The 46,917-nt window shown below is 71.7% G+C and carries 26 protein-coding genes, 1 tRNA gene and 5 pseudogenes; 18 read left to right on the forward strand and 14 right to left on the reverse strand.

Annotation, left to right across the window (positions count from 1 at the left end; translation table 11 throughout):
- Positions 1-60: 60 nt before the first annotated feature.
- Positions 61-639 (reverse strand): helix-turn-helix domain-containing protein, encoded by a 579-nt coding sequence (locus ACLQ24_RS14060; protein ID WP_425891840.1) that lies wholly within the window; start codon positions 637-639, stop codon positions 61-63.
- 278 nt (positions 640-917) lie between these two features.
- Here ACLQ24_RS14060 and ACLQ24_RS14065 point away from each other — a divergent pair, with 278 nt between their 5' ends.
- The 5 genes and pseudogenes from ACLQ24_RS14065 to ACLQ24_RS14085 all read left to right on the forward strand — a co-directional run bounded on the left by ACLQ24_RS14065 (position 918) and on the right by ACLQ24_RS14085 (position 5,647).
- Positions 918-1,169: a flavin reductase gene (locus tag ACLQ24_RS14065; RefSeq protein ID WP_425891842.1), complete on the forward strand. Its 252-nt coding sequence runs from the start codon at positions 918-920 to the stop codon at positions 1,167-1,169.
- A gap of 167 nt (positions 1,170-1,336) precedes the next feature.
- A complete protein-coding gene (locus ACLQ24_RS14070; protein WP_425891843.1) occupies positions 1,337-2,623 on the forward strand; it encodes an ABC transporter substrate-binding protein in 1,287 nt (428 codons plus the stop codon).
- A complete protein-coding gene (locus ACLQ24_RS14075; RefSeq protein WP_425891844.1) occupies positions 2,620-3,594 on the forward strand; it encodes a carbohydrate ABC transporter permease in 975 nt (324 codons plus the stop codon). Before ACLQ24_RS14070 ends, ACLQ24_RS14075 begins: the two co-directional genes overlap by 4 nt.
- A gap of 1 nt (position 3,595) precedes the next feature.
- Positions 3,596-4,428: pseudogene (locus tag ACLQ24_RS14080) on the forward strand (carbohydrate ABC transporter permease).
- A gap of 10 nt (positions 4,429-4,438) precedes the next feature.
- A complete protein-coding gene (locus ACLQ24_RS14085; protein ID WP_425891846.1) occupies positions 4,439-5,647 on the forward strand; it encodes an ABC transporter ATP-binding protein in 1,209 nt (402 codons plus the stop codon).
- Between the two features lie 508 nt (positions 5,648-6,155).
- On the opposite strand, the gene ACLQ24_RS14090 is transcribed toward ACLQ24_RS14085, so the two are convergent.
- Positions 6,156-7,265: a winged helix DNA-binding domain-containing protein gene (locus ACLQ24_RS14090; RefSeq protein WP_425891848.1), complete on the reverse strand. Its 1,110-nt coding sequence runs from the start codon at positions 7,263-7,265 to the stop codon at positions 6,156-6,158.
- Between the two features lie 111 nt (positions 7,266-7,376).
- Here ACLQ24_RS14090 and ACLQ24_RS14095 point away from each other — a divergent pair, with 111 nt between their 5' ends.
- Both ACLQ24_RS14095 and wrbA read left to right on the forward strand, forming a co-directional pair.
- Entirely contained in the window at positions 7,377-7,769 is a 393-nt protein-coding gene (locus ACLQ24_RS14095; RefSeq protein ID WP_425891850.1) for a hypothetical protein, read from the forward strand.
- A 372-nt stretch (positions 7,770-8,141) separates the two neighbouring features.
- Positions 8,142-8,759 (forward strand): NAD(P)H:quinone oxidoreductase, encoded by a 618-nt coding sequence (gene wrbA / locus ACLQ24_RS14100; protein WP_425891852.1) that lies wholly within the window; start codon positions 8,142-8,144, stop codon positions 8,757-8,759.
- 106 nt (positions 8,760-8,865) lie between these two features.
- Here wrbA and ACLQ24_RS14105 read toward each other — a convergent pair whose 3' ends face one another.
- On the reverse strand, positions 8,866-10,770 hold the full coding sequence (locus ACLQ24_RS14105) for an anthranilate synthase family protein (RefSeq protein ID WP_425891854.1): 1,905 nt from the start codon (positions 10,768-10,770) through the stop codon (positions 8,866-8,868).
- A gap of 264 nt (positions 10,771-11,034) precedes the next feature.
- On the opposite strand from ACLQ24_RS14105, the gene ACLQ24_RS14110 reads away from it, so the two are divergent.
- The 3 genes from ACLQ24_RS14110 (at position 11,035) to ACLQ24_RS14120 (ending at position 15,509) form a co-directional block, all read left to right on the forward strand.
- Positions 11,035-12,420 carry an FGGY family carbohydrate kinase gene (locus tag ACLQ24_RS14110; protein WP_425891856.1) on the forward strand — a complete coding sequence of 462 codons (1,386 nt, stop codon included), beginning with the start codon at positions 11,035-11,037 and terminating at the stop codon, positions 12,418-12,420.
- 126 nt (positions 12,421-12,546) lie between these two features.
- Positions 12,547-15,090 (forward strand): sensor histidine kinase, encoded by a 2,544-nt coding sequence (locus ACLQ24_RS14115; RefSeq protein ID WP_425891857.1) that lies wholly within the window; start codon positions 12,547-12,549, stop codon positions 15,088-15,090.
- Complete coding sequence (locus ACLQ24_RS14120) at positions 15,087-15,509, forward strand: roadblock/LC7 domain-containing protein (RefSeq protein ID WP_425891859.1); 423 nt, start codon at positions 15,087-15,089, stop codon at positions 15,507-15,509. The genes ACLQ24_RS14115 and ACLQ24_RS14120 overlap by 4 nt, the downstream gene beginning before the upstream one ends.
- Before the next feature lie 77 nt (positions 15,510-15,586).
- On the opposite strand, the gene ACLQ24_RS14125 is transcribed toward ACLQ24_RS14120, so the two are convergent.
- A complete protein-coding gene (locus ACLQ24_RS14125; RefSeq protein WP_425891861.1) occupies positions 15,587-16,930 on the reverse strand; it encodes a GH1 family beta-glucosidase in 1,344 nt (447 codons plus the stop codon).
- A gap of 836 nt (positions 16,931-17,766) precedes the next feature.
- On the opposite strand from ACLQ24_RS14125, the gene ACLQ24_RS14130 reads away from it, so the two are divergent.
- A complete protein-coding gene (locus ACLQ24_RS14130) occupies positions 17,767-20,673 on the forward strand; it encodes a glycoside hydrolase family 48 protein (protein ID WP_425891863.1) in 2,907 nt (968 codons plus the stop codon).
- A 301-nt stretch (positions 20,674-20,974) separates the two neighbouring features.
- On the opposite strand, the pseudogene ACLQ24_RS14135 reads toward ACLQ24_RS14130, so the two are convergent.
- Positions 20,975-21,423, reverse strand: a pseudogene (locus ACLQ24_RS14135) (DUF3159 domain-containing protein).
- Positions 21,424-21,497: 74 nt separating this feature from the next.
- Between ACLQ24_RS14135 and ACLQ24_RS14140 the strand changes: the two are divergent.
- A complete protein-coding gene (locus tag ACLQ24_RS14140; protein WP_425891883.1) occupies positions 21,498-21,650 on the forward strand; it encodes a hypothetical protein in 153 nt (50 codons plus the stop codon).
- Positions 21,590-21,924: pseudogene (locus ACLQ24_RS14145) on the forward strand (phosphatase PAP2 family protein); the annotation flags it as partial. The gene ACLQ24_RS14140 and the pseudogene ACLQ24_RS14145, both read left to right, overlap by 61 nt.
- Before the next feature lie 54 nt (positions 21,925-21,978).
- Here ACLQ24_RS14145 and ACLQ24_RS14150 read toward each other — a convergent pair.
- The gene (locus ACLQ24_RS14150) at positions 21,979-22,842 is read right to left on the reverse strand and encodes a DUF1028 domain-containing protein (RefSeq protein WP_425891865.1); all 864 of its coding nucleotides are present in this window, start codon (positions 22,840-22,842) and stop codon (positions 21,979-21,981) included.
- A gap of 9 nt (positions 22,843-22,851) precedes the next feature.
- The gene (locus ACLQ24_RS14155) at positions 22,852-23,151 is read right to left on the reverse strand and encodes a hypothetical protein (protein ID WP_425891867.1); all 300 of its coding nucleotides are present in this window, start codon (positions 23,149-23,151) and stop codon (positions 22,852-22,854) included.
- A gap of 46 nt (positions 23,152-23,197) precedes the next feature.
- Between ACLQ24_RS14155 and ACLQ24_RS14160 the strand changes: the two genes are divergently transcribed.
- Both ACLQ24_RS14160 and ACLQ24_RS14165 read left to right on the forward strand, forming a co-directional pair.
- Entirely contained in the window at positions 23,198-24,181 is a 984-nt protein-coding gene (locus tag ACLQ24_RS14160; protein ID WP_425891881.1) for an LLM class F420-dependent oxidoreductase, read from the forward strand.
- A complete protein-coding gene (locus ACLQ24_RS14165; protein ID WP_425891869.1) occupies positions 24,178-24,969 on the forward strand; it encodes an SDR family oxidoreductase in 792 nt (263 codons plus the stop codon). Before ACLQ24_RS14160 ends, ACLQ24_RS14165 begins: the two co-directional genes overlap by 4 nt.
- Before the next feature lie 130 nt (positions 24,970-25,099).
- Here ACLQ24_RS14165 and ACLQ24_RS14170 read toward each other — a convergent pair whose 3' ends face one another.
- The 7 genes and pseudogenes from ACLQ24_RS14170 to ACLQ24_RS14200 all read right to left on the reverse strand — a co-directional run.
- The gene (locus ACLQ24_RS14170) at positions 25,100-34,177 is read right to left on the reverse strand and encodes a hypothetical protein (RefSeq protein ID WP_425891871.1); all 9,078 of its coding nucleotides are present in this window, start codon (positions 34,175-34,177) and stop codon (positions 25,100-25,102) included.
- Positions 34,178-34,582: 405 nt separating this feature from the next.
- On the reverse strand, positions 34,583-36,982 hold the full coding sequence (locus ACLQ24_RS14175; protein ID WP_425891873.1) for a transglutaminaseTgpA domain-containing protein: 2,400 nt from the start codon (positions 36,980-36,982) through the stop codon (positions 34,583-34,585).
- Complete coding sequence (locus tag ACLQ24_RS14180) at positions 36,958-38,115, reverse strand: DUF58 domain-containing protein (RefSeq protein ID WP_425891874.1); 1,158 nt, start codon at positions 38,113-38,115, stop codon at positions 36,958-36,960. Before ACLQ24_RS14180 ends, ACLQ24_RS14175 begins: the two co-directional genes overlap by 25 nt.
- A gap of 14 nt (positions 38,116-38,129) precedes the next feature.
- Positions 38,130-39,125 (reverse strand): AAA family ATPase, encoded by a 996-nt coding sequence (locus ACLQ24_RS14185; protein ID WP_425891876.1) that lies wholly within the window; start codon positions 39,123-39,125, stop codon positions 38,130-38,132.
- A gap of 27 nt (positions 39,126-39,152) precedes the next feature.
- On the reverse strand, positions 39,153-41,780 hold the full coding sequence (locus ACLQ24_RS14190) for a fibronectin type III domain-containing protein (RefSeq protein ID WP_425891878.1): 2,628 nt from the start codon (positions 41,778-41,780) through the stop codon (positions 39,153-39,155).
- 223 nt (positions 41,781-42,003) lie between these two features.
- Positions 42,004-42,438: pseudogene (locus ACLQ24_RS14195) on the reverse strand (fibronectin type III domain-containing protein); the annotation flags it as partial.
- Between the two features lie 2,070 nt (positions 42,439-44,508).
- Positions 44,509-44,682, reverse strand: a pseudogene (locus ACLQ24_RS14200) (hypothetical protein); the annotation flags it as partial.
- A gap of 208 nt (positions 44,683-44,890) precedes the next feature.
- Here ACLQ24_RS14200 and ACLQ24_RS14205 point away from each other — a divergent pair.
- The 3 genes from ACLQ24_RS14205 to ACLQ24_RS14215 all read left to right on the forward strand — a co-directional run bounded on the left by ACLQ24_RS14205 (position 44,891) and on the right by ACLQ24_RS14215 (position 46,579).
- Positions 44,891-44,974: transfer RNA gene (locus ACLQ24_RS14205), tRNA-Leu, on the forward strand.
- Positions 44,975-45,063: 89 nt separating this feature from the next.
- On the forward strand, positions 45,064-45,567 hold the full coding sequence (locus ACLQ24_RS14210; RefSeq protein WP_425891884.1) for an AbrB/MazE/SpoVT family DNA-binding domain-containing protein: 504 nt from the start codon (positions 45,064-45,066) through the stop codon (positions 45,565-45,567).
- Entirely contained in the window at positions 45,560-46,579 is a 1,020-nt protein-coding gene (locus ACLQ24_RS14215) for a tyrosine-type recombinase/integrase (RefSeq protein ID WP_425891879.1), read from the forward strand. The genes ACLQ24_RS14210 and ACLQ24_RS14215 overlap by 8 nt, the downstream gene beginning before the upstream one ends.
- The last annotated feature ends 338 nt before the right edge of the window (positions 46,580-46,917 follow it).

Below are 46,917 nucleotides of genomic sequence, written 5' to 3' on the forward strand. Positions count from 1 at the left end.
CGAGCCCGCACGCTCTATCGCTGGGACACCCGACCGACAACCCGCCGACTCAAGTGACGCCTATTGCCGGTCGCTCTTAGCGACGTCGGTCGACGTGGCGACGATCTGCGCGGTGAGCTGGTTGTCGGCGTGCGCCACCCGTTCGCCGTCCGGCATTTCGGCGATGATGAACTGACCGGCCAATCCCAGATACATGCCCGCGTCCACCGGGACGACGTGTACCTGGATGTGCTCCTGGGCCGCCAGCTCCACCAGGTGCTCGCACTGTTCGAGCATCAGTCCCGGCTGGTCGAGCACCGGCCGGCGCAGCACCGCCTCGTCCAGCACGGCGATGAGCTGCGGCGGGCTCGGGCGTCGTAGGATCGCCTGCCGTTCCAGCCGGGACGCGACGATCCGGTCGACGTCCTCGGCGTCGAGCCGGCCCAGCCGCTCCAGCATCCGCTGGAAGCGCTCGCCGGTCCGGTGGTGGTTGTCGACGGCCCGCATGTACTCCTTCGTCGGCGGTCGCCCGCCCGTCTCGACGGAGCTGACGTGCGAGCCCGAGTAGCCGATGCCTCGGCCGAAGTCGTCCTGGCTGAGCCCTGCCTCGGCCCGGAGCAGGCGCAGTTCCTCCAGCACGTAGTCGGTGACGGTCCCCATCGATTCCCCAATCTCTGCCCAACCCGCGTCGGCGTGCCCTTCGTGGCTACCCGGCCGGATCACTGAGCTGCGCGGATGGCGCGAGCACGTATCTACCGTAGTTGGGTCCTTGCAGACTGTCACCAGTGGTGGGTCTGCTGGTGGCCACAGGCGGTGGCGGGCTCTGTCCCGGGGTCGCTCCCGTTCCCCCTTGCGGGAGCGGCTCCCTTCCCCATCCACGAGGAGGTCGATGTGCTGAGCCCGACAGAGCACCACCACGACGAAGCACGGTGGTGGTGATGGTTCGTCCGCCCGCCCCGCATGTCGCCATGCGTCCGCTGTGGCGGTGCCGCAACTGCGGCCGGGAGTGGCCCTGCCAGCCGGCCAAGCTCACCCTGTTGACGGAGTACCGGACCGACCGCATGGGGCTGCTGATCTACCTCGGCACCCTGATGAACGAGGCGACCCACCAGCTCACCCAACTCCACCCGGACCACCCGCCGGCACGGATGACCGAGCGCTTCCTCTCCTGGGCGCGAGCCCGGGGCTGACGACGACCGTTACGGGCAGGTTTCGCGGCTCGGTGAGTGGGGCAGTGTAGCCGCACGGACTGCCCGAGCGGAGTGTTTTCGCAGCTCCTTGGCTCGGGAGACAGCCCGCCGTGCACCGGGGCACGGGTGCCCTCCCCGGTCTGTTGCGCCAAGAGAGGGGGAGGGCGATGACGGACCCCGAAACGGCCCGACAACGGCGTCGCCCGGCGGCCCGGGTTGGGGCGGTAGCCGCCGCGCTGGCGCTGGTCGCGCCGCTCGCCGCGTGCGGCGCCGACGAGAGCGGTGGCCCACCGACGCTCAACCTGTACTACCCGCCGGAGCAGAACCTGCAGAAGGTCGTCGACGACTGCAACACGCAGGCCCAGGGGCGGTACGAGATCGCCTACCGGGTGCTGCCCCGGCAGGCCGACGACCAGCGGGTGCAGATGGTCCGCCGGCTCGCCGCCGAGGACACCGGCATGGACATCCTCGGCCTGGACGTCACCTGGACCCAGGAGTTCGCCAGCGCCGACTGGATCCGCGAGTGGACCGGTCAGGACAAGAGCGAGGTCGAACAGGGCACCCTCGCCGGGCCGCTGGAGACCGCCCGCTACGAGGACAAGCTCTACGCCGCGCCGAAGAACACCAACGTGCAGCTCCTCTGGTACCGCAAGGACCTGGTGCCGCAGCCACCGACCACCTGGGACCAGATGATCACCGCGGCCCGGCAGCTCAAGGACCAGGGCAAGCCGTACCAGGTGCTCACCATGGGCGCGCAGTACGACGGCCTGGTCGTCCTCTACAACACCCTGGCCCAGAGCGCGGGCGGGAAGGTCCTCTCCGACGACGGCAAGAAGGCCGTGATGGACGACGGCACGGTCCGGGCGCTGGAGCAGTTGCAGCGGTTCGCCACGTCGGGCGTCACCTCACCGTCGTTCAGCAACGCCACCGAGGACCCGGTGCGGTTGGAGTTCCAGTCCGGCGCCGGCGCGTTCCAGGTGAACTGGCCGTTCGTCTACCCGGCCCTCCAGGAAGCCAACCCGGAGCTGGCCAAGCAGGTCGGCTGGGCCCGCGTGCCGGGCGTCGACGAGGGCACCCCCGGCAAGGTCACCATCGGCGGGGTGAACCTGGCGGTCAGCTCGTACTCGAAGCACCCGGAGCTGTCCTTCGAGGCCGCGCGGTGCCTGCGCAGCGCGGAGCACCAGAAGTTCTCCGCCATCAACGACGGCGTGCCCCCGACCATCGAGGCCGTCTTCGACGACCCGGAGATGACCGAGGCGTACCCGATGAAGGACACCATCCTTCAGGAGCTGAAGGACCCGGCGACGCGTCCTCTGACGCCGGCCTACCAGAGCATCTCCACCGTCATGTCGGCGATCCTGTCGCCGCCGTCCGGTATTCGTCCGCAACAGACCGCCGACGAGCTGCGCGACGCCATCGCCGACGCCCTGGAGTCCAAGGGGGTGCTGCCATGACCCGGCCCGCCAGCACGGAGACGCCGGAGAGGACCGACGGCCAACGTGCCGCGGTGCCCACCCAGCGCGGCAATCGCTGCAAGGCGCCGCTGAGCGAGAACAAGAAGGCCGAACGTCGGCTCGGGTGGCTGCTCTGCGCGCCCGCCGCGCTGGTGATGGTCGCGGTCACCGCGTACCCGATCATCTACTCGGTCTGGCTGTCGTTGCAGCGCTACGACCTGCGCTTTCCCGACCAGCGCGAGTTCATCGGGCTGGAGAACTACGTCACCGTGCTCACCAACGAGTTCTGGTGGACGGCGTTCGGGGTGACCACGCTGATCACGGTGGTCACGGTGGCCGTCGAGCTGGTGCTCGGCATGGGGCTGGCGCTGATCATGCACCGTACGCTCGTCGGGCGCGGCATAGTCCGTACCTCGGCGCTCATCCCGTACGGCATCGTCACCGTGGTCGCCGCGTTCTCCTGGCGGTACGCGTGGACGCCCGGCACCGGTTACCTGGCCGACCTGTTCAGCGACGGCGCGCCCCTCACCGAGCGAGCCAGCTCGCTGGCGATCATTATGCTGGCCGAGATCTGGAAGACCACGCCGTTCATGGCGCTGCTGCTGATGGCCGGGCTGGCCCTGGTCCCGGACGACCTGCTCAAGGCCGCCTCCACGGACGGCGCGACGGCCTGGCAGAAGTTCACCAAGGTGATGCTGCCGGTGATGAAGCCGGCGATCCTGGTCGCGCTGCTGTTCCGCACCCTGGACGCGTTCCGGGTGTTCGACAACATCTTCGTCCTGACCGCCGGCGGCAACGAGACGTCGTCGGTGTCGATGCTCGCCTACAACAACCTGCTGCGGGGTCTCAACCTCGGCATCGGCTCGACGATGTCGGTGCTGGTCTTCATCACGGTGGCGATCATCGCCTTCGTCTTCGTGAAGCTGTTCGGCACCGCTGCCCCCGGTAGCGACGATTCCGAGAGGCGCTGACATGGCCGCGGAAACCACCACCCGGGCGAAGGTGCGCTGGGGCCTGCTGGACGTCCTCGTGGTCGTCTTCGCGCTGGTCCCGGTGCTGTGGATCGCCTCGCTGTCGTTCAAGACCCCGGCCACCCTCACCGACGGGAAGTTCTTCCCTCGGGAGTGGACGCTGGACAACTACCGCACGATCTTCGACACCGACCAGTTCGTCCGAGCGCTCGTCAACTCCATCGGCATCGCGCTCATCGCCACCCTGATCGCGGTGGTGCTCGGGGCGATGGCCGCGTACGCGATCAGTCGCCTGGACTTCCCGGGTAAGCGCTGGTCGGCATCTCGCTGCTGATCGCGATGTTCCCGCAGGTGTCGCTGGTGTCGCCGCTGTTCGAGATCGAGCGTCAGGCCAGGATCTTCGACACCTGGCTCGGGCTGATCCTGCCGTACATCACCTTCGCGCTGCCGCTGGCGATCTACACGCTGTCGGCGTTCTTCAAGCAGATTCCGTGGGACCTGGAGAAGGCGGCGAAGATGGACGGCGCGACGCAGGCCCAGGCGTTCCGGCGGGTGATCGCCCCGCTGGCCGCGCCCGGTCTGTTCACCACGGCGATCCTGGTCTTCATCTTCTGCTGGAACGACTTCCTGTTCGCCATCTCGCTGACCTCCACCGAGCGGTCCCGCACGGTGCCGGCGGCGTTGTCGTTCTTCACCGGCGCGTCACAGTTCGAGGACCCCACCGGGGCGATCTGCGCCGCCGCCGTGGTGATCACTGTGCCGATCATCCTGTTCGTCCTCTTCTTCCAGCGCCGCATCGTGTCCGGCCTGACCTCCGGCGCAGTCAAGGGATAGGTGAGTAGTCATGGCTGACATCGTGCTCGACAAGGTGAGCAAGAGCTTCCCGGACGGGACGGTCGCCGTGCGGGACGTCGACCTGGAGATCGCCGACGGCGAGTTCGTGATCCTGGTCGGCCCCTCGGGCTGCGGCAAGTCCACCACCCTCAACATGATCGCCGGTCTCGAGGACATCAGCTCCGGCGAACTCCGCATCGCCGGCCAGCGGGTCAACGACAAGGCCCCCCGGGACCGGGACATCGCCATGGTGTTCCAGTCGTACGCGCTCTACCCGAACATGACCGTGCGGGAGAACATGGCGTTCCCGCTGCGCCTGGCGAAGCTCGACAAGGAGACCATCAACTCCAAGGTCGACGAGGCCGCCAAGGTGCTGGAGCTGACCGCGCTGCTGGACCGCAAACCCGCGAACCTCTCGGGTGGTCAGCGGCAGCGGGTGGCGATGGGCCGGGCGATCGTCCGCCAGCCCAAGGCGTTCCTCATGGACGAGCCGCTGTCCAACCTCGACGCCAAGCTGCGCGTGCAGATGCGTACGGTGGTGTCCCGGTTGCAGAAGCAGCTCGGCACCACCACCGTCTACGTCACCCACGACCAGACCGAGGCCATGACCCTCGGCGACCGGGTAGTGATCATGCGGGGTGGCGCGGTGCAGCAGGTCGGCCCGCCGCAGGAGCTGTACGACCGCCCGCGCAACCTCTTCGTGGCCGGCTTCATCGGCTCCCCGTCGATGAACTTCCTGCATGCCGCCGTGCAGGACGGCAGCCTGCGTACCGCCCTGGGCGACGTGCCGCTCGACGACCGGGTCCGCCGGGAGCTGGAGGCGGCCGACGCGCCCCGCGAACTGATCCTCGGCATCCGGCCCGAGCACTTCGAGGACGCCGAACTGGTCGACGACGACACCCGGCGGCGCGGCCTGGAGTTCGAGGCGCCGGTGGAGATCGTCGAGTCGATGGGCTCGGACAAGTACGTCTACCTCACCGTGGAGGGTGAGCGGGCCACCGCTGCCGAGCTGGAGGAGTTGGCCGCGGATGCGGGCGCGGGTGACTTCGCCGGTGGCGGCGGCAACCTGGTCACCCGGCTGTCCGCCGAGTCCGGGGCGGCCGAGGGCCAGTCCCGCCGGGTCTGGTTCAACCTGGAGAAGATCCACCTCTTCGACCCGTCCACCGGCCGCAACCTGACCCTGAACGAGGGCCGCTCAGCGGGCGCGCTGGCAGACTGACCACCACCTCCCGCCGATCTTGCAGTTACTGTCGTCGACATGGGTCGATAGCCCCGGTGTGTCGGGACAGAAAGTGCAAGATCGGCGCGGGTGAGGACTGGGGGGACCCGCGTGCCATGCGCGGCGAGCACGTGCGGGTACGCGACGAGTTGAAACTGCTCGGCACCGATGTGGCCGTCGAGCGCGCCCGGGCCGCCGCCGACCGCGAGCGGCTGCTGGCGATGCTGCGCGACGAGGAGCTGCTGCCCACGTCGCCCGACGCCCCATCCGAGGCCGGCGGTGAACCAGACGAGGCCGACGGTGAACCAGACGAGGCCGACGGTGAACCAGACGAGGCCGACGGTGAACCGGACCACGGTGACGTGGTGGTGGCGATGCACGCCGCGCTCGCGGCCAGCCCGGCGCGGCTGCTCGGCGTGTCCCTCTACGACGTGCTGGGGGAGGTGCGCCAACCCAACCAGGCGGCCACCGGGCCGCCAGCGAACCGGCCGGGGAGTAGCCCGTCCGCTCAGGTCGGCCAGTCGAACCGCGGGGGCAGCCCGAGGAAGTCGGCGTACCGCGCCAGCGCCTGCTCGACGTCGGTCCGTTCGCCGGCGGTCATCGGCGTCAGCGGCCGTACCGTCAGGGTGACGGCCTGGCGGCCGATCTTGCGCTTCCACACGCCCACGACCCGGCCTGCTTGAACCACGGTGGCCTGGAAGATGCCGTTGTTGCCCGGCACCACGGCCTCCCGGTGCGCGGTATCGAGCATCAACGTGCGGTCCCGGTAGCCGAGGAGGTATTCGTCGAAGCCCGGCAGCGCCACCACCCCGACCGCCGGGATGCGCGGGATGTCGGCCAGCGCCGCGTCCACGTACATCGGCTCGCCGTCGACACGTACCGTGCTCAGCAGGTCGTCGGCGGCGGCCAGGCCGCGCCGCGCATCGGTCAGGGTGAGGCCGCTCCAGCCGGCGAACTCGCGGTCGGTGACCGGCCCGTGCCCCCGCACGTAGCGGTGGGCGAGCAGCGCCAACGCCTCGTCCCGCTCCGGCCTGCGCTGCTCCGGCGCCCACTCGTCGAGCAGGACGAACGTCTGCTCGGTGCCGACGTTGGGCGCCACGCAGGTCACCCCACGCACGCTCGCGTACCAGAGCAGGTGGTAGCCGCGCTGGCCGTCGGTGCCGAGCCCGGCCTCGCGCAGGGTGGCGAGGCACTGCGCCCGGGTGAGCCGGCCGCCGCCGGCCAACGCGACGCCGAGCACGTCCAGCGCCCGGTCCGCATCGGCGTCGGTGAGCCCGAGTTGCGTTCGACGGGTCGCCGCGCCGGCCAGCGACCGTACGCCTGTCAACTCCAGCATCCAGCGGGTGTCGGCGGGCGGAACGAGGTGCACGGTGCCCCGCATCGGCCAGGTACGCAACGCTTCGCGGCGTTCCAGCGCGGCCTGTACGTCGGCCACGGTCCACCCGGGCAGCCGGGCGCCCAGCGACCACAGGCCGCTCGCCAGATCCTGCGCCTGCATCGCGCCGAACCACTCGACCACCTCGGCCACCGCGTCGGGCCGGATGCTCGGATGCGGTCGCAGCAGCAGGCTCGTCATCCGCAGATCGAGCGCCTCGGATGCGGTGAGCTCCCCGGTCATCGGGCCAGGGTAGGACACCCGACCGACAACATCGCCCAGGCATAACAGCCTGAGCAGTGGGAAGGCGGCGCACCGGAAGTACGCGAGCCGCGCGTACGGAGGGGGACTCTCATGACTGCCGCAAGCGAGCCGGCCCGGGGCGCCGGCGTATCGGCCGGGTCTCGGGGCCACCGGGGGGCTGCCAGCGCGAAGACCAGCGCGGCCGCCACCTTCGCTCTGGTGTTCGGCGTCGCCGGCCTGTTCAGCGTGTTGACCGCCATCCTCGCCTGGCTGGGGCTGGTGCTCGGCATCATCGGGATCATCCTCGGCATCGTCGGGCTCAAGATGGCGCAACGACCCGGCGTGACCGGCCGGGGGGTGTCGATCGGGGGTCTGGTGCTGAGCATCCTGGCGGTGCTGATCGGCCTCGGCGTCGCCGCGGGCATCACCACCTTCATCAACAACGAGAACGCGGTGAACCGCCTCCAGACGCAGGTCGACAAGCTGCGCGACAAGCTCGACTGACCGGCGCGCACCGCCCTGGGCCGGCCCGTCACCCGTGCCGGCCGGTCCCAGTAGGGTGGGCGGCGTGCTCCGCGCCCCGCGTCGGGCAGTGACCCCTGATCGCGCTACGCCAGCGTCGTTGCCGGCGGAGCGCGATCCCCCGTTCAGGCGCCGGTTCCAGGGGGCGGCGGGATCGCGCGCCGGCACCGGATGGCATCAGGATCGTCGTCCGCGCGGGCGGCCGGATCGGAACGACCGGGAATCGGATCGGAACGTCCGGGAATTTGCGGAAAACTTGAGCCCGGACGGCCGGAAGTCACTGTTCTGTCGTTTGTCTCCCCGCCCCGGGGGTAGTCGCGGGAGCCGACCCGAGACGAGAAGGGGACACATCTGATGGCTGCCCAAACGAAGGTGGCGGTAATCTACTACAGCGCCACCGGCATCACCTACCAGATGGCGCAGGCCGCCTGTGAGGCCGCCGGGGAGGCCGGCGCGGAGGTACGCCTGCGCAAGGTGCGGGAGCTCGCACCGGACGAGGCGATCCGCTCCAACTCCGGTTGGCAGGCGCACCACCTGGAGACCCAGGACGTTCCCGAGGCGATGATCGACGACCTGGCCTGGGCCGACGTGGCGATCTTGGGATCGCCCACCCGGTACGGCATGATCGCCGCCCAGCTGAAGCAGTTCATCGACACCACCGGTCCGCTGTGGGCGCAGGGCGCGCTGGCCAACAAGGTCTACGCGGCCTTCACCTCCACGGCGACGTCGCACGGTGGGCAGGAGACCACGCTGACGTCGCTCTTCAACGTCTTCTACCACTGGGGTGGTGTCGTGGTGCCCCCCGGATACACCGACTCCAGCCAGTTCATCGCCGGTAATCCGTACGGCGCGTCGCACACCAGCAACAACGGCGAGCTCGCCCCGGATGCGGTGGCGCTGGGCGCCTGCGCTCTCACCGCCCGCCGGGCGGTGCTGATCGGCACCGCGCTCAAGCAGGGCCTGGGCGGCTGACGAACGGGGCGACCGGTGGCGCGGGCGGGGGCTCTCGGCCCGCTCGCACCACCGGTCGCTCCAGCCCTACCCCGCGACGGCGGTCGCCATACCGGACGGCCCGAGGCTATGCGTGGTGGGCCGCGCGCGACGCCGGCAACAGGTCGGCCAGCAACTCGGTCAGCACGGTCACCCCGTCCGGGCTGAGCACCGACTCCGGGTGGAACTGCACCCCGGCGAAGCCCTGCCCGCGCAGGGCGTGCACGGACCCGTCGCGTACGTCCCGGGCCAGCTCCACCGTCCCGTACGCGGTGTCCACCCGGTCCGCCTCGGCGCGGGCGGTGAACGAGGAGTAGAAGCCCACCCGGCGGGACCGGCCGAACAACACGACCTCCCGTTGCAGCCCCTGGTAGGGCGCGTCCCGGCGGTGCAGGCGCAGCCCCAGCAGCCCGGCCAGCACCTGGTGCCCGAGGCAGACCGCGAGGGTGGGCCGGCCGGTCGCCAACAACTCGTCCAGCAGTTCCCGCAGCGCCGCCATCTTCGGATCGTCCGGGCTGCCCGGGTCACCCGGTCCGGGTCCGGCCACCACCAGGTCGTACCCGTCGACCGGGCCGCCGGCGTGCCACGGGCGCAGCGTCACCGCGAGGCCCAGCGCGCCCAGTTGGTGCGCCAACATGCCGGTGAAGGTGTCCTCCGCGTCCACGATCAGCGCCCGCAGACCGACCAAACCGGGCAGTCCGGGCGCGTCGGGCGCCCGCTGGTCGAGCCAGAACCGGGCCAGCGGCGTGTTACGCGCGGCGAGCGCGTCGCGTACCTCCGGGTCGTTGGCCAGCCGCACGACCGGCCCGCGCTCGCCGGCGGACGCCGCCGGGCCCAGGCCGAGCGCGGCCAGCACCCCGGCCGCCTTGGCGTGGGTCTCGGCCACCTCGCCGGCCGCCGTCGAATGCCGGACCAGGGTGGCTCCGACCGGCACCCGCAGCCGGCCGGAGCCGGAGATCTCGGCGGTACGGATCAGGATCGGCGCGTCCAGCGTCTGCCGGCCCGCGTCGTCGTGACCGAGCAGCGCCAGCACACCCGCGTAGTAGCCCCGGCCCCGGCGCTCGTGCCGTGCGATCACCCGGCAGGCGTCCTCCATCGGACTGCCCGTCACGGTGGGCGCGAACATCGTCTCCCGCAGCACCTCCCGCACGTCGCGGGTGCCCCGCCCGGCGAGCAGGTACTCGGTGTGGGCCAGGTGCGACATCTCCTTGAGGTACGGGCCGATGACCTGACCGCCGTGCTCGGCGACGGTTGCCATCATCTTCAACTCCTCGTCGAGCACCATGTACAGCTCCTCGATCTCCTTCGGGTCGGCGAGGAACCGCAGGAGCGCCGCCCGGTCCGGGGCGTCGCCGGTGGGTCGGAAGGTGCCGCTGATCGGGTTCATCATCACGAGCCCGTCGTCGACGCTGACGTGCCGTTCCGGGCTGGCGCCGACCATGGTCCGGGTGCCGGTGTGCACCACGAACGTCCAGTAGGCGCCGCGCTCGGAGACCAACAGCCGGCGCAGCGCGGCCAGCGCGGCCACCAGCGGCGCACCCTGCACGGTGGCGTGCAGGGTGCGGTGGATGACGAAGTTCGCGCCCTCGCCCCGACCGATCTCGTCGGTGAGCACCTGCTGCACGATCCGCGCGTACTCCTCGTCGCTGACGTCGAAAGCCGCGTCCCGGGTGCGGACCGGCTCGTCGGGCAGCGCGGCCAGGGCCTCGGCCATCCCAATCCGGACGTGTTCACGGACCTGAAGGCACTCCAGCGGGGCGTCGTCGTCGACGCAGGCGAAACCGCGCTCGGCGATCTGCCGGTACGGCACCAGGGCCAACGTCTGCGCCCCGGGCGCACCCGGGGGCAGCGGGATGTCGGCCAGCCGGTCGACGGTGGCGACGGGGCCGGTGAAGAGTTCCAGGTCGTCGGCGCCCTCGCGGCGCAGCAGCGCGAAGGGGCCGGGGTCGTCGCCTCGGGAGATGGCGGCGAGCAGGTCGGTCAGGCTGGTCATCGTGGTCTCCGTGGGTGCCGGGCACCGCCAGCGGGGGCGGTCATCCGGGCCGGAGATCCGGCGGCCGCCTCGATGGCGGCCGCGTGGGTGAAGCTACGCGCGGGGGGTGGCCGCCGGGTCGGCGGGCCACCAGGAGGTTGGGTGCGCGAGCATGCGATTCACCTTACGCGGTCACGGCCCGACCCGGGACCCCTTCGGACGTACGGGTGTGCCGGGGGCGGACCACCGTCCCCGCGCGGCCCGCACCGGGTAACTTGACCGGCGATGAACATTCTCGCACTCGACCTGGGCACCTCCTCCGTACGCGGGCTGGTGCTGGACGGGGCAACCCGCCCGCTGCCCGGCGCCCTGGCCCGGCGGAAGGTCCGACTCGCCATCGGGGACGACGGCACGGGCACCCTCTCCGGGCCCGACTACCTCGCCTGCCTCATCGAGTGTCTGGACGAGCTGGCCGAGGCGGGACACCTGCACGACGTGAGCCTGGTGGCGACGTCCGCGCAGTGGCACTCGGTGCTCCCGCTCGACCGCGACGGCGCTCCGCTGGGCCCGGTCGTCACCTGGCTCGACACCCGGCCCACGCCGGTCGGCGACACGTCCGGCCCGGCCGATCCGGACGGCTTCCACCAGCGCACGGGCTGCTGGTGGCACCGCTCCTACTGGCCGGTGCGCCTGCCCTGGCTGCGGGAACAGTCCGGCACTCCGATCGCCCGGTTCGTCGGCCTTCCGGAATACGTGCTGGGCGAACTGCTCCAGGCGGCGCCCATGTCGGTCTCGCAGGCCTCCGGCACCGGTCTACTCGACCTCGCCACCCTGCGCTGGGACGAGGAGGCGTTGACGCTGGCCGGCGCGCGACCCCGCGACCTGCCGTCCCTGGGCGAGTTGGACTGGCACGGCCGGCTGCGTCCCGACCGGGCCCGCCGCTGGCCGCAGTTGGCCGAGGCCCGGTGGGCGCCGCCGGTGGGCGACGGCGGGGCGTCCAACGTCGGTTCGGGCTGCGCCGACCCGAGCCGGGCCGCGGTCACGGTGGGCACCTCCGCGGCCGTACGCCTGATGCAGCGCAGCCCGGCCGGCGAGCCGCTGCCGCGGTTGCCCGAACGCCTCTGGCGCTACCGGGTCGACCACGACCACGTGGTGACCGGGGCGGCGTACTCCAGCGGTGGCAACCTGTTCGCCTGGGCCGACCGGGAGTTGCGGCTGCCCCAGGGGGACGAGTTGGACGCGGCGCTGGCGCTGGTACCGGTGGGCGGCGGCCGGCCGGCCGATCCCCGGTTCGGCGGCGACCGGGCGCCCGGGTTGGCGCCGGCGGGGACCGGCGAGCTGCGCGGTCTGAGTTTCAGCACCACGGCGGTGGACATCCTGGCCGGGCTGATGCAGGGACTGTGCGATCTGGTCGCCGAGGATCTCGCGGTGCTGGAGTCCACGATCGGCAAACCGGTCGGGGTGGTGCTGGGTGGCGGCGCGGTGGCCGCGTCGGTGTGGTGGCGGCAGGCGTTCGCCGCCGCGCTCGCGCCGCGACCGGTGTCGCACCAACGCAACCCGGAGATCGGCGCGACCGGCGCGGCGTTGGTGGCGTTGGGTCGCTTTGGTGCGGCGGCGGCGCTCGCCGACATCGGCCGGACGGACGAGCTGGTCTCACCGACCACGACATGACGTTCCCACCCGCAGTATCCTTCCTGAACTTTCGGCCTGCCCGGGCCGTTGACAGTGTCACCGAGCCTGGTTGGATGGACTCCGCTCCCCGGGTCGCCGTGGACGCGGCAGGACGGAGGAGGCAGGGTGGCGGCAGGTCCCGACCCGGCGATCGGTGCGGTGTCGAACCACCGCCGGCGTCGCTTCGACGTCCGGGTCGTTCCGCATCGACGCCGCTCGCCGTTCCGGCTGCGGGACTGGCGGATGAGCACCAAGCTGGCCACCGTACTGCTGGTGCCGTCGATGGCGTTCCTCGTGCTCGCGGGCGTGCAGACCAGCACACTGGTCGGGCGGACGGCCACGCTGAACGACTTCTCCCGGCAGGTCGGGATCGGCCGGCAGATCACCGCCGTGGTCGACCAGCTCCAGCAGGAGCGGGACCGTTCGGCGGGTGAGCTGGGGGAGCTGCGCCGCGGTGGCCCCCGGGAGTCGGCGGCCACCACCCTGCGGCCGTTGCAGTCGGCCACCGACCGCGCCGTCGACGACCTGCGCCGGGCGGCCGAGCCGTTGGCCGACGCCGACGCCTCCTGGCGGGTGGCCTTCTCCGAGGTGCTCGAGGCGTACGACCAGGTGATCGACATCCGGCCGGCCATCCCGCCGGCGGTGCTCAGCAACGACACCATCCTGAGTAACTACCACCGGGCGGTCGACACGCTGTTGGACCTGCTCGCCGAGCCGACGCCGGGCCAGGACCAGCCGGGGTTGAGCGACGCCGTGCTGCGCTACGTCCAGATCGCCCGGGTCAAGGAGCTGTCCTCCCGGGTCCGGGCCCAACTCTATGCCGCCGGCCGGGCCGGCCGGTACGGCACCGAGGACCGGGTGATCCTCTCCGACCTGCGCGCCCAGCAGCTCACCGCGCTCGGCGCGTTCCGGGTGTCCGCCACCAGCGACCAGATCCGGCGGTACGACGAGATCTCGGTGAACCCGACGTTCCAGGTCGCCACCCGCCTGGAGGAGCGCAGCCTGCCGGTCGGTGACGCGGCACCGGAGGTGCTGCCCTCGGAGCCGTGGTGGTCGGCGAGCCAGCAACGCCAGGAGCTGCTGCGGCAGGTCGAGGCGAGCGTGCTCGACGACGCGGTGCGCCAGGCCGACGACGCCAGCAGCGGCCAACTGCGGGCCACCCTGCTGGTGGTCGGTGGAGTCGTGGCGGTGCTGCTTGTCGCCCTGCTGATCTCACTGCTGGTCGGGCGGTCGGTCGCCCGGTCGATGCGGCTGCTGCGCAGCCAGGCGCTGCGGATCGCGCAGGTGGAGCTGCCCGACGCGCTGGACCGGTTGCGCACCGTCACCGGTGGTGTGCCGAGCATCGACGTGGCGCCGGCGGTGGTTCGGTCGCTCGACGAGATCGGCGAGCTGGCCGAGGCGTTCGTCGCGGTGCACCGCAGCGCCGTGACGGTCGCCGTCGAGCAGGCGCTGATGCGTCGCAACGTCAACGCGATGTTCGTCAACCTGGCTCGCCGCAGCCAGGTGCTCGTGGAGCGTCAACTGGAGCTACTCGACGACCTGGAGCGTGAGGAGAGCGACCCGGACCAGTTGGAGAACCTGTTCAAGCTCGACCACCTGGCCGCCCGTATGCGCCGTAACGACGAGAGCCTGCTGGTGCTGGCCGGTACGGACTCCACCCGCCGGTGGAACCGTCCGGTGGGTCTGGGCACCGTGCTGCTGGCCGCCGCCGCCGAGATCGAGCAGTACCAGCGGGTACGGCTGGAGTCGATGGGTTCCGTCAACGTGGTCGGGCACGCGGTCGGTGAGCTGGTGCACCTGCTGGCCGAGTTGCTGGAGAACGCCACGGCCTTCTCGCGTCCGGACACGTTCGTCGTGGTGACCGCCCGGGTCGAGGCGTCCTCCGCGCTGATCGAGATCGTCGACGACGGCCTGGGCATGAGCCCGGCAGCGCTGGCCGAGGCGAACGCGGTGCTGGCCAGCCCGCCGGCCGCGGACGTCGCGGCGGTCGAGCGGATGGGCCTGTTCGTGGTGAGTCACCTGGCGAGCCGACTGGGCGTGCGGGTACAGCTCGAAGGACGCCAGAGTGGCCTCGTCGCGGGGCTGGTGCTACCGCCGACCCTGCTGGCGCCCGGCGGCACGGTGGAGCTGGATCCGCCGGCGTCCGCCCGGATGCTGGCGTCGGGCGCCGCGCGCGGCGTAGCGTCGCAGCACAAGGCGGGGGCGTCCTCGCCCGCTGGCGCCCGTGGGCCGGCCGCCGCGCCGCTGGACCTCCCGGTGGCCGGTCGCCCGCCGGCTGCCGCCGTGCCGCGCCCGACCCGCCCCGTGCCGGTACGCGCCGAGGACGTGTTGGCCCCGGCCGGCGCCCCCTCGAACAACGGCGGCTGGTGGTCCCAGCAGGGGCCGACCGGGCCGGCGGCCCCGTCCCAGCCCGTGCCACCCGCCACGCCGGTGACGGCCGGCACGAACGAGCGGGGTCTTCCGGTACGCGTACCGATGGCGCAGCTCGCCGCGGTCACCCGCCCCGCCCAGCCGGAGTCGAGGTCGCCGCGCGTCGACCTCGACCCGGACGCGGTCGGTGGCATGCTTTCCCGGCTCTACAGCGGGGTACGGCGTGCCGAGGCCGAGGACACCACCGAGATACCGGTGCCACCCTCGTGGGGGCACGACGAAGGAGGACAACGACAGTGACGACGTTGAGCCAGGAGGCGCGTGACCTGAGCTGGCTGGTGAGCGCCTTCGCGGATCGGGTGCCGGGCGTGGCGCACGCGGTGGTGGTCTCCTCTGACGGGCTGCTGGTGGCGATCTCCGACCATCTGCCCCGCGACCACGCGGACAAGCTCGCCGCGGTGACGTCCGGGCTGATGAGCATCACGGCGGGCGCGGCGCAGATATTCGACGGCGACATCGTCAAGCAGACGGTGGTCGAGATGGGCCGGGGCTACTTCCTGGTGATGCAGGTGCGCGACGGGTCGATCCTGGCCACGCTCGCGGCCGGGGACGCCGACATCGGCGTGGTGGGCTACGAGATGGCGCGGTTGGCGAAGCAGGCGGGGGAGATGCTCACCCCGGCGCTGCGAGCGGAGTTGCAGCAGGCGCTGCCCCGCTGACTCTTCCGGCCGTGACCCGGACGGTCACCGGCTCACCCGAGCCGAGCCGTCCGGGCCCGGCCGTCCGGGCGGCCCGTTCAGAAGCCGCCCTCGGCGATGACGGAGCGGTACCAGTGGGCGCTGCGCTTGAGCACGCGCCGCTGGGTCACGTAGTCCACGTAGACCAGGCCCCAGCGCTGTTCGTATCCCTCGTCCCACTCGAAGTTGTCGAGCATCGACCAGACATGGAAGCTCTCCAGCGGCACCCCGTCACCGATGGCGCGGTGCGCGGCGGCCAGGTGGTCGCGCAGGAAGGTGATCCGGCCGCTGTCGTCGACGGTGTCGTCCGCGGCCAGGGTGTCGGGGGTGGGCAGACCGTTCTCGGTCACGGTGAGCGGGATCGGGCCGTAGTCGCGGGTGACCCGGGTCAGGATGTCGTACATCCCGTCGGGGTAGATCTGCTGCCAGCCGGCCTCGGAGGTGGGCCAGCGGTGTTCGGTGCTGCCGTCGGCGGCGACGTAGGTGGGCGTGTAGTACTGCACGGCCAGCAGGTCGATCGGTGACGAGATCACCGCCAGGTCGCCGTCGCGGATGCCGCGGACCATCCGGCTCTGCGGACCCAGGTCGGCCAGGACGTCCTGCGGGTAGCTGCCCTTGAGCAGCGAGTCGAGGTAGAGCCGGTTCTCGTACCCGTCGTAGAGGTGTGCGGCGGCGGCGGCCTCGGCGGAGTCGTCGGTGGGGTAGCAGGGGTGCAGGTTGAGCGCGGGGCCGATTCGGCCGGTGCTGTCGGAGGCGCGGAGCGCGCGCACCGCGAGGCCGTGGGCGAGCTGCAGGTGGTGGGCGACGAGGTAGGCGGCGTCCGGGTCCTGCCGACCGGGGGCGTGGTGACCGATGAGGTAACCGTTCTGTACGACGGTTTTGGGCTCGTTGATGGTGAGCCAGACCGGTACCCGGTCACCGAGGGCCGTGAAGACGGCGTCGGCGTAGTCGGCGAAGCGGTGGGCGGTGTCGCGGGACTCCCAACCGCCGGCGTCCTGCAACGCCTGAGGCAGGTCCCAGTGGAACAGCGTGGCCATCGGGGCGATGCCGCGCTCGTGCAGGCCGTCGAGGAGCCGCCGGTAGAAGTCGAGCCCGCGCTGGTTGGGCGGGCCGCTGCCGTCGGGCTGGATGCGGGGCCAGGAGATGGAGAAGCGGTAGCTGCGCAGACCCAGGTCACGCATCAGGTCGAGGTCTTCGACGTACCGGTGGTAGTGGTCGGCGGCCACGTCGCCGGTGTCACCGTTGCGGGTACGTCCGGGGATGCGACTGAAGGTGTCCCAGACCGACTCGCCGCGGCCGTCCTCCTTGGCGGCACCCTCGATCTGGTAGGCGGAGGTGGCCGCGCCCCAGCCGAAGTCGCGGGGGAAGCGCAGCGGGCCGGCGGGCCCGGTAGGTATCGACATGGATTCTCCTCGTGGATACGGGGCCACCGCCGAGATTCGGGAGCGCTCCCAGGATAGGCCAGGAGCGCCCGACCCGGTCAGCCGGCCGTCACGGCGACCGACGTTGGCGGGTCGAGGCGGATGAGGGCCCCGGACAGCGAACGAGGCCGACCGGGCGGCGCATCGCGCCTGTCCCGTCGGCCTCTTTTCCCATCGTGTACGGGGGTTTAGTGTGGGGACGGGGGAGGGCAACCCCCGTCCCCACCGTAACTGCACACACACGGGCGGAATTGGGTCCTGCCGTGCGTGTCGCGCGGGAGCCGGGCCACGCGAGTGGCTCTGGTTCCACCTCCCTCCCTGTGGCGGGATGATGGCTGACGGCGGCGTCCGGGCTGGCCCGCCGTCGGCCTTCGGATGGTTCCCCGGGCCCGCCACGAGGACGGTCCCGGCGATCTTCCAGTTGGAACCTTTGTCGATGGAAGCGCTCCCATCGACCGATGTTGCGACTGTAACGCCCGTCACGACTTTGTGAAAGACCCAAAACGAGATCGAAACAAGTGGCTGATCCCGCCCCCTCCCCGCTTGTTGTGGGAGCGCTTCCATGGCACACTGTCGATTCGACGCGACGGGAGCCAGATCGCGTGGGCGCGGGACCGCCGAGGGCAGCCGGGAGCACGACTTCCGGTCACGGCACCCGAACGCAGCCGGCGGGACCCCCTCCCGCACAGACCGCATCGCATCCCCGGCCGGGCCCGGGGCTACCACCTTCCCGGCGCCTCGAATCCCCGCGTACCACCACCTGTGGGCAGGCGCCTCGCCGGGAACCACCCGGCCTGGTCCGAGGAGACACCGCGCACATGAGACATCTGGCACGACGCCGTCGAGTGGCGATCCTCGCCGCCGCCGCGCTCGCCGTCGGCGGGGTGACCCTGCCCGCTGGCGCCGCGCAGGCCGCACCGGCCTGCGACGTGGTCTACGCGACCAACGACTGGAGCACCGGCTTCACGGCCAACGTGACCATCAAGAACCTGGGCGACCCGATCAGCAACTGGACGCTCAAGTGGACCTTCCCGAACAGCGGCCAGCGGGTCACCCAGGGCTGGTCGGCCAAGTTCAGCCAGTCCGGCAGCGAGGTCACCGCGACCAACGAGTCGTACAACGGCAACCTCGGCACCGGGGCCTCCACCACCATCGGCTTCAACGGCTCCCACACGGGGAGCAACCCGAAGCCCACCTCGTTCACCCTGAACGGCACCCCCTGCAACGGCACCCCGGCCAATCAGCCGCCGACCGTCTCGCTCAGCCTGCCCTCCGGGCCGTTCACCGCGCCCGAGGACGTGCCGCTGACCGCGACCGCCAGTGACTCGGACGGGACGATCAGCAAGGTCGAGTTCTACCGCAACGGCCTGCTCATCAACACCGACACCACGGCGCCGTACTCCTACACCCAGGAAGACCTGCCGGCCGGCAGCTACACGGTGCAGGCCAAGGCGTACGACAACGCCAAAGGCATCGGGGTCGCCGAGAAGTCGTTCACCGTCGGCGCCGCAAGCGGTCCGACGCTGGTCGCCACGCCGTCCGCGGTGAGCGTCAACGAGGGTGGCACCTCCACCTTCAACCTCAAGCTCAGCGCCGCGCCGACGACCAGCGTGCCGGTCACCCTCACCCCCTCCGGGGACAGCGACGTCACGGTCTCGCCGAGCACCGTCACGCTGACGCCCACCAACTGGAACACCGGGGTCACCGTCACGGTCGCCGCGGCGGAGGACACCGACACCGTCGGCGGTAGCGCCACCATCACCGCGTCGGCCACCGGGCTCGCCTCGCTGGCGGTCGCCGCCACCGAGATCGACAACGACACCCCCGGCGGCGACAACGCCTACATCAAGAAGTTCCTCGACCAGTACGGCAAGATCAAGAACTCGGGTTACTTCAGCCCCGAGGGCGTGCCCTACCACTCGGTCGAGACGCTGATCGTCGAAGCGCCCGACCACGGTCACGAGACCACCTCGGAGGCGTTCAGCTTCTGGATCTGGCTGGAGGCCCAGTACGGCCGCGTCACCCAGAACTGGGCGCCGTTCAACAACGCCTGGACGGTGATGGAAAAATATATTATTCCGAATCATTCAGACCAGCCGACTTCCGGCTCCGCCGGCACCCCGCAGTACGCCGCGGAGTACAACCTGCCCAGCCAGTACCCCTCGGCCCTGAACCCGAACATCCCGGTCGGGCAGGACCCGCTGCGCTCGGAGCTGCAGTCCACCTATGGCACCGGCGACATCTACGGCATGCACTGGCTGATGGACGTCGACAACACGTACGGCTTCGGTCGCTGCGGTGACGGCACCACCAAGCCGGCCTACATCAACACCTTCCAGCGCGGCACCCAGGAGTCGGTGTGGGAGACCATCCCCCAGCCGTCCTGTGACACCTTCAAGCACGGCGGTCAGTACGGCTACCTCGACCTGTTCGTCAAGGACACCGGCACTCCCGCCAAGCAGTGGAAGTACACCAACGCACCGGACGCCGACGCCCGTGCGGTGCAGGCCGCGTACTGGGCGCTGACCTGGGCCAAGGCGCAGGGCAAGCAGGCCGACGTCGCCGCCACCGTGGCCAAGGCCGCCAAGATGGGCGACTACCTGCGGTACGCGATGTTCGACAAGTACTTCAAGAAGATCGGCAACTGCGTGGGCGCCAGCACCTGCCCCGCCGGCAGCGGCCGGGACTCGGCGCACTACCTGCTGTCCTGGTACTACGCCTGGGGCGGCGCGTACGACACCAGCCAGAACTGGTCCTGGCGCATCGGCTCCAGCCACAACCATTTCGGCTACCAGAACCCGTTCGCGGCCTGGGCGCTGACCAACACCCCGGAGCTGAAGCCGCAGTCGTCGACCGCGGTCTCCGACTGGACCAAGAGCTTCGACCGGCAGCTCGAGTTCTACACCTGGCTGCAGTCCTCCGAGGGCGGCATCGCCGGCGGCGCGACCAACAGCTGGGACGGCAGCTACGCCCAACCGCCGTCAGGCACGAGCACCTTCTACGGCATGTTCTACGACGTCGACCCGGTCTACAACGACCCGCCGTCGAACCAGTGGTTCGGCATGCAGGCGTGGTCGATGCAGCGGATCGCCGAGCTGTACCTGCAGACCGGCAACACGAAGGCCAAGGCGCTGCTGGACAAGTGGGTGCCGTGGGCGATCGCCAACACCACGCTCGGCACCAACTGGTCGATCCCGTCGGACATGAAGTGGACCGGCCAGCCGACCACCTGGAACCCGAGCAGCCCGCAGCCCAACACCAACCTGCACGTCGAGGTGATCAGCAAGGGCCAGGACGTCGGCGTCGCCGCCTCCTACGCCCGGATCCTGATCGCGTACGCGGCCAAGTCGGGCAACGCGGCGGCGAAGACCACCGCCAAGGGTCTGCTGGACGCGCTGGACGCCGCCAGTGACTCGAAGGGCGTCTCCACCACCGAGACGCGTGGCGACTACAAGCGCTTCGACGACGTCTACGCTGCCTCCAGCGGGCAGGGCCTCTACGTCCCGCCGGGCTGGACCGGGAAGATGCCGAACGGCGACGCCATCGCCGCCGGCAAGAGCTTCCTGGACATCCGGTCGTTCTACAAGAACGACCCGGACTGGCCAAAGGTGCAGGCGTACCTGAACGGTGGCCCGGAGCCCACGTTCAACTATCACCGCTTCTGGGCTCAGGCCGATGTGGCCATGGCGTACGCCGACTACGGGACGTTGTTCCCGAACGGCTGAGAGCGACCCGGGGTGGGTGGAGTGCCCCGCCCACCCCGGGGTTCGGCCGGGTCCGGGGGAACGACGGGACCCGGCCGGCGGACGGCCTGACACCCACGGTCAGGCCGGGGTGGGCCGGTCGTCTGGCCAACGCAGCGGGTCGACCGGCCCACCCCACCGTCCGGACTGAAGACTGCCGCGAAAAGCCCAGAAATTCCGGCTGTCACGGGATCACACCAATGAGGATGACGGAGTAACGTACGTCACCGGAGAGGCCGCTCCCCCCGTGGCGGCCTCTCCACCTTTATGCCCGTCGGCGTCCCTAGCCGGCCGTCTCGTCGGGCCCGGCGCCCGGACCGACCGGGTGGCGCAGCCCCGGGTGGCCCGGCAGCAGCGACCGGCGCACCACCACCCAACTCACGGCCAGCGCCGCCGCGACCAGCGGCCAGGTCAACGCGATCCGCGCCACCACGAGCGCGAGCACCTGTCCACTCAGGTAGAGCGGGACGAACACCGCCACGCGTCACCCCGCCGCAGCCGTACGCCAGCCACCACGACGCCGACGGCGAGCGCCGCGCCCACCCCGGCCCACAGTGACTCACCGCCGATCAGCCAGCCCAGCGCGAACGCCACCGGCGGCAGGGTGGCGTCGACCGCCCCACGCCGCCCGCCCAGCAGGTCCGCCAGGGACTCGACCCGCGCCGGGCCGGTCGTCGGCTGGGCCGGAACGGGCTCGACCTGGCCGGACTCCCGCTCCGGGGTGCCACTCACCGCCACCCCCTCAACCTAACCGGCGGGAGCCGGTGGGCCACCGACCGGCCCGGGACGGCCGCTACGGTGTGCGGATGCGTGCGACGGCACGGGGTTGGACCGCGGTCTGGTGGGTCGTACTGGCCCTCGTCCAGGCGGCCGCCTTCCTCGCCGTCTGGCGGGTGGCGCGGTCGCCGCTTACCTGGTGGTGGGCGTCTGGGCGGCGCTGGCCGGGCTGCTCCTGCTGATCACCCAACGGGAGCAGGCCCAGATCGTGCCCGGCGATGCGCACCGCCTCGCCGCCGTCGTGCTCGGCGTGGCCGTGTGCTCGCCCTGGTCGCCGCCGGGTTGGAGCTGTCCTGGCTGGTGGACCTGCGCGGGACCGGCCCGGAGGAGTTGGCCCGCCGACCCCTGTTCATCGGGTACGCGGGCAGCACCGCCGGCATCGCCGGGACGATGCCGGTCGTAATGGCGCTGGCGCTGACCGTCGTGCACCGGCTGGTGCCCCGCGTGAAGGGCTGACCCGGCGGCGTTGCCCAGGTGGTGCTCGGCGGCGGGCCGGTGGGCACCGGGTGGTCAGGCGCCCTGGCGGGGGGCGGGCACGTGCGGGACGACACCCCGCAGGTGGGTGAGCACCACCGGGTCGATCCGCCCCGGCACGAGGCGTTCCTCCAGGTTCTCCAGCCCCGCCCAGGAGATCAGCGCCGCCTCCGGCCCGGTGTGGCCCACCGGGTGACCCAGCGCGGTGAGCAGCGCCGCCACCTCGTCGGCGACCGCTCCGCTCAGGTCGAGCAGCGTCGCCGGGTCGGGCCGACTGAACAGCATCGTGTGCACGGCCAGCAGCCGACCGAGCTCGGTGACCGGCTCGGGATGGTCGTCCACCCGCAGGTCGACCACCACGTCGCTGGTGCCGCCGTACCCTCCGCCGCGCTCGACCACCAGCAGGCCGGCGCTCTGCTGGCCGCGCCGGTCCCCGCCGGCCTCGTCACCGGCGCGCAGCGCGGCGACCAGCCGCTCGGCGAACGGCAGCGCCGAGGAGGCCAGCCACGCCTCGCCGATCGCGTCGACCACCTCCGGGCCGGTCAGGATGTTGCCCTGCGCGGCCCAACCGTCGCCGGTGCGCCCGCCGGCCCACGGGTGGCAGGCGGGGCCTGTCCAGCTCGCGCCCTGCCCACTGGCGTCCACCACGCCGAGCTGCCGGTGCTGCCGCTCGGGGTCGGCGGCGACCAGGCCGGCCACCACGTCGGTGGCGGCCACCCCGGTGCGCAGCAACGTGAGCCCCTGCGGGCGGTAGGCGAGGTTGACGTGCGCCTGGGTGGCCAGCGCCCCGACCTCGGCCTGCGCGGCCGGCACCAGCGCTCCGGCGGCGAGGAACTTGCTGGCCACGACGACGCCGTGGCGGCGGCCGTCGGCGGAGCGGGCGACGAGGGAGAAGGTCACTCGCCGAGACTAGCCGGCCCGCTCGGGTACGCGATGCCTCAGAACGGCGTCGCGGCGGCCTCCGGCGGCGCGCCGCGCGCCCGGCGGCGTCGGCGACCGCGACGCCGTCCAGAGCGCCCGCAGCAACAGCAGCGTCTTGCCGCTGCCGGTGATCGCCGCCGGGACCGGCTCCAGGTGTCCTGCCGCCCTGGAATCCATGGTCAGCGGCCTGCGCCGGTGCTCCTCCGGTCCACCTGGCAGTCGTAGCACCGCCGCCAGCACGGGCGGCTGCGAACCGGCGATTCCGCCCACCGGGGGGATCTTGCTCATCGGCACCGTCAACGGGCACGATCGATCGGTGACGAATCGATGGGGCATTACGGTACCGATGGGTGGGGTCCCACTGGCCGACCACCAGGCGATCTACGCGACGCTCGATCGCGCCGGGTTCACCGACGTGTGGTCGTCCGAGGTCGCCGGGGCCGACGCGTTCACCCCACTGGCCCTCGCCGCGGCGTGGCAGCCGCAGCTACGGCTGGGCACCGCGATCACCCCGGTCTTCACCCGTGGCCCCGGCCTGCTCGCGATGAGCGCGGCGGCGCTGGCCGAGGCGGCCCCGGGCAGGTTCGCGCTCGGCATCGGCGCGTCCTCGCCGGTGCTCGTGCGGGACTGGAACGCGGTGCGGTTCGACGAGCCGTTCCGGCGTACCCGCGACGTGCTGCGTTTCCTGCGGGCCGCGCTGCGCGGTGAGACGGTGGACGAGGTCTACGACACCTTCACGGTGCGTCGGTTCAGCCTCGAACGCCCACCGACGGTGCCGCCGCCGATCCTGCTCGCCGCGCTGCGCCCGGGGATGCTCCGGCTCGCCGGCGCCGAGGCCGACGGGGTCATCCTCAACTGGCTCAGCGCCGACGACGTGCCGCAGACCCTCGCCGAGCTGGGCGAGCGCCGGGCCGGCTTCGAGGTCGCCGCGCGGATCTTCGTCTGCCCCACCCAGGACGCCGCGTACGCCCGCACGCTCGGCCGCCGGCTGATCACCAGCTACCTGACCGTGCCGGCGTACGCCGAGTTCCATCGCTGGCTCGGCCGGGACGAGGCGCTCGCTCCGATGTGGGAGGCGTGGGCGGCCGGTGACCGGCGCGGCGCGGGCGCGGCGGTGCCCGACGAGGTGGTCGACGCCCTGGTGCTGCACGGCTCACCCGAGCGGTGCCGTGCCCAGGTGCGCCGCTACGCCGAGGCGGGTGTGGACGTGCCGATCCTCGCGCTGCTGCCCACCCCGGAGGTGACCGCCGGCGGCGTGGCCGCGCTGACGACCCTCATCGCCCAGTTGGGCACCGAGCCGGTGGGAGCGTCCGCGTGAACCTGACCGACCGGATCGTGGTGGTCACCGGGGGCGCCGGTGGCATCGGGGCGGCCCTGTCGCGCCGCTTCTCCGTCGAGGGCGCGGCCGCCGTGGTCGTCGCCGACCTGGACGCCGAGGCCGCGCAGACCGTGGCCGAGGGCATCGGCCCGGTGGCGTACGCCGCCACCCTCGACGTCACCGACGAGGCCCAGGTCCGGGCGCTCGTCGACGACACCGAGCGCCGCTTCGGCCGCATCGACCTGTTCTGCGCCAACGCCGGGGTCACCACCGGCGGGGGAGTGGAGGTCGATGACGCGGGCTGGGACCGGGCGTGGCGGGTCAACGTGCTCGCCCACGTCTACTCGGCCCGGGCGGTGTTGCCCGGCATGCTCGCCCGCGGCGGCGGCCACCTGCTGCACACCTGCTCTGCGGCGGGGGTGCTGACCGCGGTGGGCGACGCCGCGTACACCGCCACCAAGCACGCCTCGGTGGGTTTCGCCGAGTGGCTGGCCGTCGCCTATCGGGACCGGGGCATCCGGGTCAGCGCCCTCTGCCCGCAGGGGGTGGACACCCCGATGCTCGCCGACGGTATCGCCGAGGGGCACCTCGGCGCCCGGGTGGTCGCCGCGTCCGGCGCCGTGCTCACCCCGGACCAGGTGGCCGACGCGACCATCGCCGGGCTGGCCGAGGAGCGGTTCCTGATCCTGCCGCACCCGGAGGTCGCCGACTACGCCCGCCGCCGTGCCGAGGACCCGGACGGCTGGCAGGCCGGCATGCGCAAACTCGTCCGCCGCCTGACGACCTGACCGGGCGCCTCCCCCCGGTGTCGTCCTGGTCCTGCTACGGCGAATCGTCACCTTTGAGGCTTCGAGTCGCTCGCGGTAGTGGTCGGCCGTCGCTTGGGTTGTCGGTGACGGTGCCAGTTCGACCAGTGCCTCAGACCGCCGGTGCGACGGATTTCTCCGGATCGCAGTCGTAGACGGCATCGGACAGGAGTTTCAGGTGTGGCACGTGGTCGCGCATGTGGATCTGTAGGCCGGCGATGGCATTGGCCCACTGTGCTCTCTGGTCCGGGCTGATTTTGCCTCTGTTGGCCTCGACAAACTTTTTGGCGGTTTCGAACTCCCCGGACTTTATTTGTTTGATCATGTCGAGCATGGAGACGGTCACCGACACAGCGTTCGGTTCGCCGCCGACCGCGGTGACCATCGCGGTCAGCCGGGCAGTGCTGAGGCCACCAACCGCCGTCCCGAATTGCCCGGCGGCCTCCAATTGCCCCACCGAGGTGAGCAGCGTGGCTGGGCGATCCGCCTCGGTGGCAGCGGCATAGTCGAAGGCGATGTCGGCATGGTCGGACGTGCCGAGATCCAGGACGGGAGCGAACACGCTCAACGCCGGTTCATTAGGCAGCCGTTGGATCATCCGCTCGACGTGGACGAGGTTGGTGGCCATCTGCTCCGCCGACCATTGCCCCCGCAGCCTGTGGAAGATGTCGCGGCTGGCCCGTAGGTCAGCCGTCCAGATCAGCTCGCCAAGGTCGTCATCGACCCGGGCGACGGCGTCGGTGGGGAGGGCCAGTGTGACCGCGGCGTCCAAGACGGCGGGGGAGATGTCCGGCCAGATGGCGTCCGACGTGATGGTCCGGCCGTCAGGCCGTGCGGTCGTGGCCTTCCACCGGTAGTCGAGATGAGCGTCGACCATGCCGGCCTTCTCCAGCGTCGGGTGCAGCACTGCGGCGCCGTACTTCACCACCACGTCGAGCACCGAGTCGATCGAGGCGAAGGTGACCACGAGCGGTAGCAGATGACGCTGGGCGAGCTGCTCCAGCAGATTGTTCAGGATGGACAGTCCGGGCGCGGGTGCGGGCCGACCGATCTGCGGAGTGTCCAGTAAAATCATCGGGCGTTCGCCGGTGGCGGCCCTCGTCAGCACCGTGAGCAGCGCTGCCGATACGTTCACTCCGCCGTTGGCGGAGATGACGTAGACCTCGCCGTGCCTGGTGACGGATCGGGGCAGCTGCATCGACCACCGGGGTGCAGCGGGCGCCGCGGCCTCGACGACATCCTGCGGGTGCTGCGCCGCCGGTGCGTCGGGGATCTGTTCGGGGGCCGATTCACTGCCCATGGTGTCAGTGGTCGGCACCGTGAGATCTGCGGTGAGCAGAGCGTCCACGCTGCTCGCCTGACCGACGCCGTCGAGGACGAGAAACTCGGTGTCGGGATGGGCGAGCTGGGCGGCGAGGTCCCCGTCGAGCTGCGCGACCTGCTCGAACAACCCGGGTCGCTGGGTGTCCACCACACGCGGCACCGGACCCCCCCCACGACTGTCGGCGAAGAGCCAGTACACGTGACCATGTGTCGCGTCAGCCGGGCGCACATGCACCAGCACCATGGCGTTCGGGGTGGAGGTGAGAGCCTGCCACAGCGACTCGGGCCGCACCATCGCCGCAGGAACCAGCTCACCGCCGAGCGCCCGAGTCAGATCCCGCAGGTCCGTGGCCATGGAGAACTGGTCGTCCACTGTCGTGTTCGTCGCCCGGCCGTGCAGTGCGGCGAACGCGCCGAGCGCACGCACTAGGCAGTCCTGCCAGGCCACCGCGAGATCCGGTGGAACCGCCGCTGGCGAGGCGGGCGCGGAGACCTCAACCTCGTCGACCCACTGTGCGAGGCGATCCGGGGACGTACCCGCCTCCGCCGAGAACAGCAGCGTCCGGAGGGCCGAATACCACGGGGCATGCGGGGAGGACAGGTCGCCGCCGTGGGGCCGGTCGGACTCCACCGTCGACCCGGCCTCCCCGATCGGCGTGACCTTCGGCGAGACGGGCGCCGTCTCGGTGCCGACGTCGACCGTTGGCATCATGTTCGGAATCATCCCGGCCAGCTCGGACACGGTCGTGTCCAACTGCCGCTTTCGCGCGTGCCATTCCTGCTGGGCCCGTACGGACCGGGTCGCGGCGGCGGTGTTGTCCGCGTCCGCGACCTCCTCCTCGGTGGGCCACTCGGGGACGACTTCGGGTCCGGTCTGCCCGGTGCCGCGCCGCCGCTCCAACTCTGGGCCGAGCCGTTCCAACTCCAGCTCACGGCTCACCTGCTGCCATTCTTGGAACGCCTGACCGACCGCGAGCGCGTCCGAGTTCGCCTGCGCCAGCCGGGCCATCAACGCAACGTTGTCATTGATACCGAGGTGCCGGGCGGCATCCAGCAGATCCACCAGAACCTGCGTCGACTCGGGCAGGGTGACCTTCACCGCCGCGTAGCTGTCACCCCACGCGTGCGGCACCTTCGCCACGAGGATGATCTCCTCGGTCCACTCGATCAACGCGCCCGGCGGACGGCCGTACGACAGGACGGTCTCGCTGGAGCCGCCGTGCGCCGCGCCGGCACCGGACCCCGCCGGCCCGCCACTCCACGACGCCCCCTCACCGCCGATCCGGTACGCCGTCGGATCCCTTACGTCACTGGCCCCGAAAGCGTCCGCAACCCGCTCACTCTGTGTCTGTCTCGGCGCCGGCCCCTGGTTGTTCGTGTCAGCCTCGGCGGCTTCCTCCTTCACTCCGCCGACCTGCTGCGCGCCAGCGCCAGCGAACGCGGTGGAATCCATCCGGCTCGTCGCGGCACTGACCCCGTCCATGGTGACCCGGAAGCGTCGTACATCGCGGTAGTAGGGCGGGACGACGTGGGCGAGCCGCGCGTGGCCCACCCGGCTGTAGACCGTGAGGGTCAGTCGGCTTCCGGCGATGTGCGGATCCTCGACCGGGATCTCGATCGGATTGGCGATCCGCCGACGGGTCATCCCCCAAAGTGCGGTCTGTCCGAGTGCGGTGACCAACTGATGAGCAGTACTGCCACCGAGCCTCGTCACCCGGCCGGGAGCTCCGGCGAGGTGCAGCGCCCGCGCCGCCGCGGCCTGGACCAGAGCCGCCCCCCGGAAATCGACCACCTGGTACTGCTCCGGCAGCGTCAACGAGGCGCGTTCCCCGGGGACCAGCTCTAGCCTGCCTGTCTGCCAGCTCAGCAGTTCCACCTGCGAGGGTACGCGCGGCAGAGCCACGATGGTCGGATCCGGCAACGGCCGCTGCGGCGTGGCGGCCACCGTGTACAGGTGGTCGGCAAACTTCTCGACCTTCAGGTCATGCCCGATCCGTAGCGGCGCGCCCAGCTCCTTACCGGCGTGATAGGCGCGCAGCTCGATGGTGACCCGTTGACGTACCTCGGCCCACGGGCCGACCAGCTCGACAATGGTCAGGTGCTGGTCGGTGACGGACTTCATCCGGTTGGCAGTGGCCAACGTGCCACCCAGGGCACCGATATCCCCCGTGCCGGTTCGCTCGCCGTCTCGCCCACCCGCGCCGCCCGGCTGAAAGCCGTACAGGTCGGTCCGGGTGTGGGCGACGGCGGACAGTTCGCTGTGGGTGTACGAGCCAAAAACGTCCATCTCGTGGTTCTTCTGATTCGCGACGACCCGGTGGACCGACGGTTCGGTCAGCGGCCCGTCCTCATCCGCCGCCAGCACCTGCATCAGCACCTGCACGTGGTCGCGGCCGACCGCGCCCGGATAGGTGAGCAGGATGGAGATCGCCCCGTCGGCGGCCGCCCCCCAGTGGCCGGCGATGAACTCAACGCTTGTCTGGTCCAACACCGCCGCGGTGTTCGCCAGGCCGGCCTCGTCGTCCTGAATGCCCCGGAGCCCGTCGCCCCATTCGACGAACTGCGGGAGCCGGAGCCCGCGCAGCCACCTGAGGATCGTGGCACCCAGCCGCGGGAGGTCCGCGTGCCGGCCCGCACCGAGGTTGCGCGGCGGGGCGGGAAGTGGACCCGCGGGTAGGGTGAACGGTGGTTGGAACACCCTGTTCGCCAATAGCGGCGCCTGCAACGCCGGTTCGCTTGCGGTCGCCGTTCGCGGCCTGTCGAGAACGCCGCTGTGCCGGGCGTTGTCCTCCATGACCAGGCCGTGTACGGTGCCATCGGTGACCAGGCGGCTGGCCTCGTACCGCTTCGACGGGCCGACCGCCTGCGGGTTGATCAGCACGGCGTGGACGACGAATCGGACCCGCGCCACCAGCGGCACCGTCAACCCGTTGCCCGGGTCCCACGCGTCGACGCGTTCCACTCCGGCGCTGAACGCCACTGTCTTAGCACGGGTGCGCCGCATGGTCAGTCGCCGGGCCGCCTGACCTCCGAGGGAGCTGGTGCCAACCGCCCCGCTGAACCCCAGGCCGGCGGAGACGGCGAACTCACCCCCCTTCGCGCGGGAGGCGCTGACACTGGTCACGCCGGCGCGGGAGTGCTCACCACCGTGGTTCACCACGCCCAGCGGACCCGGCCGGGCCTTGTCGACGACCGCCTGGAGGAAGACCGCGCCGTGGACCGTCGGGCTACCGATGATCTCGCCGAGGTCGTGCAGACGGATCGCCCGGCGGGAGATGCTGGGCAGGATGGCCGTCAACCGGTCCGGGCTGACCTGCCGGTACAGCTGCAGATACGACTTACTGCCCGGTGTGACCACCCCAACGCGGGTGCCCCGCTCGTACGCGCCGTCCTCGACCATCAACCGGCGAGCTTCGACAACGGCCCGCTGGATCGCCAGCACCAGTTCGTTGGATCCGTGTACGTAGGAGACGCTGTCCCAGTCGAAAACGCGGTCACCCTCCACGTGCAGGTTGGCGGGTTGGCCGGCCAAGTCCCCCGGAGTCAGCGTGATGTCGCTGATCGCCGGCGTTGGTAGCGGAGATTCGGTGGTCCGGTGCAGCTGGTCGGCGCCCAGCGTCAGGTCCTTGGAGACGGTGAACGCCAACCACTGCTGGAAGGTCCCCAGATCACCACGGGCCAACGACTTCGCGTCGGGCGTGCTGTCCCGCGATCGACGCCACAGGTTTCGGAGCACGCCGGTCGCCTCGTCGAGGGCGTGCAGCTCGACGGTGAACCGGAGCTCGTCGGCGAAGAGCGCTTGCGCGTTGTCTCCCAGATCCAGCCAGACCTCCTCGCTGCCGCTGCCCATCTGAGTCCGGCGACGTGTCAGGTACCGGGCGCGAACACCCGAGTGGACGACCCGGGCGACCCGAGCGTCGAGGTCCGGGCCGAGACTCGTGGACATCGCCGTGGCGACGCGTGTATTGACCTCCATGGCTTGGCGTCGGCGTACCGGGGTCTTGGGGAGCTTTCGCGCCCGGTGCAGCACGCTCCGCGACAGCGGGGTTGGTCCGGGCGCGTCCGGCACCACCTGGCTTGCCGCGTCCTGCTCCGCCGGTTCGTCCACGATCTTGTCGAGTTGCCCGTCATCAAGCTCCGGGGCGGTACGGTTCTCATCCCGCACGCCGAGGTACTCCGGCTCGTCGTCCGGCCGGACCCGGTCTGCCCGGATCGTCAGGGTCAGACCGAGTCGCCGGCTGGTGTCCGGCAGCTCCAGCCGAATCACGACCTGGCCGGCGGTGAGGCTGAGGAATTCGGCGGCGAGGCGACTCGGTCCACTCTCGACGGCGAGGCTTTCGTCGTTGACCAGGGCATCCATGACCTGCTGGATCACGGCCTTCTTGGTTCGCGGCGCGTTCCAGTTCGGCAGCACGGCACGGAAGTCGGCGTTCTCGGGTAGCGCCAGGATCTGCCGCACCTTCGCCGCGACGCTGTCCGCGATCATTTCGGCGCCGAAGATGGTGGCTTGGCCGGTCCGCAGGCGGCCACCCTCCCACATGTATCTCTGGAGGTGCCGAGTCTCGCGGCGCTCCACCATGGTCCGGAGCCGGGCGATCATCTGCGCGTCCGGTCGCTCCGTCTCGACGAGGGCGACCGGCGCGGCCGCGCTGCGGTGGGCCGGTGCCGGTTCGTCGGGCACGGCTTGCGGTGTCGGCGTCAGTTCGTCGGGCACGGCTTGCGGTGTCGGCGTCAGTACCAGTTCCGCCAGGGCATCGGCCGGGGCGATCTCGGGGCGGCCGGTCACCTCCTCGGTGATCGGTTCCGGGCCGGCTGCGAGGATGCCGTCCTCCGTCGCCAAACCCACGGTACCCGCGGCGGGTATGTGCGTTGCGGCGGTTACCGCCCGGTATACGCCGGCTGGCACTTCCTCGAGAGCTGTGACGTCCACCCTCCGGCTCGCGGGCGTCTTCCCACGGGTCACCCAGAAACGGAGTCCGCTCCGGTACGTGGCCCGGGAGAGGGTCATGTCATAGCGGGTCTCGACCAACACCGTCGGGACCGTGATTTCCTGCCCCACCCGGCTGTTCGTTGTCAGCGACGAGACGGTGCTGGCGGTGCTGGCGCGCATGAACGTCGTGGGCGCCACGTTCACCCGCGTGAACGGAAGCCGCATCCCGATCGCCGGCCGCACTCGTAGACCGGAGGTCGTCTCGGTGGTTCCGCTGGACTCGGCGAAGAACGTGGGCTGTTGTCGCAGCCGGGCGTCGCCGTCCGGTGTGCCGAGCAGTCGCATCGAGGTCAGCCGTGGTCTCGCGGCCAATCCAGCCGCGGCCGTAGGCATGCCGATCCACTCTCGGCTCGCCACCGTCTGCGGCGCTCGGGTGCCGATGAGCAGCCGGATCAGCTCAGACGGGGACCACTTGTCGCGGACCGCCTGCCGTGTCCCGCTGCCCGGCTCGACCACGGGTACGTCGCTCAACAGGTCCACCGCGTGCTGGGCGGCGTTGCCGTCGCCGATCACCTGCAATGGGAACCGGTTCGACGACAACAGCGCACGGGCCCCGTCATCCAGCGGAAACGGCGCGGCATTCTGATCCGCGAGATCCATCAACGCGAACCTCTTGGTGATCCGGAACCAGCGGGGCCCGAGGTCCTCGTCGACCGGCGTCGCTTCCGGCTGATCCAGCCGCAGCCGGAGAGTCACCCCAGCTGCCACCAGGTAGGACTCGCGGTCTCCGTACACCACCTGGTAGTCGACAGCCGTGCCCGACGTGCCGCCGCTGTGGGTGGGGCGGGCGTCGAAGACGCCGGCCGACACCGACACGGGAACCCCCGCCAGCTCGAACGGCACCGTCGCATGCCACAGCCCGCGCTGTCGAGACTGGCGGTTCTGGTCGCTGGTCACCCGGTCCCGGCGGGACTGGGTCATCTGGTTGCCCTGCTCTCGACTCACCTGGTCACCGACCACCGGAGTCGGCACCAACTCGACCCAGACCGTTCGGTACTTCTTCCGGCGCCACCATGGTCGCCCCGCGACCGGGAGGTCGAACGCGCGATGGGAGTGCAGGAAGGTGGCCGGCTGCTCAGCCAACGCCCGCAGCAGCGGATCGTCCTCCTTCACCCGCAGACCCAGCCGTGTCAACGCGTCGGTGGCCGCCCTCGCGAATCCTGCGGACCAGCCCTCGTAGTCGACAGGCGTGGCCGGGGTGTTGAGCAATAGCGGCAGGCGCGCGACGACCGCACGAACCCTGTCCGCCGTCTCCGCGTCGGCCTCCTCGACCAACGACCAGACCGGGTCGGGACCGGCCGGCACGCTGTCGGAGACTGTGCCCACCTCCGAGCCGACCGGCTCGGTCGACGGGGTGGCGACCTCAGCGACGGCGGCCGGCGTTCGGGTCGGCGGTGCCGGTGTGAGGTGGGGACGAGCCGTCGCCGGCACACCGTCGGCGAACGTCTGAGCCGGCTGACCAGGACGAGAGGTGGTCAACAGGCCAGTCGGTCGTCGGCTCGTGGGAGCCGGGCCGAGCAGGGCCTGCACGGTTCGAGCGCGCGAACCCGATTCGAGCGCGCCGCGCCGGGTCGCCGGGACAGCCAGCAGCGCCTCGTGGGTGGTCGGCTGGCCAGCCGGATCCAGCAGCAGCACCTGGGCGCCGGGGGTAGCCAATGCCTGGCCCCACGCGTCCGAGGCCGTGCCCGGTGCGGCGGCGGGCCGACGCATCGAACCGGCCACGCAGGGATCGACGTACCGGGGCACGACCACCCCATCGCGATCCTCGGCGACCAGCCAGAACACCCGGTCCGGCTCACCCGGCACCCGAATCAGGGCACTCGATCCGGCCACCCGGCGGACCGCCTGATAGATGAGCCGGGCATCGCCCATCGGGGCGAACGTGCCACCCATCGCAGCCGCCAACCCGGCCGGATCAGGCCGTAAGAGAAGATCGGCGGGGATGGGACCGTTCGCGACCCGGCCGTGCAGGACGGCGAAGACGGCGAGGGCGGCGACCAGGCTGTCCGGGGTGGTCATCGGCGCAGCCGCCGCCGAGGGCTCCACCGTGGCGATCCACCGTGCCAACCGGGAGATCGACGACCCCGGCGTCGACGTCCGCGCGACAAGTGCCTCCACTCCCGCCGATCGCAGAATCTCCCAACCGCGGTCCGAGATGCTCGACTGGTCTTCCCGGGTTCTCGTGCGGCTCAACGGCGGCACTGAGCCAGCGGATGCCTCAATCACCCTCGCTGCGGCGTCCGGTCCGGCCAAGCCGCCTGCTTGCAACGTCTCCAGATGCCCGTTGAGCAGGAGCGCCAGCTCTGTCCGGGCTATTCGGACAGCCGTCCGCTCCTGGTACCGCCGCCGCGCCGGCGGTTGCTGATCGCCATCCGACGTCTGTGGTGAGGTCCAGGCCGCCGGGGCGTCGACGACCACCGTGGTCGGTCGGAACGCCTCCGGGGCGACGGTCGCAGCCACGTCCAGCCCATCGGGCCGCTCGGGCGACGTCGGCGCCATGGCCTCCGTGCGGGCGGACGCACTGGCGCGAACCGCCGCGACGGGGTACGTCACGGCGACGTCCTGCGGCAGGGCCGCCGGGTACTCGGTGACGAGATGACGAGCCGGTGTCACCAGCACATATTCTTCAGCGCCCGGAGCGGCACCGGGTCCCTGGCCGCCGACCCGAACGACCCGATCGCTGTCGGTACCGGCGACTGTCGCGGCAGGCAGACGCACCGGCAGACCGAGCGCGTCGGCACGGGCGATCGCCCCGGCCAGATCAAGACCGGCCAGGGTCGACGCCGACGGGGTTTCCACCATCCGCGCGACGACCGCCAGCGGCTGCGCCATCAGCGCGGCCAGACCGGCCGGGGACGCGAGCACATTCGCGGCCACGTGAACCAGATGCACGCCGGCTAAGCGCTCAGCGGCTATGACCTCTTCCGGGACCGGACTCGAGTCCAGACTGAGGTATTGTCCCGATCGCACCCAGGTGGTATGGAACTCGGGGCACGCCAACCCGGTCTTCGCCGTCACGGTCACCTCCTGGCCCGGAGGATAACGGCTCACTTTTTCAATCAGGTGACGAACGGTCGCAGTTTGCGGTCCGAACGGCACCCTGGTTGTCGTCCGGCAGGCCTGCGTTCCGCAGGTTTCCGCGCAGCTGCCCACAACGAGTGGGACCCGGTGGCCAGGGCGTCCAAGATTCGGGTGCTGTACTCCTTCGGCCGTGAGGACGTCGCTGGCGTGCGCCGGCTGGCCGAGGCCCTGTCACGGCTGCTGGACCCGGTCGACGCCTGATCACCGTCGGGAACGGCGGGCGCGGCGCAGCGGAGCGGGGTGCACGGACCAGAGCAGGCGACGCCACCAGGGGCGGGCCGCCCGCAGCGTCGTCACGTAGCCGGCGGCCACCTCGGCGGCGCGCGCCGCCTGGTATTCCGTCGCGGTGCCGGGGGCGAAGCCCACCTGGTTGAGCAGCGTCGCCAGCTCGTCGACAGCGGGATCGGCAGCCGCCTCCACGCCGGTCCGCGGACCGCTCGTGCCCCGGCTCCGGGCGTCCGCGAGGGCCTGCCGGGCGCGCCCGGCCACCTCGGTGGCCGCCAGGTCGTCGCCGACCGGCCGGCCAGCCAGCCGCAACGCGTCGGTCACCTCCCGCCAGGCGCCCGCGACGCGTTGGCCGGGGTCACCCCGCACCAGGCGGTCGCGGGTGAGTACGCGGCGCATCGCCAGCAGGGTGAGCAGCAGCGCCCCCACCACCAGCAGCAGAGACCCGCTGCCGCCCGCCACCAGCACCGGCGTGGACACGCCACCGCGCGCGGAAGGCCCGTCGGGAGCGGCCACCGGCTCCGGCGACGCCGTCGGCTCCACGGTGGGCGCGGGAACCTCCGACGGCGGCGGGTCCTCGGGCGTGGGGCGGAAGTCCTCCTCCACCGGCCGCGGCTCGTTCTCCGGTTGGGGCAGCGGGTTGAACGCCACCCAACCCAACCCGTCGAAGAGCACCTCCGGCCAGGCGTACGCGTCACCGGCCCGCACCGGCCCCTGACCACCCGAGGAGAAGCCGACCACCACCCGCGTCGGCAGCCCGGAGAGCCTGCCGAGCACCGCGAACGCCGCAGCGAACTGCTCCGACGTGCCCCGCTGCCCGCCACCGTTGCGCGGGCCGAAGAGGAAGAAGGCCAGGTTCGGGTACGCGTGCCCGCTCGGCGCGTCGGCGACCACCCGGTAGTGCTCGCCCAGGAACTGTTCGATCGCCGCGGCCCGCGCGTACGGGGCACCGTTCTCCTCGGCGAGCTGGGTCGCCAGCCGGCGCATCGGGTCCGGCACCCCGTCGGCGACCCGCAGCACCCGTACCACCTCCTCGCCGGCGGGCACGTTCGCGGTGGCCAGCAGGTTGTCGTCCGGGCGCTCCCGGGCCGACGTCACCGCGTACCGCAGCCCCGGCGTCAGCCCCTCCGGCCGGATCAGCGTCCCCGTGGCCGGGTCGTACGCCACCCGCGCGCCGCTGACCTCGCGGGGCGTCGCCGCGGCCGGGAGGAGCCGCCCGGTCAGCTCCGCCACGGTGATCTCCTGCCGGACGGTCTCCACCGTGCTGTCCCGGGCCGGCTCGCTGGCCGGCAGGATCCGCCCCGCGTTGCGGTACGTCGCGCCGACCCGCCAGGTGATCCCGTCGTAGTCGCTGAGCACCGCCAGCCGGATCCGCGCACCGGGGGCGGCCTTCGGGTCGTCGGTTTTGCCCGCGGGCGGGGCCGCGCCCAGCGTGTTCACGTCGAGGAGTTTCTGCTCCGGGTGCAGCGCCCACCCGGAGATCCGGATCAGGGGGTTCTCGTCGAGTGTCTGCACCTGCGGCGGCTCCACGTACCGGCGCGGGTCGATCGGCCGCCCGTCGACCTGACCGGCGACCACCGGGCCGAGCAGCGCGACCAGACCGATCACCAGGGCGACGCCGAGCGCCGCCGACACCGCGAGCCGAAGTCGCACCGCCGCGCGTACCCCGGGGGCCAGGCCGGCTGCCGGATCGCCGCCGGCCGGCGACGCGCCGGTCGGCGCGGCCAGCCCGACCGCCGCGACCGCGACGAACGCCACCGTCGCCCCGATCGCCGGCTCGGCGTTGGGACCGACCACGTAGAGGGCCGCGGCGTAGAGCCCCGCCGCCGGCAGGTAGCCGAGCAGCACCCGGCCGGTGCGCAACGCCACCTCCGCCCCGGCGAGACCGGCCAGCCAGGCCGCCACCACCGGCACCAGCACCGTGTCCGGTGTCGGCTCCACCGGGATCATCGCGGTGAGCAGGCGGGGAATGCCGTTGCGCGCCGCGTCCGCGCTCACCTCCAGAAGGCTGCCCGGCAGGTCGGCGCGGGCGGCGGCCAGGCGCAGCGACCACAGTGTCCAACCGGCCAGCGCCGCCATCGACACCGGTGCGACCAGCCACGACGGCAGCCGCCGGGCGGCCACGCTGACCAGCACCGAGCCCACCGCCGCGCCGATCACCAGCCGGGTCAGCAGGTCGCCCGCGTACACCCGGCCGAGCACCACCCCGGCGAGCGCCGTGAGCACGATGAGCGTCAGCGGCACGACCTCCGCCCGCAGCGCGCGTATCACCCGCCCTGCGGCGCTCGGGCCGCCGGCCGCCGGCGGCGTCTGCCGTGGGGCCGCCGTCTCCTCCGGCGGCGCGATGCCCGTCACCACCGGCGTACCCCGTCCCACTCGGCGGCGAACTGCGCGCCGTCCGCCGCGTCGACCACCACCAGGCCCGCCGTGCCCGCCGGCGTCGGGTCGGCCGCGCCGAAGACCCCGACCAGCACCGACGGGTACGCGCCGCGTAGCGCCCCCACGTGCCCCAACCCGTCCCGCCCACCGGGGCCGGTCAGGAAGATCAGCGTGTCGCCGAGTCGGTCCTGGCGCAGCCGGGTGGTGACGGCGCGCAACGCGTCGTCCTCATCGGACAGTCCGGCGGCGGCGAGCCGGTCCAGCGGCCCGAGCGCAGGGCCGTCCCCGCCGTCCCCCTGCTCCGGGCCGACCAGCAGCAGCACCACCGGCAGGTCCGCGCGGTGCGCCGCGGTGACGACCGACGCCGCCGCCTCGCACGCGGACTCGAACGACTCGGCCACCCCGCCGGAGCGGTGCGGGTGCGCGGCGGCGCGATTGTCCAGGAGGACGATCAGGCGGGGCAGGCTCGTGTCCACGTTCTCGCGCACCATCAGCTCACCGACCCGGGCGCTCGTGCGCCAGTGCACCCGCCGCAGATCGTCGCCGACCACGTACTCCCGCAGCGAGTCGAACGTGATCGACCCGTGCGGCACCCCGTCCACCCGGCCGTCGAGGCTGCGGCCCGCGCCCGTCGGCACCGCCGACAGCGGGTGAATCCGGGGGTGCACCCAGACCGGGGCCGTCTCCCCGTACGGGCGGGCGAGCGCCACCAGGCCCAGCGGGTCGCACCGGGTCACCCGCAGCGGACCGACCGCCACCACCCCACGGCGGTCGGTCGGCACGTCGTAGCGGACCTCGGTGTCCCGACCGGGACGCAGGCGCAGCAGTGGCACCGGCACCGCGCGGCTCCCGCACCGGTCCTCGGCCAGCAGGTTCGCCGACCGCAGCCGACCGGTGTTGCGAACCGTCAACGTCATGCTCGCCGGCTCCCCGCGCGCGACCCGGTCCGGATTGGCCCGGCGCGCGACCACCAGCCGGGGTCGCCAGGCCGCCGTCAGTGCCGCGTAGCCGACAGCCGCGCCGGCCGCCGCGCCCAACAACGTCAACTCGGGGTACGCGAACCGGAAACCCGCCCCCAGCAACACGACGGCGGCGACGAGCAGCCCGACTCCCCGGGCGGTGATCCCCATGGCGCTGCTGCCGGTCAGCCCTGCACCGGGGCGGGGTGCCCCGACGGCAGCGGCACCGGCACCGAGGCGACGGCCTGGCGCAGCACCTCCGCGGCGGTCACCCCGCGCACCTGCGCGTCCGGGGTCAACAACAGTCGGTGCGCGAACACCGGCTCGGTCAGCGTCTTCAGGTCCTCCGGCATGATCCAGCCCCGCCCGTCGATCAGCGCGTACGCGCACGCCGCCCGTGTCAACGCGATCACACCCCGGGGGCTGACTCCGACGCGTACCTGCGGATGGGTACGGGTCGCGGCGGCCAGTCGGACCGCGTACGCGTAGAGCGGCTCGGCGATGTGCACCCGGCGCGCCATCCGAACCATCTCCCCGACGGTCGCCGTGTCGGTGATCGGGGCGAGCGCCTCGGGGGAGCGGACCGTCGCGCCGCGCAGCACCTCCACCTCGACCGCCTCGTCCGGGTAGCCGACGGACAGCTTCACCAGGAAGCGGTCGAGCTGCGCCTCGGGCAACCGGTAGGTGCCGTCCATCTCCACCGGGTTCTGCGTCGCGACCACCAGGAACGGCGCGGGCACCGGATGCCGCACCCCGTCCACGGTGACCGTGTGCTCCTCCATTACCTCCAGCAGCGCCGACTGGGTCTTCGGCGACGCCCGGTTGATCTCGTCGGCGATCACGATGTTGGCGAACACCGGCCCCGGGTGGAACTCGAAGTCCCGGCTCGCCTGGTTGAAGATCGTCACGCCGGACACGTCCGAGGGCAGCAGGTCGGGCGTGAACTGGATACGTCGCCACTGACCCTTGACGGTCGCGGCGATGGCCCGCGCCAGGGTCGTCTTACCGACCCCCGGCACGTCCTCCAGCAGCACGTGCCCCTGGGCGAACAGCGCCGTCAGCGCCAGCCGGACCACCTGCGGCTTGCCGAGCACCACCGCGTTGACGTTCTCGGCCAGCCGGGCGGCCAGGGCGGCGAAGCCCTGCACCTCCGGCTGGGTGAGCGGCTCGTGGGTGTTCACGGTCGGCGGTGCTCCTCGGCTGGTGGTTCAGCAGGTGGGCAGGACGTTGATGTTGTCGCCGCCCTCCAGGTTGAGCCAGGCCCACGGGATGTAGTTCTTCCCCTTGTAGTTGACCTGCACCCACCAGGTGCTGCGCTTGTCGTTGTTGTAGATGTAGGCGTAGACCTCTTCGCCCGACTTCTTGCAGTACGCCTGCAAGCGTTGGCCGTTGGGTACCCAGCCCGCCTGCCGGTCGTTGTCCTGCCGCGGGACCTCGAAGATCTCGTTGCCGTTGCGTTCTCCGGGGATCTCCCGCGTGCAGTAGCTCGCCTCCGGGCCGGACGCGCCGTTGCGGCACGTCGCGATCCCGTACAGCGGCTCGGTGCTGTCCGCCCGCTCAGCGGTGCCCCTACCCGCGGCGTTGCTGGCGGTCACCGTGAACGTGTACGCCGTGCCCGGCGTCAGGCCCGTCATCGTGATGCTGGAACACGCCCCCGCCTTCGCCGGCTCACCCGACGTGCTGAGCGAGCAGGTGGCCCTGCCGCCGCCCGCGTCCACGGTGAACGTGACAGTCGCCGACGTGGCCGTCGCCGACGAACCGGTGACCGTGACCCGGGGCGCGGCGACCGTGCGGGCCGTGGCGGTGGCCTCCGGGCCGGGCCCGGCCTCGTTGACCGCCTTCACCTTCACGGTGACGTTCTGGCCGTTGCCCAGCCCGGTGACGGTCGTGCGCGTCTCGGTCACCTCGCTGGTCTTGCCAGCGACGTCCACCTGGTACTTCGTCACCGGCCGGCCGTTCGCCTCCGCCGGCGACCACTGCACCGTGACCGCGCCCGGCTGGTCGGCGACCGTACCGGCCTGCAGGTCGAGCGGCCGACCTGGCGCCGCGAACGGCACCACCGTGTTGCTGACCGGCGACGCCGCCGAACCGGCGCCCTTGTTGTTGACCGCCACGACGGTGAACGCGTACTGGGTGCCGTACTCCAGCTCACCGGCCGGCACCACCAGCTCGGTCTTGGTCGACTCGCCGGCCGGCGCGTTCGTCCCCGCCGACGTGGCCGTCACCGCGTACTTGACGATCTTGTTGCCCTGCGCGTTCGCGGCCGGCCACTTCACCACCACCGTGCCGTCCGCCCGCTCCTGCGCCGTGACGCTGGCCGGCGGATCGGGCACCGCGGCGGTCGGGGTGACCGGGTTGCTGCTGCGCGCCGGGCCGTCACCCTTGGCGTTCACGGCGTGCACCGCGAAACGGTACGTCTCGCCGTTGGTCAGCCCCTTGACCTCCACCGAACGCTGGTTGGCGCCCACCTCCAGGCGCTGACCGGCGCCCTGCACGACGTACTTGATGATCTCGGCGCCGTTCGCGGCGGCCGGCCGCCAACTAACCCGGGCCTGGGCGTTGCCGGCGGCGGCCGTGACGCTGCGCGGCGCGCTCGGCTTGCTCACCCGGGGCTTCTTCGGCGGAGGCGGCGGCGGGGGCGCCGGCGGCGGATCGCCGCCCAGCACGTCGTTGGCGTACTTGTCGACCTCGCGCACCTGGTGCTTGTCGTCCACCACCCGGGCCGTCGCCGAGTCGGGCGAGTTGATGAAGAGGTGGTTTTCCCGCACCTCCATCTCGAGCGGCCCGTTCGCCCTGCCCTTGATGGTGTCGACCAACTGGCCACCCGCGTCGAAGGAGTAGATGGTGCCGGTCGCCTCGTCGGCGCAGTAGAACCGGTCGGCCCACGCCACCGCCGGGTTCAGCCGGTCGCCGCTGCCCGGCACCGTGAACGCCCGCTCCTCACCGACATCACCCACCACCAGCACTCGCCGCTCGGCCGGCACCGTCACCGGCACCCGCGGCCCGGAGGTGCGGGCCGGCAACGCCGCCGGGCCGGGCAGCGTCAGCGGCGTCAGGCGTACCTCGCCACGCTGCACCCGCACCAGCCTGCCGGCCGTCCGGTCGAGCACCGCCACCCCGTCGTCCAGGGTGGAGACCACCAGCTCGTGGCTGGGGTCGGCCACGTCGTACGTCTCGACCCGCTCCGGACTGATCCCAGCGCCGGCGGGCGCGGCCGAGGCCGGCGCGGACGGCAACTTCGCGGCGGTGACCGCCGAGACCGTGCCCTCGCTGGGCACCGCGATCCAGAGCCGGCCCTCGCCGTCGAACGTGCCACCGGTGATGCCCGGCGGATAGCGCACCGGCTCGCCCACCGGGCTCAACGACCGCGGGTCGAGCTGCCGCACGATGCCCTGCACGGCGTCGACGACGAACGCCGAATCCTCGTGCAGGGCGACGCTCACACCCAGGCCCGGCGTGGTCGGGGTGGTCGCCGTGAGCTGGAGGGTGGCCAGATCCAGGGAACTGATCTGCCCGGTCTGCAGATCACGCAGGATCAGCAGCCGGTCGGTCTGGGCGACCTGCATCGGGTGCCGTCGGGCACCGGGAACCTCGGTGCGAGTGTCCACCCGGGCGGTGACCCCGTTGACCCGGGCCAGCTCACTGCGCACCGCGCTCCAGAGCCAGGAACTCGCGTCGTAGTTGGCCACGGCGTTGTCCGCCGCGCCCAGCCCCAGGACGGTCAGCCCCATGGCGGCCAGCAGCGCGGTGACCGTGCCGACCGTCACCAGCCCGCCGCGCAGTCGGGACCGGGAACGGGGGGCGTCGGTCTGCTCGGCGTCGTCGATGCTGGCCACAGCCGGCTGCCTTCCCTGAGTCGTGGCAGGTGGTGTACGCCTCGCGGCGATCCCTCCCCTGAGCCGGGTGCCATCATATGGCCCGGCCGGGAACGGGGGAACCCGCACCGTCACCCCTGTGGATACCGAGCGTGCGCGGTGGACGCCCAGTTCAGCTCCACAATCGCCAATCCGACGGCGGCCAGCGCGAAGGCGTGGACCGTTCGCGTTGCCCCTGCGGCGGTCAGCTCGGCGGTGTGGACCGCTCGCGGTCGGTGCAGACCTGACCCGAGGTGGCGAAGCTGTCCGTGGAGTACACGGCCAGCACCGTGAAGCAGTAGTCCACCCGGGAGCTGAGCCCGTTGACCGTGTGACTGGTCCGCCCCGGCTCCACGGTGGCCATCACGCCGAGCGCCGATCCGGCCCGCCCACCCGCGACCATGAACGGCACCGCGCCGCCGGACGGATCGGTCCAGCTCAGCGTGATCGTCACGACGTCGTCGCGGAGTTTCAGGTCGCCGGGAGGGGGACCGGTCGCCGCAGGCGCCGCGGTCACGGGCACTCCGGGCGGAGGCGGCGCGTTGTCACGGCTCAACACCACCGCACCCAGCCCGGCGACTGCCACCAGGGCAACCCCGGCCGCCGTCGCCGCGCCGATCAGCGTCGCCCGGTTGCGGCCCGTCGAGCCACCCCCATCGGTGTACGCCTCCGGCGGGTAGTACTGCCCCGGGTACACCTCGTGGCTCTGCGGGGGATGCTGTCCCGGGTGCTGCTGAGCGGGCGGGTGCTGCTGAGCGGGCGGGTGCTGCTGAGCGGGCGGGTACTGCCCGGCGGGCGGGTACACGGGCGCGACCGGCGGTCGGTAGGGCGCGACCGGCCCCGGCACCAGGTCGTCCACCGGAGTCGACGCCGGGCTGCCGGGTCCACCTGCGACCGTCGCCGGGCTGCCGGGTCCACCCACGACCATCGCCGGCCCGTCGTGTCCGCTCCCGACCGGTGGCGGGCCGTCGTACCCGCCCGAGACGGGTCGGGTGGATGTCGTACGGGCCGGGCCGAGGTTCGGTGCCCAGGTAGGGGCAGCCGCAGCCGTGGCCGGCTCTCCGGTGTCGGGTCTGCTCGGCTGGGGGTTCGCCGGCCCGACGGCCGGGAACACCTCCGTCGACGCGGACGCGAACCCCGACGGCTCGCCGTGCACGGTGGACAGCGCCGCAGTGCTCCCGCCGCCCGATCCGGGCCGCTCGCCCACGGTTGCCTGCCCGTCCACGGTTGCCTGCCCGTCCACGATGGCCCCCGAACTCGCTGTGACCTCAGCGACCGGTGTGGCCTGCGTGTCCGTCGGCTCTGTCGCATCGCCGCCCGAGGCCGGCAGCGGTTGTGGAGGTGCGCTGCTGCTCCAAGGCGGGGCGGTCAGTCCCCAGGGCGGTGCGCTGACCGGAGGCGCCGATACCGGCTGACTGTGGCCGGGCGGCGCCGAGACGGGGTAGGGGTAACCGGGTGGTCCGGAGACGGGGCGACTCTGACTGGGTGGTGCGGACACGGGCAGGCCGGGTGGCCCGGACACGGGGAAGGTCTGGGCTGGCGGTCCGGATACGGGGTGGGGCGGTCCGGATACGGGGAAGGTCTGGGCTGGCGGTCCGGACACGGGGTTGGCGGGAGGCCCGGACACCGGGTGGGGCCGGGCGGGTGGTCCGAAGACGGGCTGGTCGTAGCCGGGCGGAGCGGACACCGGGCGACCGGGTTGCACGGCCGGCCCGGAGGCTGACGCCGAGGGCACGGGCGGACTGGGGATCGGCTGCGGCACCGCGGGCGTCGGGCGGAGTGCGTGGTGCGTGGGCGTGCCCAGCGGACCTGACGTCGTCGGGAACGCTCCCTCTGCCGTGACGGCTGCGCCGCTCGCTCCTGCCGCTGCGATCCGAGCGGCCTCCTCGGCCAGAAGTGGCTCAATCTGTCGTACCTGAATCGTGGGGTCGTCCCACCGCGGAGCCGGCGCCGGTGCCGACGGCGCGCTGGTGGGCGGTGCGACTGCGGACGGCGCGGTAGGCCGGTGCGCCGTGGCGTGCGGTACGGCGGTCGGCGGTGTCTGCGGCGGGTTGGCGGCCGGTCGGATCGGCTCGTCGTCCGTGCGCTGACGCGGCGGCGCGGGGGGAGGCTGTTGCCGGACGTGCGGCGTGGGCTGGACGGCGGCCCGAGGCGCTGGCACGACCGCTGGCCGGGGCGACGGTGCCGGCTGCTCGACCCGCTGACGCGGCGGCGTCGGCGGCGTGGCCGGTACCGGAGGGACGGCGGACGCGGGCGGCGTCGGACCGGCCGGGGTCGGGGGCTGCGGCGCCCAGGGTGACGCGGGCGTCGGCTGGCCGCCGGTCGCCGGTCGCATCGCGGCCAGGGTCGCCAGCGACACCGTCGGGCCGGACAGCGCCGACCGGACCCCGGAATCGGTCGTCGAGGCGTCGGACGTGGAGGTCGACGGCCCGACGGGCGACCGCTGCGGGGCGCGGCCAGCCTCGCCGAGGTACTCACGGGCGGCGCGTACGGCCGGGTGGTGCTCGCCGAGCACGGCGGGCCCGGCGCTGGCGACCCTGGTGTAGTTGCGGCGGGCCTCGTGCCTGTTACCCAGCTCCTCGGCGACCTCCGCCAGCTCGAAGGCGAGCGCGAGCATCGTCGGCTCGGAATGGTCCCAGCGCCGCTCGCCCGCCGCGAAGGCCTCCTCGAGCACCCGGCGGGCGGCGAGCGGGTCGTCGGCCTCGCGGTGCAGCCGGGCCAGCAGGTGCGCGGTGTGCAACGTCTCGGGATGGTCCTCGCTGTAAGGCGGACGAGCGGACCCGACAGCATCCGCGAGCAACTGCCGGGCGGCGTCGAGGTCGCCCGCCGCGCGCAGCGCGAGGGCCCGTTGCTGTACGGGGGCCAGGGGAGAGGGATGGGACACAGGGCAATGCTGCCGTCACGGGGCCGCCGACGCTACCCGGGCCTGCGCTCAAGCCGGCTGTGGTGACCCTGGGTGGTGGTGTGAGCAGCGGCGGGAGGGTGATGTGCATGATCCACGAGCGCCGTGTACAGTAACTCCCCGTGCGGCCCGCTGGGCCGGCCTTCGGATGCAAGATCATCTGGGTCGGCGAGGTAGGCTGAACGAGCAAGTCCGGGTGGCGGAATGGCAGACGCGCTAGCTTGAGGTGCTAGTGCCCGTATAGGGCGTGGGGGTTCAAGTCCCCCCTCGGACACAGATTTGAAGCATCCCTGCTGTACTTGACGTACTGGTGGTCAAGCTCGCTTGACCACGCGGATCGCATCTTCGCGACAGTCCCGACGGATGCGACGCTCGGCGGCGGTGATCGCCGTGGTTGAAGTGACAGTGGCTCCGCTCATCCCGCCGTCGACGCCCGAGCAGGGCCAGGGGACGGGCCGGCGGCTAGGCGCATTGCGGCGTCCCCCACTGCCCCTGCCTGACCTCCCAATCCCTCGGGCCGGCTCGTCGGTCTACGGCCTGGCTGCCATCGATGTCAGTGGTCGGATCGCTGATCGTATGATCGTCCGCGCTCTCGGATGGGGCTGCGGCACCCGTCTTCATATCTACGAGAGCGCCGGGCTCATCGTCGTCCGTCTGGACCCGCAGGGCGTCTTCACTCTGACGGGTCAAGGTCATCTTCATCTGCCGGCAGCCGTTCGAAAATGGTGCGGCCTCAAGCCGGGCGACCGGTTGTTGCTGGCGGCGGACCGCGATGGTGGCGTGCTTGTCGTGCATCCACCCGCGGCCTTGGACGCGGTGGTCGCTCAGATTCACGCTGCTGCTTTCGGCGGTGAACAGCATGAGTGACACGGCGAGCCAGGCCGAACTGGATGCCGCTCGGTTGTTGCTCGCGAGGATGGGCATCTCGCCCGCTGATCTCATTGAGGCGGCGACGAAGCGTCCGCAAGCGCCGACGTTCGCAGATTACGTACCGATCGTGTCGGCGGCGGTCAGCGATGGAACCCGGCGTGCCTACGGATCGTATTGGAAGCGGGTCTTGCAACAGTGGGGGCAGAGGCGACTCAATGAACCGACCCCGTCGGAGATCGAGCAGCTTGCGGAGTACGTGAAGACGCACGTGGTAGCTCGGCGAAACGCACGAGGTGGCCGAAGTGCGGCAGAGCATCTGATCGCCGCGCTGCGGTGCCTCTACCGGCGGGCGGTCGCTGACGGACACATCGCTGCGGCGGATAACCCGGCTCTCAAGGTAGCCAAGCCACGGCGCCTGCCCAGCACGAGGCGAGCAGTCGCCGACACACGCTTGGCAGAGATCAATGCCGTCGCCGCCAGCACAGGTGATGATCCGGCATTGGACAGTCTTCTGCTTCGGCTGCACACCGAGACGGCATGTCGTCGGGGTGGCGCGCTGGCACTTCGGCCGGTCGACCTGGACCCGGAACAATGCCTCATCCTTCTGCGGGAGAAGGGCGACACGGTGCGGTGGCAGCCGGTGTCTCCAACCCTCATGAGGCACTTGCAGTCGCATGCCGAGGAGCGGCATGTGACTGGGGCAGGGCAGTTGCTGCGGTATCGCAACGGGCGGCCCATCACGTACCGTCGCTACGACCATCTCTGGGTGCGGGTGGGCGAGCATCTTCAGTGGCCCGTGTACGTGCAGCAGATCAGTACGCACTGGCTGCGACACACGACCCTGACGTGGGTTGAGCGGAATTTTGGCTACGCAGTGGCCCGCGAGTACGCGGGCCATTCCGGCGGCGGCAGCGACGCCGGCACCACCACCACGTACGTTCGCGCGAGCCTCCACGAGGTTGCCGTCGCCTTGGCGGCGCTCACGGGCGAGCCCCATCCTCTAGCCTGACGTGAGCGGGTGGGTGCGCCCGGCCTGCCGTGCCGGGCGTATCCGCGCTCAGCTCCGAACTGGTCCAGCAGATGCCAGGCCGTCATGGGGGCCTGTACCGGCAGTTCGGGGTCAGTGCAGCCACTGCGACGTGCACTACCCCCGGTCCTTCAGGCATCGCTTCCCGGCCGCCAGCATCGATGCCCTGTTCTGCCGGTCCGGTGGACCGTGGCCGTTGACGACCCACGAAATTGGGGTGTAGAGGCCGACGCGCGGCACGACGGGCCTTCCCCCTTGATCTTGGACACTTGAACCTTGGATCGCGAGGTCCGGGTAGATCAGGAGTCCTGGAGCAGCAT

This window comes from Micromonospora sp. DT4 (genome assembly GCF_049841675.1).
In the GTDB taxonomy this organism is placed as follows: domain Bacteria; phylum Actinomycetota; class Actinomycetes; order Mycobacteriales; family Micromonosporaceae; genus Micromonospora.

Excerpts from the sequence above, each read along its gene's own strand:
- ACLQ24_RS14110 (WP_425891856.1), top strand. The coding sequence starts at position 11,035 with ATGAACATTCTCGCACTCGACCTGGGCACCTCCTCCGTACGCGGGCTG.
- ACLQ24_RS14075 (WP_425891844.1), top strand. The coding sequence starts at position 2,620 with ATGACCCGGCCCGCCAGCACGGAGACGCCGGAGAGGACCGACGGCCAA.
- ACLQ24_RS14085 (WP_425891846.1), top strand. The coding sequence starts at position 4,439 with ATGGCTGACATCGTGCTCGACAAGGTGAGCAAGAGCTTCCCGGACGGG.
- ACLQ24_RS14130 (WP_425891863.1), top strand. The coding sequence starts at position 17,767 with ATGAGACATCTGGCACGACGCCGTCGAGTGGCGATCCTCGCCGCCGCC.
- ACLQ24_RS14095 (WP_425891850.1), top strand. The coding sequence starts at position 7,377 with ATGACTGCCGCAAGCGAGCCGGCCCGGGGCGCCGGCGTATCGGCCGGG.
- ACLQ24_RS14105 (WP_425891854.1), bottom strand. The coding sequence starts at position 10,770 with ATGACCAGCCTGACCGACCTGCTCGCCGCCATCTCCCGAGGCGACGAC.
- ACLQ24_RS14125 (WP_425891861.1), bottom strand. The coding sequence starts at position 16,930 with ATGTCGATACCTACCGGGCCCGCCGGCCCGCTGCGCTTCCCCCGCGAC.
- ACLQ24_RS14090 (WP_425891848.1), bottom strand. The coding sequence starts at position 7,265 with ATGACCGGGGAGCTCACCGCATCCGAGGCGCTCGATCTGCGGATGACG.
- wrbA (WP_425891852.1), top strand. The coding sequence starts at position 8,142 with ATGGCTGCCCAAACGAAGGTGGCGGTAATCTACTACAGCGCCACCGGC.
- ACLQ24_RS14060 (WP_425891840.1), bottom strand. The coding sequence starts at position 639 with ATGGGGACCGTCACCGACTACGTGCTGGAGGAACTGCGCCTGCTCCGG.
- ACLQ24_RS14180 (WP_425891874.1), bottom strand. The coding sequence starts at position 38,115 with ATGGGGATCACCGCCCGGGGAGTCGGGCTGCTCGTCGCCGCCGTCGTG.
- ACLQ24_RS14155 (WP_425891867.1), bottom strand. The coding sequence starts at position 23,151 with ATGAGCAAGATCCCCCCGGTGGGCGGAATCGCCGGTTCGCAGCCGCCC.
- ACLQ24_RS14065 (WP_425891842.1), top strand. The coding sequence starts at position 918 with ATGGTTCGTCCGCCCGCCCCGCATGTCGCCATGCGTCCGCTGTGGCGG.
- ACLQ24_RS14210 (WP_425891884.1), top strand. The coding sequence starts at position 45,064 with ATGCGACGCTCGGCGGCGGTGATCGCCGTGGTTGAAGTGACAGTGGCT.
- ACLQ24_RS14140 (WP_425891883.1), top strand. The coding sequence starts at position 21,498 with ATGCGTGCGACGGCACGGGGTTGGACCGCGGTCTGGTGGGTCGTACTG.
- ACLQ24_RS14070 (WP_425891843.1), top strand. The coding sequence starts at position 1,337 with ATGACGGACCCCGAAACGGCCCGACAACGGCGTCGCCCGGCGGCCCGG.
- ACLQ24_RS14215 (WP_425891879.1), top strand. The coding sequence starts at position 45,560 with ATGAGTGACACGGCGAGCCAGGCCGAACTGGATGCCGCTCGGTTGTTG.